Origin of the sequence: Parabacteroides sp. MSK.9.14 (genome assembly GCF_019041495.1) — a bacterium.
Taxonomy (GTDB): Bacteria; Bacteroidota; Bacteroidia; order Bacteroidales; family Tannerellaceae; genus Parabacteroides; species Parabacteroides merdae.
Map to the genome: position 1 here is coordinate 1 of NZ_JAHPXO010000004.1, position 57,671 is coordinate 57,671.

General features: G+C 44.7%; 47 protein-coding genes, 1 tRNA gene, 2 rRNA genes and 1 pseudogene (1 of these 51 running past the window's edge). 35 read left to right on the forward strand and 16 right to left on the reverse strand.

Going from position 1 to position 57,671, the window contains the following annotated elements; translation table 11 throughout:
* The 8 genes from KTG12_RS03110 to der form a co-directional block, all read left to right on the forward strand.
* A 23S ribosomal RNA gene (locus KTG12_RS03110) occupies positions 1-529 on the forward strand; the annotation flags it as partial.
* Between the two features lie 97 nt (positions 530-626).
* Positions 627-737: ribosomal RNA gene (rrf, locus tag KTG12_RS03115) — 5S ribosomal RNA — on the forward strand.
* Between the two features lie 213 nt (positions 738-950).
* A complete protein-coding gene (locus KTG12_RS03120; RefSeq protein WP_046451688.1) occupies positions 951-2,105 on the forward strand; it encodes a HAMP domain-containing sensor histidine kinase in 1,155 nt (384 codons plus the stop codon).
* Positions 2,106-2,193: 88 nt separating this feature from the next.
* Positions 2,194-2,781 carry a DUF177 domain-containing protein gene (locus KTG12_RS03125; protein WP_005634589.1) on the forward strand — a complete coding sequence of 196 codons (588 nt, stop codon included), beginning with the start codon at positions 2,194-2,196 and terminating at the stop codon, positions 2,779-2,781.
* 12 nt (positions 2,782-2,793) lie between these two features.
* Positions 2,794-2,979 carry a 50S ribosomal protein L32 gene (rpmF, locus tag KTG12_RS03130; protein WP_005634607.1) on the forward strand — a complete coding sequence of 62 codons (186 nt, stop codon included), beginning with the start codon at positions 2,794-2,796 and terminating at the stop codon, positions 2,977-2,979.
* Positions 2,980-3,084: 105 nt separating this feature from the next.
* On the forward strand, positions 3,085-4,089 hold the full coding sequence (locus KTG12_RS03135) for a beta-ketoacyl-ACP synthase III (protein ID WP_005634609.1): 1,005 nt from the start codon (positions 3,085-3,087) through the stop codon (positions 4,087-4,089).
* Complete coding sequence (era, locus tag KTG12_RS03140) at positions 4,073-4,963, forward strand: GTPase Era (protein WP_046451652.1); 891 nt, start codon at positions 4,073-4,075, stop codon at positions 4,961-4,963. The genes KTG12_RS03135 and era overlap by 17 nt, the downstream gene beginning before the upstream one ends.
* A gap of 28 nt (positions 4,964-4,991) precedes the next feature.
* Positions 4,992-6,305 carry a ribosome biogenesis GTPase Der gene (gene der, locus KTG12_RS03145; RefSeq protein WP_005645683.1) on the forward strand — a complete coding sequence of 438 codons (1,314 nt, stop codon included), beginning with the start codon at positions 4,992-4,994 and terminating at the stop codon, positions 6,303-6,305.
* Between the two features lie 36 nt (positions 6,306-6,341).
* Here the strand turns inward: der and KTG12_RS03150 are convergent.
* The 5 genes from KTG12_RS03150 to KTG12_RS03170 form a co-directional block, all read right to left on the reverse strand.
* Positions 6,342-6,416 (reverse strand) — tRNA-Val (locus KTG12_RS03150).
* 89 nt (positions 6,417-6,505) lie between these two features.
* Positions 6,506-8,281 carry a DUF4091 domain-containing protein gene (locus KTG12_RS03155; protein ID WP_046451653.1) on the reverse strand — a complete coding sequence of 592 codons (1,776 nt, stop codon included), beginning with the start codon at positions 8,279-8,281 and terminating at the stop codon, positions 6,506-6,508.
* A gap of 109 nt (positions 8,282-8,390) precedes the next feature.
* The gene (locus tag KTG12_RS03160; RefSeq protein ID WP_138272733.1) at positions 8,391-9,464 is read right to left on the reverse strand and encodes a TIGR04133 family radical SAM/SPASM protein; all 1,074 of its coding nucleotides are present in this window, start codon (positions 9,462-9,464) and stop codon (positions 8,391-8,393) included.
* Positions 9,461-9,937: a radical SAM-associated putative lipoprotein gene (locus KTG12_RS03165; protein WP_005634621.1), complete on the reverse strand. Its 477-nt coding sequence runs from the start codon at positions 9,935-9,937 to the stop codon at positions 9,461-9,463. The genes KTG12_RS03160 and KTG12_RS03165 overlap by 4 nt, the downstream gene beginning before the upstream one ends.
* A gap of 91 nt (positions 9,938-10,028) precedes the next feature.
* Positions 10,029-10,229, reverse strand: a complete 201-nt coding sequence (locus KTG12_RS03170; protein ID WP_005634623.1) for a hypothetical protein — start codon at positions 10,227-10,229, stop codon at positions 10,029-10,031.
* Between the two features lie 2 nt (positions 10,230-10,231).
* On the opposite strand from KTG12_RS03170, the gene KTG12_RS03175 reads away from it, so the two are divergent.
* The 3 genes from KTG12_RS03175 to KTG12_RS03185 are packed head-to-tail and all read left to right on the forward strand — an operon-like array spanning position 10,232 to position 15,658.
* On the forward strand, positions 10,232-12,079 hold the full coding sequence (locus KTG12_RS03175) for an ABC transporter ATP-binding protein (protein ID WP_005634625.1): 1,848 nt from the start codon (positions 10,232-10,234) through the stop codon (positions 12,077-12,079).
* 46 nt (positions 12,080-12,125) lie between these two features.
* Complete coding sequence (locus KTG12_RS03180; RefSeq protein ID WP_005651363.1) at positions 12,126-13,220, forward strand: glycoside hydrolase family 5 protein; 1,095 nt, start codon at positions 12,126-12,128, stop codon at positions 13,218-13,220.
* 8 nt (positions 13,221-13,228) lie between these two features.
* Positions 13,229-15,658, forward strand: coding sequence for a glycoside hydrolase N-terminal domain-containing protein (locus KTG12_RS03185; protein WP_122342607.1), 2,430 nt, complete (start codon positions 13,229-13,231; stop codon positions 15,656-15,658).
* Here KTG12_RS03185 and KTG12_RS03190 read toward each other — a convergent pair whose 3' ends face one another.
* From KTG12_RS03190 to pstC, 5 genes are all read right to left on the reverse strand, one after another.
* Positions 15,659-16,861 (reverse strand): porin, encoded by a 1,203-nt coding sequence (locus KTG12_RS03190; RefSeq protein WP_138272732.1) that lies wholly within the window; start codon positions 16,859-16,861, stop codon positions 15,659-15,661. It lies immediately after the preceding gene.
* A gap of 39 nt (positions 16,862-16,900) precedes the next feature.
* The gene (gene phoU, locus KTG12_RS03195; RefSeq protein WP_005634636.1) at positions 16,901-17,578 is read right to left on the reverse strand and encodes a phosphate signaling complex protein PhoU; all 678 of its coding nucleotides are present in this window, start codon (positions 17,576-17,578) and stop codon (positions 16,901-16,903) included.
* Between the two features lie 87 nt (positions 17,579-17,665).
* Complete coding sequence (gene pstB, locus KTG12_RS03200; protein ID WP_022321438.1) at positions 17,666-18,418, reverse strand: phosphate ABC transporter ATP-binding protein PstB; 753 nt, start codon at positions 18,416-18,418, stop codon at positions 17,666-17,668.
* A gap of 13 nt (positions 18,419-18,431) precedes the next feature.
* Positions 18,432-19,319, reverse strand: a complete 888-nt coding sequence (pstA, locus tag KTG12_RS03205) for a phosphate ABC transporter permease PstA (RefSeq protein ID WP_005634640.1) — start codon at positions 19,317-19,319, stop codon at positions 18,432-18,434.
* Between the two features lie 8 nt (positions 19,320-19,327).
* Entirely contained in the window at positions 19,328-20,518 is a 1,191-nt protein-coding gene (gene pstC / locus KTG12_RS03210) for a phosphate ABC transporter permease subunit PstC (RefSeq protein ID WP_138272731.1), read from the reverse strand.
* A 631-nt stretch (positions 20,519-21,149) separates the two neighbouring features.
* Between pstC and KTG12_RS03215 the strand changes: the two genes are divergently transcribed.
* From KTG12_RS03215 to KTG12_RS03235, 5 genes are all read left to right on the forward strand, one after another.
* Entirely contained in the window at positions 21,150-22,346 is a 1,197-nt protein-coding gene (locus KTG12_RS03215; protein ID WP_119216209.1) for a glycoside hydrolase family 88 protein, read from the forward strand.
* Positions 22,347-22,355: 9 nt separating this feature from the next.
* Positions 22,356-23,573 carry a DUF2264 domain-containing protein gene (locus tag KTG12_RS03220; protein WP_138272730.1) on the forward strand — a complete coding sequence of 406 codons (1,218 nt, stop codon included), beginning with the start codon at positions 22,356-22,358 and terminating at the stop codon, positions 23,571-23,573.
* A gap of 47 nt (positions 23,574-23,620) precedes the next feature.
* Entirely contained in the window at positions 23,621-24,463 is an 843-nt protein-coding gene (gene kduI / locus KTG12_RS03225; RefSeq protein ID WP_005645698.1) for a 5-dehydro-4-deoxy-D-glucuronate isomerase, read from the forward strand.
* Positions 24,464-24,492: 29 nt separating this feature from the next.
* A complete protein-coding gene (locus KTG12_RS03230; RefSeq protein ID WP_005634652.1) occupies positions 24,493-25,284 on the forward strand; it encodes a gluconate 5-dehydrogenase in 792 nt (263 codons plus the stop codon).
* A gap of 171 nt (positions 25,285-25,455) precedes the next feature.
* Complete coding sequence (locus tag KTG12_RS03235) at positions 25,456-26,586, forward strand: ATP-binding protein (RefSeq protein WP_005634654.1); 1,131 nt, start codon at positions 25,456-25,458, stop codon at positions 26,584-26,586.
* A 63-nt stretch (positions 26,587-26,649) separates the two neighbouring features.
* Here the strand turns inward: KTG12_RS03235 and KTG12_RS03240 are convergent, their stop codons facing one another.
* Both KTG12_RS03240 and KTG12_RS03245 read right to left on the reverse strand, forming a co-directional pair.
* Complete coding sequence (locus KTG12_RS03240) at positions 26,650-28,146, reverse strand: acetyl-CoA hydrolase/transferase family protein (protein WP_005634657.1); 1,497 nt, start codon at positions 28,144-28,146, stop codon at positions 26,650-26,652.
* A 70-nt stretch (positions 28,147-28,216) separates the two neighbouring features.
* Entirely contained in the window at positions 28,217-28,645 is a 429-nt protein-coding gene (locus KTG12_RS03245) for a hypothetical protein (protein WP_005651361.1), read from the reverse strand.
* Positions 28,646-28,895: 250 nt separating this feature from the next.
* Here KTG12_RS03245 and miaB point away from each other — a divergent pair, with 250 nt between their 5' ends.
* From miaB to KTG12_RS03300, 11 genes are all read left to right on the forward strand, one after another.
* A complete protein-coding gene (miaB, locus tag KTG12_RS03250; RefSeq protein ID WP_005634662.1) occupies positions 28,896-30,266 on the forward strand; it encodes a tRNA (N6-isopentenyl adenosine(37)-C2)-methylthiotransferase MiaB in 1,371 nt (456 codons plus the stop codon).
* Between the two features lie 1,316 nt (positions 30,267-31,582).
* Positions 31,583-35,488 (forward strand): DUF6383 domain-containing protein, encoded by a 3,906-nt coding sequence (locus KTG12_RS03255; protein WP_138272729.1) that lies wholly within the window; start codon positions 31,583-31,585, stop codon positions 35,486-35,488.
* 422 nt (positions 35,489-35,910) lie between these two features.
* Entirely contained in the window at positions 35,911-36,789 is an 879-nt protein-coding gene (locus KTG12_RS03260) for an ABC transporter permease (protein ID WP_005651356.1), read from the forward strand.
* A gap of 4 nt (positions 36,790-36,793) precedes the next feature.
* Positions 36,794-37,036, forward strand: a complete 243-nt coding sequence (locus tag KTG12_RS03265; RefSeq protein WP_005634674.1) for a DUF3098 domain-containing protein — start codon at positions 36,794-36,796, stop codon at positions 37,034-37,036.
* On the forward strand, positions 37,033-37,833 hold the full coding sequence (locus KTG12_RS03270) for an undecaprenyl-diphosphate phosphatase (RefSeq protein WP_005634675.1): 801 nt from the start codon (positions 37,033-37,035) through the stop codon (positions 37,831-37,833). Before KTG12_RS03265 ends, KTG12_RS03270 begins: the two co-directional genes overlap by 4 nt.
* A 2-nt stretch (positions 37,834-37,835) precedes the next feature.
* Complete coding sequence (gene truB, locus KTG12_RS03275) at positions 37,836-38,546, forward strand: tRNA pseudouridine(55) synthase TruB (protein WP_138272728.1); 711 nt, start codon at positions 37,836-37,838, stop codon at positions 38,544-38,546.
* Positions 38,547-38,582: 36 nt separating this feature from the next.
* Entirely contained in the window at positions 38,583-39,632 is a 1,050-nt protein-coding gene (gene queA, locus KTG12_RS03280) for a tRNA preQ1(34) S-adenosylmethionine ribosyltransferase-isomerase QueA (RefSeq protein ID WP_138272727.1), read from the forward strand.
* 12 nt (positions 39,633-39,644) lie between these two features.
* Positions 39,645-40,103 carry a 2-amino-4-hydroxy-6-hydroxymethyldihydropteridine diphosphokinase gene (gene folK, locus KTG12_RS03285; RefSeq protein ID WP_005634678.1) on the forward strand — a complete coding sequence of 153 codons (459 nt, stop codon included), beginning with the start codon at positions 39,645-39,647 and terminating at the stop codon, positions 40,101-40,103.
* Positions 40,100-40,291 carry a hypothetical protein gene (locus tag KTG12_RS03290; RefSeq protein WP_005634679.1) on the forward strand — a complete coding sequence of 64 codons (192 nt, stop codon included), beginning with the start codon at positions 40,100-40,102 and terminating at the stop codon, positions 40,289-40,291. Before folK ends, KTG12_RS03290 begins: the two co-directional genes overlap by 4 nt.
* Positions 40,292-40,550: 259 nt before the next feature.
* Entirely contained in the window at positions 40,551-41,837 is a 1,287-nt protein-coding gene (gene metK, locus KTG12_RS03295) for a methionine adenosyltransferase (protein WP_055285019.1), read from the forward strand.
* A gap of 140 nt (positions 41,838-41,977) precedes the next feature.
* The gene (locus KTG12_RS03300; RefSeq protein WP_138272726.1) at positions 41,978-44,890 is read left to right on the forward strand and encodes a pitrilysin family protein; all 2,913 of its coding nucleotides are present in this window, start codon (positions 41,978-41,980) and stop codon (positions 44,888-44,890) included.
* A 67-nt stretch (positions 44,891-44,957) separates the two neighbouring features.
* On the opposite strand, the gene KTG12_RS03305 is transcribed toward KTG12_RS03300, so the two are convergent.
* Both KTG12_RS03305 and KTG12_RS03310 read right to left on the reverse strand, forming a co-directional pair.
* A complete protein-coding gene (locus KTG12_RS03305; RefSeq protein ID WP_005634683.1) occupies positions 44,958-45,746 on the reverse strand; it encodes an ABC transporter ATP-binding protein in 789 nt (262 codons plus the stop codon).
* A gap of 3 nt (positions 45,747-45,749) precedes the next feature.
* Positions 45,750-46,496, reverse strand: coding sequence for an ABC transporter permease (locus KTG12_RS03310; RefSeq protein ID WP_005634684.1), 747 nt, complete (start codon positions 46,494-46,496; stop codon positions 45,750-45,752).
* 184 nt (positions 46,497-46,680) lie between these two features.
* Here KTG12_RS03310 and lptB point away from each other — a divergent pair, with 184 nt between their 5' ends.
* Positions 46,681-47,433 carry an LPS export ABC transporter ATP-binding protein gene (gene lptB / locus KTG12_RS03315; protein WP_036724763.1) on the forward strand — a complete coding sequence of 251 codons (753 nt, stop codon included), beginning with the start codon at positions 46,681-46,683 and terminating at the stop codon, positions 47,431-47,433.
* On the opposite strand, the gene KTG12_RS03320 is transcribed toward lptB, so the two are convergent.
* Positions 47,430-48,335 carry a CPBP family intramembrane glutamic endopeptidase gene (locus KTG12_RS03320; RefSeq protein ID WP_039849740.1) on the reverse strand — a complete coding sequence of 302 codons (906 nt, stop codon included), beginning with the start codon at positions 48,333-48,335 and terminating at the stop codon, positions 47,430-47,432. The genes lptB and KTG12_RS03320 overlap by 4 nt on opposite strands.
* Positions 48,336-48,404: 69 nt before the next feature.
* A complete protein-coding gene (locus KTG12_RS03325) occupies positions 48,405-48,647 on the reverse strand; it encodes an RNA-binding protein (RefSeq protein ID WP_005634688.1) in 243 nt (80 codons plus the stop codon).
* A gap of 325 nt (positions 48,648-48,972) precedes the next feature.
* Here KTG12_RS03325 and tig point away from each other — a divergent pair, with 325 nt between their 5' ends.
* From tig to KTG12_RS03355, 7 genes and pseudogenes are all read left to right on the forward strand, one after another.
* Positions 48,973-50,328 carry a trigger factor gene (gene tig / locus KTG12_RS03330; RefSeq protein WP_005634690.1) on the forward strand — a complete coding sequence of 452 codons (1,356 nt, stop codon included), beginning with the start codon at positions 48,973-48,975 and terminating at the stop codon, positions 50,326-50,328.
* Positions 50,329-50,514: 186 nt separating this feature from the next.
* Complete coding sequence (clpP, locus tag KTG12_RS03335; protein ID WP_005634693.1) at positions 50,515-51,180, forward strand: ATP-dependent Clp endopeptidase proteolytic subunit ClpP; 666 nt, start codon at positions 50,515-50,517, stop codon at positions 51,178-51,180.
* Positions 51,181-51,277: 97 nt separating this feature from the next.
* Entirely contained in the window at positions 51,278-52,507 is a 1,230-nt protein-coding gene (clpX, locus tag KTG12_RS03340; RefSeq protein ID WP_005645733.1) for an ATP-dependent Clp protease ATP-binding subunit ClpX, read from the forward strand.
* A gap of 25 nt (positions 52,508-52,532) precedes the next feature.
* Positions 52,533-54,713: a DNA helicase RecQ gene (recQ, locus tag KTG12_RS03345; RefSeq protein ID WP_005651351.1), complete on the forward strand. Its 2,181-nt coding sequence runs from the start codon at positions 52,533-52,535 to the stop codon at positions 54,711-54,713.
* A gap of 96 nt (positions 54,714-54,809) precedes the next feature.
* Positions 54,810-54,882: pseudogene (locus tag KTG12_RS22230) on the forward strand (inosine-5-monophosphate dehydrogenase); the annotation flags it as partial.
* A gap of 680 nt (positions 54,883-55,562) precedes the next feature.
* Positions 55,563-57,161: a peptidylprolyl isomerase gene (locus KTG12_RS22155; protein WP_005651349.1), complete on the forward strand. Its 1,599-nt coding sequence runs from the start codon at positions 55,563-55,565 to the stop codon at positions 57,159-57,161.
* Between the two features lie 15 nt (positions 57,162-57,176).
* On the forward strand, positions 57,177-57,671 hold the 5' portion of the coding sequence (locus KTG12_RS03355; RefSeq protein WP_005645741.1) for a hypothetical protein. It continues 363 nt past the right edge of the window; only the first 495 of its 858 coding nucleotides appear in the window; it begins with the start codon at positions 57,177-57,179; the stop codon falls past the right edge of the window.

Below are 57,671 nucleotides of genomic sequence, written 5' to 3' on the forward strand. Positions count from 1 at the left end.
ACAAGTCGATCAGGTAGGAAACTAGAGCATAGTGATCCGGTGGTTCCGCATGGAAGGGCCATCGCTCAAAGGATAAAAGGTACTCCGGGGATAACAGGCTGATCGCTCCCAAGAGCTCATATCGACGGAGCGGTTTGGCACCTCGATGTCGGCTCGTCACATCCTGGGGCTGGAGAAGGTCCCAAGGGTTGGGCTGTTCGCCCATTAAAGTGGCACGCGAGCTGGGTTCAGAACGTCGTGAGACAGTTCGGTCTCTATCTATCGTGGGCGTAGGATATTTGAGGGGCTCTGACACTAGTACGAGAGGACCGTGTTGGACAGACCACTGGTTTACCGGTTGTACCGCCAGGTGCACCGCCGGGTATCTAAGTCTGGATTGGATAAGTGCTGAAAGCATCTAAGTACGAAGCCAGCCTCAAGATGAGATATCCCTAGAGGGTCGTTGTAGACTACGACGTAGATAGGCTACAGGTGTAAGGGCAGCAATGTCGAAGCCGAGTAGTACTAATAGCCCGAGACTTTCGATCATGTAAGGGTTGATATATCAGCAGATGGCTGATGCCATATGTTTCTATTAGTTACTTCAGGTAATGGGGTTGTCCAGTCAAAATCTTACAAAGAGGTATTAAGGTGGTTATAGCGTTGGGGATCCACCTCTTCCCATTCCGAACAGAGAAGTTAAGCCCAACCACGTCGATGGTACTGCGTAAAAGTGGGAGAGTAGATAGCCGCCGTTTTTTAGGAGTGAGAGCGAAAGTTCTCCGTGAAGGAAGCCGATTCAGTTTTGAGTCGGCTTTTTTCGTTTCCGACAGCCCATAAGCCATGTGGATGCCAGGGTATTCCTTAAACAGTATTTCTGCCCTTTCCCTTTTGGTTTTCCGTATTCTTCTGGTATAATATAATATTATTCTATCTTTATCGTTCAATATATATTGACTGAATATTTCGATATGAAAAGTATATATGATTCCCGCCAACGGTTGAAGTTTGTATTTATTTTTACGGCTATCCTGATCGCGATCGCTTCACTTGTTGTTTCTGATATGCTGATAAAAGATCTGGCCCAGGAAGAACGCCAGAAAATGGAAGTATGGGCGGAGGCTACTCGTTTGACGGCAAGTAAGAACACGGCTGTGGATTTGTCTCTTGTTTTGAAAATCCTGGAAGGAAATACGACTATCCCGGTTGTACTTTGTAATGACAAAGATAGCATCATGTTCGTAAAGAATATAAGCTTCCCCGAAAATGATGTGGAAGAATTTAAGAAAGTAAAAGTAAAGGAGCTGAAAAGCAAAAATACGATTGTGATCGATATGGAGGATGGAACTTTCCAATATGTCTATTATGATGATTCTGTCATCCTAAAGCGATTGTTGATTTATCCTTATGCGCAGCTTACGGTTGTATTCGTTTTTATTGTGATTGCTTTTCTGGCGCTTGCAAGCACGAAGAAGGCCGAACAGAATAAAGTGTGGGTTGGACTGTCTAAAGAAACGGCTCATCAGTTAGGAACGCCTATTTCGTCTTTGATAGCTTGGGTGGAATATCTGCGGACAAAAGATATAGATTCTTCTCTCTTGAACGAGATGGAAAAAGATGTGAAGCGTTTGGAAACGATTGCGGAGCGTTTTTCCAAGATCGGTTCCAATCCGGACCCAGTCCCAGTGGATATCAATAATTCTATCCGTTCGGCCTTGAGCTATATGAGCACACGTATTTCTTCGAAGGTCAAGATTTATACGCATCTTACCGACGGGCCGGTTCCGGTGTTGATGAATGACTCTCTTTTTGCTTGGGTTATAGAGAATCTGACAAAAAATGCGGTAGATGCAATGGAAGGGCAGGGGAAAATCACTTTTCAGGTGGAGGAACGTGATAAAGTCGTTCGTATCGATGTGACCGATACCGGGAAGGGGATCGCCAAATCTAAGTTTAAAACCGTATTTAATCCCGGTTATACGACCAAAAAGCGTGGGTGGGGGCTAGGCTTGTCTCTGGTAAAGCGTATTATCGAATCTTATCACGGCGGAAGGATATTTGTTAAGAGTTCGGAAGTCGGCAAAGGCACGACTTTTCGAATTGAGCTTCGGAAATATAAGGGCTAAAATCTTAGATAGTAAAAAATAACTGCAAAGATGTTGCATTTGTGTTTAGTTTTTTCGTACCTTTGCAAGGTTTTTACACTAAAAGGCTTTGGGAAAGTTTAAATTATATAATGTAGATTTGAAAAATCTCACTCCAGGAATACACGAATTCGAGTATTTATTGGAGAATAAGTTTTTTGTGGATATTGATGGAGACCAAGTCCAGAAGGGCAAAGTGAAGGTTAACCTCACGGTAAAACGGTCTTCCATGATGTTTGAAATGAACTTTCAGATTGAAGGTGTTGTTATGGTTCCGTGCGACAGATGTCTGGACGATATGGAAATCCCAATCGACACGCATAATCGCCTGGTGGTAAAGTTCGGTAAAGAATATGCCGAAGAAAGTGACGAAGTAGTGGTTATACCGGAAGACGAAGGTGCTATTAACCTCGCGTGGTTCCTGTATGAATTTATTGCATTGGCAATACCTATGAAGCATGTACATGCTCCGGGAAAATGTAATAAGGCTATGTCGTCCAAGTTGAAGAAGCATACCGCCAGAAGCACTGAAGACGGAGATGAAGAGTACGAAGACGATAGCGTGGAAGAAGATATCGCGATTGATGACGACGTACCTGTGGCAACAGATCCGAGATGGGATGGTCTGAAAGGTTTACTTGAGAATGATAACAATTAAATAAATTAAAACATGGCACATCCTAAAAGAAGACAAGGTAAGACAAGAACAGCCAAGAGAAGAACTCATGACAAGGCTGTTGCTCCCACAATGGCTATTTGCCCGAACTGCGGCGCATGGCACATTTATCACACTGTATGCGGCGAATGCGGCTATTACAGAGGTAAGTTAGCTATCGAAAAAGAAGCAGCTGTGTAAGTTTATCCTAACTGATTAAGTTTTGATAAACCAAGAAATAGCCCTAAAAGTATTTTTAGGGCTTTTTTTTAATTGGGATATATAGTCCTTTTTATTTTTAAAGATATGGATAAGATAAATGCGGTAATAACAGGCGTAGGCGGATACGTTCCCGAAGATGTGTTGACGAACGAAGATATTTCGAAGTTGGTGGATACGACGGATGAATGGATCATGACGCGTGTTGGCATCAAAGAACGCCGAATTTTGAAAGGTGAGGGCTTGGGAACCTCATATATGGGTATACGGGCTGTGAAGCAGTTACTCGAAAAGACAAATGTGAACCCGGAAGAGATAGAAGTGATCCTCACAGCAACAACTACGCCTGACCATCATTTCCCGACCACTTCCTCCATTATAGCTTACCATACCGGTTGCAAGAATGCAATGACTTTCGATTTGCAGGGGGCTTGTGCCGGTTTTTTGTATGCCTTGGAAACAGGTTCCAATTATATCCGTTCGGGACGCTATAAGAAAGTGGTTGTTGTGGCAGGCGATAAAATGACTGCTATAACGGACTATCAAGATCGTTCTACCTGTCCTTTGTTCGGCGATGCCTGTGGTGCTGTGCTGCTCGAACCTACAACGGAAGAAGTGGGTGTGATGGATACGATCTTGCGTACCGATGGTGTAGGCTATTCACATCTGATTATGAAATCCGGCGGTTCGGCCTATCCTCCTTCACACGATACGGTGGATAATCGCGAACATTTCGTTTTCCAGGATGGCAAATATGTCTTTAAGTACGCAGTTTCGTATATGGCTGATGTTGCTGCCGAGATTGCCGAACGGAACGGGCTGACACACGATGATATCGCATGGATCGTGCCTCATCAGGCAAACTTGCGCATCATCGATGCGACAGCAAAACGTCTGGGTGTGGACATGGAAAAGGTGATGATCAATATCCAGAAATACGGAAATACCAGCGCCGGGACAATCCCTATCTGCCTTTGGGAGTGGGAAGACAAACTGAAGAAAGGCGATAATCTGATTCTTGCCGCTTTTGGCGCCGGTTTTACCTGGGGTGCAATTTATCTTAAATGGGGATATAATGGAAAACAAGCATAAATCCGGCTTTGTTAATATTGTCGGTAATCCGAACGTCGGGAAGTCTACGTTGATGAACCGTTTGGTGGGAGAGCGTATCTCGATCATCACTTCGAAAGCACAGACAACGCGGCACCGAATCATAGGGATCGTGAATACCGCAGATATGCAGATTGTGTATTCTGACACGCCGGGAGTCCTGCATCCGAATTATAAGTTGCAGGAATCTATGCTTAATTTTTCTCAGTCGGCACTTGGTGATGCCGATGTATTGCTTTATGTAACCGATGTCGTCGAAAAGATCGACAAGAATGAAGAATTTCTCCAGAAGGTCCAGAAAGTGGAATGTCCGGTCCTGTTACTGATTAACAAGATTGATACGACTACCCAACCAGAATTGGAAAAGCTGGTAGCCGAGTGGAAAGAACTTCTTCCGAAAGCTGAGATCATTCCGATCTCCGCCCTTTCGAATTTTAATATAGATTACGTGAAACGTAGGGTAGAAGATCTGATGCCTGAATCTCCTCCCTATTTCGAGAAAGATGCGCTTACCGATAAGCCGGCCCGTTTCTTTGTGACGGAGATCATTCGCGAGAAGATTCTCCTGTATTATCAGAAAGAAATCCCGTATGCGGTGGAAGTCGTTGTTGAGCTGTTTAAAGAAGAAGCCGAGCTGATTCATATCAAAGCGCTCATTATTGTTGAACGCGATTCCCAAAAAGGAATCATCATCGGGCATCGTGGCCTGGCATTGAAAAAGGTAGGTGCTATGGCACGTAAGGATATCGAACGCTTCTTTGATAAGAAGGTTTTCCTGGAAATGTTTGTCAAAGTAGAAAAAGACTGGCGTAACCGGGACAACATGCTGAAGAACTTCGGTTATCAGCTGGATTAATTAACAGCACAGACAGAAAAAGTTGTTTATGGGAAATATTGTTGCAATAGTTGGTAGACCCAACGTAGGAAAGTCCACCCTCTTCAACCGTTTGACACAGACGCGCCAGGCGATTGTCAACGAGGAAGCAGGTACTACCCGCGACCGTCAGTATGGCAAGGCAGAGTGGACAGGTAAAGAATTTTCGCTGATTGACACCGGCGGATGGGTGATTAATTCGGATGATGTTTTTGAAGAAGAGATAAACAAGCAGGTGAAAGTCGCTCTTGAAGAGGCAGACGTGATCTTGTTTGTCGTTGATGTCTTGAATGGAGTTACGGATTTGGATAACGAAGTAGCTGCTATCCTGCGTCGTGCCAAGAAGCCTGTGATTGTTGTGGCCAATAAAGCGGATAACTTCGAATTGCATCCCTCCTCTGCCGAATTTTATTCTTTCGGATTAGGTGACCCTTTCTGTATCTCTGCTATCAACGGTTCTTGTACGGGCGATTTGTTGGATAAAATCGTTGCTACGCTTCCGGATGACAAGCAGGAGATGCTCGAAGAAGAGCTGCCCCGTATCGCCATCATCGGCCGTCCGAATGCAGGCAAATCTTCTTTGATCAACGCCTTTATCGGTGAAGACCGCCATATTGTAACGGATATTGCTGGTACGACCCGTGATTCTATTTACACGAAATATAACAAGTTCGGCCTGAATTTCTATTTGGTGGATACGGCCGGTATCCGTAAGAAGGGGAAGGTGAATGAGGATCTGGAATACTATTCCGTGATCCGTTCGATCCGCGCCATCGAGAATTCGGATGTCTGCGTGTTGATGCTAGATGCCACCCGAGGTATCGAAAGTCAGGATTTGAACATCTTCTCTTTGGTTCAGAAAAACAAGAAAGGCTTGGTCGTTTGTGTGAATAAATGGGATTTGGTGGAAGATAAAAGCCAAAAGGTGATTGATACCTTTACGAGTGCGATTCGTGAGCGTCTGGCTCCGTTTACCGATTTTCCGATCCTGTTTATTTCGGCATTGACAAAACAGCGCATTCTGAAGGTGCTGGAAACAGCCAAAGATGTATACGAAAACCGTCAGCGCCGTGTTCCGACAGCCAAGCTGAACGAAATCATGCTGCCGATCATCGAGAACTATCCGCCTCCTGCTTGGAAAGGAAAATATATCAAGATTAAATATATTACGCAGCTTCCTGCCGGCCAGGTTCCTTCGTTTGTATTCTTCTGTAACTTGCCGCAATGGATCAAAGAGCCTTACAAACGCTTCCTGGAAAACAAGATCCGGGAAAACTGGAACTTTACGGGAACGCCGATTAATGTATTTATTCGGGAAAAGTAAAAAGAAAAGCGCCGGTTGGCGCTTTATGGCGGAGTGTGAACCGTGCCGGATTCGAACCGGCGACCTCTGCCCTGTCAAGGCAGCGCTCTAAACCAGCTGAGCTAACGGTTCCGATGCTGTAAAGATAAAATGAATCCCCGGGAGTCATGCACTCTCCGGGGATTTTTTTATGATTTTTTTTGTTTTTAAGCGACGAATGCTTACAGCGAGTTCAGCAATTTATTCAATTCATTTACCATTTCGGCTGCCGACTGTTGAGTTTCGGACAGGCCTTCCGGGGTAAATTTAGCCACTGCTTTGTTTAATTTGTTCAATTTGCCTTTAGCCCCTTTGGCTGCCAGCTCTTCGCGGAGGATACGGATTTTTTCGCAGTCCTGAATACCTTCGACCAAACGTTCGAAACGGATCGAACTGCGGGGGCCAGGATAGATACTGTATGTATCGCCGGCTGCCCAAGTGCGGAAGCGTGAGTCGCGCAAGGGATCGGCTGTCCAACTGTTTACGGCCCAGCGCAGGTAACCGTCATAGCCTCCGGCGATGGCATGCAGGGCTGTCCAAGTAGCTTCGGCCGGATCGGAGAAAGTAAAGGTGTTCGGGAAGGCTTCCGAGCAACACGTGTAGACCGTGCTGATCTGTCCTTTGCGTTCGCGTTCGGCTTTTACGTTTTCTGGAAATTTATGGCCGTAAGGGATACTCAGGTAATACAAGTCGGATTGGATTTCAGGATGATAGTTGCCCGCCAGCGTGATCTTGAATTCGGGATCGGCCTGCTTGATGACTTTGATAGCTTCGCGCATGGCTTCCATAGGACGTTCGTCCATAGAGATGGCAGTCTTTTCAAACCAGCCTTTTTTACGCAGGTGACGGGAGAAGTCTTTCAGGAACGAACCCCAGTATTCGGTATATTCGGCATCGCCAGGTTTGACATTGATAAACTGTACCCGGCTGGTCGCTTCATCGTAATAGTCGAAAGTCAAAGCCCAAGGGATCATGGTGTAGCAACTGATCATATCTTTGATCCCCACTTCATTCATCATGAATTCCACCCATTTGTCAAATACGTCATAACTGTATACCCATGTCCCGTCGATTTTCTTGATACGGGTTACCATGCTGTCGAAATGGTCTTCCGTCTGGCCGGCCCAAGGTTTATGCATGATGCTGGTCGTGATGGCCCGTTGTCCGGCATTGGCCAACATCTTCATGATCGGAAGCATGGCGTCGAAATGCTCCTTGCTCCAAAGAGGAACCTGGTAGTAACGGGCTACTGAATAGGGATTTTGCCACAGGTCCAGATGGAAAGCCCAGTCTTGTGGAGCTGGCAGCGTACGGTTCAGCACGTCGATTTCTACCTGGAGTTTCATATCTTGGAAATTTTTTCCTGAAACGGTCAACGTCCCCTTATATCTCCCTGCGCGGGCATCTGACGGAACCCATACGTTCAGCCAGATCGGTTGTGTCGTACAAGCTTTGATATCCTGTATTTTTACAATATCCAAGACATCGGCTACGACAGACGAATCCCATTCGGCCTTGTTTTCGCGATGTCCGCAACCACCTTTGCGGTCCTTGTTCAGCTCGTCGGTCATGACATAGCGTACGAAGTTCGTCGTGATGGCAGAAGCCGGGATGACGGCCGAGCCGCTTTTCAGTTCGCTGACGGTGACCGTTACGTCGTCCAACGCTTCTTTAGTCCACAACACGGCTTGTGCATTGATACGTTCCCCTTTCCAGGCTTTCCCTTTCCAGCGGGTTGTCTTCTTGATGTCGGGGACATTCAGTTTTTTGTAGCGGATATCCGTTGTTCCCCAGCTGAGGCAGGTTGGCGTTGTCATTTTGTTCCAGACTTCTGCGCCGTCATGCGGTTTGGTGTCTGTAAGTTCCTCATAATTGCCCAAAGGATACTTTTCTGTCTGTTGAGCGAAACAGACCGGCCCTAATGTCAGCAAGGCCGATAGGATAAGAGCATTTTTCATGAAATGATTGATGTTTTTTAGTTTACGTGGGTAAAGATAGGAAACAATTGACAATTGACAATGGAGAATTGATAATTAGGGAGGGAAAGATATTGTCAATTGCTCTTTGTCAATTCTCAATTCTCCGATAATGACAGGTGATCAGGTCGCCGCTATCGTCATGGAGATGCATACCGCTTCCTTCGCAATAGCGGAACATGTCGCAGTCTGCGCACTGTCCTTTTCGTGCCCATTCCCGATTGCGATATTCTTTGAAGCCGTTGTTCCAGACATCAACAAAGCTGTCTTTGTAGATATTTCCCTGATGGAAGTTGGCACGGATGCTCGGACAGCCGGATATAGATCCGTCGATCAGTACCGATGCCGTGCTGATACCAGCATTGCAGTGAAAAATCTGGTCGCGTACTTCCCCCTCGTAATTGCCGAGGAAACCTTCACAGGCAAAACTAGCATGTATCTTTCCCTCGGCGCGGCAATGACGGATGAATTTAAGGATCCAAGTGAATTGTGTGTCGTCGATCTGCAATTCCGGTGTCTCTGCCGCCCGATCCACAGGAAAAATGGTGAAGATACGCCAGTTCTTGACTCCCAGCTCGATCAGAAAATCCTTGAACAGCATCAGGTCCTTGAAGTTTTTCTGATTGACGCAGGTCACGACGTCCCAGACGATTTCCTTCTCTTCTGCCAGCATCGCAATGGCATTGACAGCGCCTTCGAAGCTCCGGCGGTTTCCCCTGAGCCAGTTGTGCGCCTCTTCGAACCCGTCGAGGCTGATGGTGATGGAGTGCATTCCGGCCGCCAATAGCGAGTCCAGTCGTGTGCGGTTGAGCAGCAATCCGTTGGAGACGATTCCCCAGGGATATTCACGTTTGTTCAATTCCCGCCCGCATGCTTCGATATCTTTACGGACCAATGCTTCTCCGCCGGTAAACGTGATCATTACCTTATGCGGGTCCACGTGAGGCGTGATTTCGTCTATCACTTTCAGGAAATCTTCGACCGGCATGTCCGGATGGGCGGACGAGACATGGCAGTCGCTACCGCAATGGAGGCAGGAGGCGTTACAACGGAGCGTGCACTCCCAAAAGAGCGTACGCAATTCATGTATCTTGGCTCGGTTCTTCCGGATGCTTCTGAATAATTCTAATGCAAGGCGTTTGCGTAATCCGGGACGTTTATTCATTCTTTGTCTTTTCTTTTAAGGTTGAACTTTATTTCTTTTTCGACAGAGCCTTTAAACCAACTTCCTGTGTTTCCCTTATAATCATCGCTGGAAAGTGTAAGGTTCGTAGAGTCTTTTTCGTATGAACCGTTTTGGGGACCGTCTATATCCGTTGCTATGATCCGTAATTTGTCGGTTGGAAATTCTTCAAACTGGCAATGAAAGACTCCAGCAGGATCTGTGGAAACAGCTGGTATCGTGTCAAACCAATGTCTGTTATCGCCATGATGTTCTACCAGACATTTTATTTCAATATCCGGAATCGGCATATTTTCTTGGTTTACGACTTTTCCTTTGATTGTAAAGTCGGCATGAGGAGTACCGTACATGGCGGCTCCCGGTTCAGAGTCACATGTGGAGAAACCTAGCAGCATTAGTACGCTGGTTAATAGCCAATTGAGACTTTTCAGGAAGGAGGAAGAGATCTTTTTCATACTTTTATAGCATTTGTTTATACTATATTGATGCAAATATACTTTTTATAGTTGCTTCTTTATCATTTTCTTTTGGATATATTATATTCTTCTATGGAATAGATTCGTTTTTCGGATACGATCCATAAGTTGTCTGCTTGGCGGCGGACGACTTATGAGAGTAATCTGAAGCCCTAAAAGAGCAGGGCTGGCGGGCTAAAGAATAAGGATGGACGAAATAAAGTACAGCGGGAATGCCCGGAATCAGCCGGATATTGAGTAACTTGCGCCCCAAATTCAATTGATCGATCAAACATGAAGGATTTTCTGCGTATACTGAGGCGTTTTGTGCCTCCCTATAAGAAATTTATGGTGTGGAATGTGATATTTAACGTCCTGTCTGCCATTTTGAACCTGTTCTCTTTTGCATTAATCATCCCGATTCTGAATATCTTGTTTAAAATCAGTGACGAAACCTATACCTATACGGATTGGACGTTCGCCCCTTTCTCGTTCGAAGCCTGGAAAGCGACTCCGGAATTGCTGAAAAACAACTTCTTTTGGTTCGTGTCCGACATGATCGAGACGAAAGGCGGTTCCTTCACGCTGATCATATTGGGTGTTTTCCTGATCGTGTCTACTTTCTTGAAGGTCGGGACGATGTATATGGCTTTTTATACGATGATCCCGATCCGTACGGGTGTCGTCCGCGACATCCGCAATCAGATCAACCGCAAGATAACGGAACTTCCTCTGGGCTTTTTCTCGGAAGAGCGGAAGGGGGATATAATCGCACGCGTTTCGGGAGATGTGAACGAGATCGAGACTTCGATCATGAGTTCGCTTGATATGCTCTTCAAAAACCCGATCCTGATCCTGATCTACCTGATCGGGATGATCGCCATCAGCTGGCAGCTGACGCTTTTTGTCTTCATCCTGCTGCCTTTCGCCGGATATGTGATGGGAACGGTCGGAAAGAAGTTGAAACGGAAATCGTTCGAGGGACAGCAACAATGGGGGTATCTGATGAGTCAGATAGAGGAGACGTTGGGTGGCCTGCGTGTTATCAAGGCTTTCAATGCGGAGGCGAAGATACAGGACCGTTTTGAGAAAAGCAACGAAACGTTTCGGCGGCTGACGAACCGCATTTACCGCCGCCAGCAGATGGCGCATCCTATGAGCGAGTTCTTGGGGACGGCCACGATCGCGATCGTGCTGTGGTATGGCGGTACGCTGATCCTGAGCAGTAACAGTCCGATCGACGCCTCTACTTTCATCTACTACTTGGTGATTTTTTACAGTATAATCAATCCGGCGAAGGATCTTAGCAAGGCCTCTTATGCCATTCAGAAAGGGCTTGCCTCTATGGATCGCGTCGATAAGATCCTGAAGGCGGAAAGCAATATTAACGATCCTGAGGATCCGAAACCGATTGCTCTGACGGAAAGTATTTGCTACCGGGATGTCTGGTTCAAGTACCAGCATGAATGGGTGCTGAAAGGCATTGACCTGACGATTCCGAAAGGACACACGGTAGCGCTGGTCGGCCAGTCGGGGTCGGGAAAGAGCACGTTGGTGGATTTGCTGCCTCGTTTCTATGATGTGGACAAGGGGAGCATAACGATCGACGGAACGGATGTGCGTGATGCGACCTTGTACGATCTGCGCAGCCTGATGGGGAATGTCAACCAGGAGGCGATTCTTTTTAACGACACATTTTTCAATAATATCTCTTTCGGAGTGGAAGGGGCTACACTCGAACAGGTCCAAGAGGCGGCCCGTATCGCCAATGCGCATGATTTTATCATGGCAAGCGAAGATGGATACGATACTAATATCGGTGACCGCGGCGGTAAGTTGTCGGGCGGACAGCGCCAGCGTATCAGTATTGCACGTGCCATTCTGAAGAACCCGCCGATCCTGATCCTCGACGAGGCGACTTCGGCGCTCGACACCGAGTCGGAACGCTTGGTGCAGGAGGCTTTGGAGAACCTGATGCGTAACCGTACGACGATCGTGATTGCACACCGGCTCTCGACGATTCGTAATGCGGACGAGATTTGCGTGATGCATGAAGGGGAGATTGTGGAACGCGGACGGCACGAGGAGCTGATTGCATTGGATGGATATTATAAAAGATTGTGCGATATGCAAAGTTTTTGATAAGGAATAATAGCTAAAGTGTTGATAATCTAAATATAATAGTTTTATGGAAAAGAAAGCATGGTTGATTTGTATTTGTTGTCTTTGTTGTATGTGTGGTGTTTCTGCACCGAAAAAGAACAATTTTTCGGTTAAGAGAGGTGTCAATATCAGTCATTGGTTGTCACAAAGTAATGTAAGAGGTGAAAATAGGGCTGTCTTTTTTACGGAGGCTGATGTTAAATTTTTGTCAGAAGTAGGATTTGACCATTTGCGCTTGCCTGTGGATGAAGAACAGATGTTTGCGCCCGATGGCAGCAAAGAAAAAGAAGCTTTTTCTTTGCTGCATAATGCTTTGTCGTGGTGTCAAAAATATCGGTTAAAAGCAATCGTGGATTTGCATATATTGCGTTCGCACCATTTTAATGCGAAGGAAAAACCTCTTTTTACTGATCGGAAAGAGCAGATTCGATTTTATGATTTGTGGAAGCAACTAAGTCAGGAATTGCATACCTATTCAGTCGATTTTTTAGCTTACGAATTGATGAACGAACCGGTAGCTGACGACCATGAACAGTGGAATAATATTGTAGCTGAATGTGTTCGGACCATTCGTCTGTTAGAACCCGAACGGTCGTTACTTGTTGGTTCTAATAGGTGGCAAGGATATGAAACGATGCGATATTTGAAGATACCTGAGAATGATCCGAACTTGATTATTAGTTTTCATTATTATAATCCCTTCTTGTTGACCCATTATAGGGCAGGTTGGACGGATGTAAAAGACTATACAGGAAAGGTGCATTATCCGGGAAAATTGATTGCTGATGAAGATTTGAAACACTTAAAAGGTGAATTGTATGACAAGTTCTCCTATTGGAATAAAGTGGAATTTAACAAAGAGGTGATTGAAAAACATTTCAAGGAGGTGGTCGATTTTGCCCGTTTACATCAACTCCCGTTGTATTGTGGTGAATTTGGTTGTATCGCCGCAACCCCAAAAGCCGATAAAGAACGTTGGTATCAAGATATGATAGAGTTGTTTGATAAGTATGAAATTGCGAGAGCCAATTGGGATTACAAAGGTGGTTTCGGAATTATAGAGCAAGGTATACCGCAAACGGATCTGATATATATACTTACAGGAAGAAATATCAAATAATTGTAATTATGAAATATAACGCATTTGTTTTTCTGTTTATGATTCTGATAGGATGCAATATGCCGGAAGTGAAAACGGGTAAACCGCTGTCTTATCATTTCGATGCCCCAGCCGGAATTTGGGAAGCATCGTTCCCGTTGGGTAACGGACGCCTCGGATTGATGCCGGACGGAGGTGTCGACACGGAAAATATTGTCTTGAACGAGATCTCCATGTGGTCGGGCAGTAAGCAGGATACAGATAACCCGCAGGCATATCACTCGTTGGGCACGATCCGGAAACTTCTGTTCGAAGGACGTAACGACGAAGCACAGGAACTGATGTATAATACTTTTGTCTGCAAAGGCGAAGGGAGCGGACAGGGGCAAGGGGCGAATGTCCCGTATGGCAGTTACCAACTGCTAGGTAACCTCGTGCTGAATTACGATTATCAAGGTACTTCCGATTCGATCTTCGGATATAGACGAGAATTGAATCTTGACAACGCGATTGCAACAGCTTCTTTTAGAAGGGGAAAGGTGACGTATAACCGCGAAGTCTTTACCTCTTTTGCCGATGATTTGGGGGTGATTCATTTGACTGCCGATGCGGATAGGGCGCTGAACTTCTCGTTTGGGATGAACCGTCCCGAACATTATAAGGTGACGGCCGACGGTAATGACCTTCTGATGCAGGGGCAGTTGCCTGACGGTGTCGATACGCTGGAGATGAAAGGCCTCCGCTATGCCTCGCGTGTCCGCGTCATCCTGCCGAAAGGGGGAAATGTGACTCCGGGAGATTCGACTGTTTCCGTGCGGAATGCCTCCGAAGCGATCTTGTTGGTGAGTATGGCAACCGATTATTTTGATAAGGATTTGGAAGGGAAGGTCTCTTCCCTGCTGGCTAATGCCGAAAAGAAAGATTTCGCCTCTTTGAAGAAAGGGCATATTGCTGCTTACCGTTCCCTGTTCGGCCGTGTGGAGCTGGATTTGGGACATTCTTCCCGCGAAGACTTGCCTATGGACGAGCGTTTGGCTGCTTTCCACGAAAACCCGGACGATCCTTCGTTGGCTGCGCTTTATTTCCAGTTCGGCCGTTATCTGCTGATCTCGTCCACGCGTGTGGGCTTGCTGCCTCCCAATCTACAGGGGCTTTGGTGTAATACGATCAATACGCCCTGGAACGGCGACTATCATTTGAATATCAATCTTCAGATGAACCATTGGCCTGCGGAGGTGGCGAACCTTTCCGAACTTCATCTTCCGCTTGTGGAATGGACGAAACAACAGGTTGCCAGTGGCGAACGGACCGCTAAGGCTTATTATAACGCCCGTGGATGGGTGACGCATATCTTGGGAAATGTCTGGGAGTTCACTGCACCGGGCGAACATCCGTCATGGGGGGCAACCAATACTTCCGCCGCTTGGCTTTGCGAACATTTGTACATGCATTATCTTTATACGTTGGATAAGGAATATCTGAAAGATGTGTATCCGGTTTTGAAAGGAGCTTCCCTGTTCTTTGTGGATATGTTGGTGGAAGATCCCCGCAACAAATATCTGGTGACGGCCCCGACCACTTCGCCTGAAAACGGTTATAAGTTGCCGAACGGCAAGACGGCGCATATCTGTGCCGGTTCGACGATGGACAACCAGATCGTCCGCGAACTGTTCACCAATACGATCGAGGCTGCCGACATATTAGGACTTGATTCTGCTTTCGCCGGCGAACTGGCTGCCAAGCGTGCCCGCCTGATGCCGACGACGATCGGCAAGGACGGGCGTATCATGGAATGGCTTGAACCCTACGAAGAGGTTGAACCTCATCATCGCCATGTGTCTCATCTCTATGGATTGTATCCGGGCAATGAGATATCAATGGAGCGTACACCTGAACTTGCCGAAGCTGCCCGTAAGTCGCTGATTGCCCGTGGCGATAAGAGCACGGGATGGTCGATGGGATGGAAGATGAATTTCTGGGCGCGTCTGCATGACGGCGACCATGCCTATAAGTTGTTTGTCGACCTGCTCCGTCCGTGTGTGGACCGTAAGACAAATATGACGAACGGCGGCGGGACATATCCGAACCTGTTTTGTGCGCATCCTCCTTTCCAGATAGACGGTAACTTTGGCGGTTGTGCCGGTATTGCCGAAATGCTGGTACAGAGCCAGACGGGAGAAATCGAACTGCTTCCCGCCCTGCCTTCCGCCTGGAAAAGCGGCAGTTTCAAAGGACTGAAAGTTCGCGGAGGCGGCGAAGTGTCTGCCAAATGGAAAGAAGGTCGCTTGGCGGAAGCCGGTTTGAAAGCACTGGTTCCCGGTTCGTTCCGTATCAAACTTCCGGCCGATTCGGCGAATATGGGCATCAAGATCAACCAAAAAGCCGTATCTCTCCCGGTTGTCGACGGCATGTTGAAAGTCGAATTGCAGGCTGGAGATCAGTTGGTACTGATGTTTTGATCAATACAGCGGCAACTTGTATATGAACCCTACCGACAAGCGTTGTGTGTTTTCAATGGAAGCACACAGCGCTTTTGCTTTTTCCGTCAGATTGTAAAAGCGGGCTGTTCCGGTGAGGAAGATATGCAGGTTTTCATCCGCCATCGGATAAAATTCGATGCCGGTCTGCAAGCCCCATGCCGTACGGTATTTCCCGTCCGGGAGTTCTCCTTCTTCATCTCCCGCTTTATAGACCGACCCGGTTTCGTACATTCCTTTGGCGAAGGCGTTCCATTTCGGATGAAAGCGGTAATTCATCTCTGCCACGAGTGAAAGATACTGGATGTTACGCAAGCAGACAGGTCCTTCCTCATTCTCGGCGGACGGAGGGACTAACTCGGTCAGGATACCTAACGGATCGAGTGAGCCGCGTGTGTACATCACATCGAAATAGCCGTCAAACGGGCCGGTGCAAACATTGTGCCCGGCCCATGCCATATACATCCATTTCCCTTTGGCCTGTTCTCCGGCCGTGGCGGAATAGCGGAGGTTCAAAATCTCGTCCAGATAACTGCTGTTCCAGTTAAATGTGTAGAAAAGCGGAGCACGTGGCTTTTCGATTCCGGCGGGAAGTATTCCGTAGGTGTCTTCCATGCTCCCGATTCGGTTGTCTGTTACTTGCAAACGTAGTTCCTGGGAAGGAGTTGGCTGATAACCAAGTGTGACTCCTGTAAAATAGCAATCCATGTATTCGTTCATGTCGCTGTATTCATATATAGCATACGGATCGAGGTCATATTCGAACCCTCCCCAGGCTGCATCCTGTTTCCCTAAGGTAATCGTGAATTTATCGTTGAGGCGATAGCCGATCATCGCATATTCGATCGATTCCGGCAGGTTCTCCAGATCCATGCTTTCATTCCCCTGATTGAGGTTCTGGCGGTACCAGTAGAAAAGACGGTCGTTTACTTCGCCGGTCGCCTCGATCTTGATATGGTTGAAACGGAAAGCGGCTTCATCCAGCTTGTGCCCGGTGAAGAAAGTATTGAAAGAAGCGTGCATTTCCAGATCCAGGTTGAATACATTATTGCGCTTGGGAATCTTTGTTGCATATTCGAACAGGGAAATATCGGAGGAGTCCCGTTCGGGAATAAATGATTGCGCCTGTACGGAAATAGTGCATAAAAAGCAGGCTGACAGCCAGAATGCCGTTAGTCGTTTCATTGTCGATTACGATTATGTTTGATTCTGGCTGCAAAGATATTACTTTTCTTCCGTTTTGCCGATGTGCTTCATCACCTTCGCATCCAAGTAGAAGATCAGTTCTTCTGCAATGTTGGTGCAATGGTCGCCGAAGCGTTCCATCTTGCGGATGACGCCCGCCATGTAAAGGCCGGCAAGTGCGCTGCCCGGATGCGCTTCGATATACTGGGCGATCAGAGGAGTCGAATCGTGATTGATCTCATCGATGATGTTGTCTTTCAGGAAAATGCGTGACGCGATTTCGGAACTTTCCTTTTCAAAGGCCTCCTGAGCCAATGATATCATGCCGAGAAGTTCGTGTAACATTTCTTCTACGCGTGCGATTTTTACCAGTTCCGGATCGATCGGTTCTCCTTCCGGCAGGTTGACGGAGAAGCGTGCGATACTTTCGGCGAAGTCGCCGAGGCGTTCCAGGTTTGTATTGATCTTGTACATGGCAAGTACGAAACGCAGGTCGATAGCCACCGGTGCGTACAAGGCAATGATATCCTCGCAATCACTGTCGATCTTCAGCTCGAATGCATTCACGCGGCGTTCACGGCTGAGCACTTTGTAGGCCAGTTCCTTGTCTCCGGTCAGCATCGCTTCACCGGCATTGTATATCTGCTGGTGGACGAGTGCCCACATCTCGTTGATCGTATTCTTTAACGCCGCTATTTCTTGTTCAATAACCTTCATGTTTTGATTTATAATTTATAATTTATGATTTATGGATTATGAATTATGATTTATATGTCGATGATAAATCATAATTCATAAATCTTCTCACCCGAATCTCCCTGTGATATAATTCTGGGTCGATTCTTTTTCCGGATTGGTGAAGATCTTACGCGTTTCACCATATTCGATCAGTTCACCCAAATAAAAATATCCAGTCTTGTCGCTTACACGAGCAGCTTGCTGCATGTTGTGTGTGACGATCACGATCGTATATTCCTTTTTCAGTTCATGGATCAAATCCTCGATCTTGCTTGTAGAGATCGGATCGAGGGCTGAAGTGGGCTCGTCCATCAGCAGGATGGAAGGTGAGATCGCCAATGCCCGTGCGATACAAAGGCGTTGCTGCTGGCCGCCGGAGAGAGCGAAGGCCGAATCTTTCAGCTTGTCCTTGACCTCGTCCCAGAGAACGACCTGCTTCAAGCTTTTGACAACGGTTTCTTCGATGTATCCGTTATCCTTAATGCCGTTTACGCGTAGACCGTAAGCCACATTTTCAAAAATTGTCTTCGGGAACGGGTTCGGTTTCTGAAACACCATCCCGACGTTTTTACGGAGCGTATCGACTTTTTCCCCTTTGCTGTATATGTCCCGCCCGTCGATGAATATCTTACCCTCCAGACGTGTGTCGGGGATCAGGTCATTCATGCGGTTGAACAAACGGAGGAAGGTAGATTTGCCACAACCCGACGGGCCGATAAAGGCTACCGAGGTGTTGGCTTCTATCTGCATCGAAATGTTCTTCAGCGCATGAAAGTCTCCGTAATGGAAATCTACGTTTTGAGCATCAATCTTTATCATAAATAATTTTCAATTAATTCATTTTTACTTTCTTAGCGAAATAATTACGCAATAGATTTGCCAGCAGGTTGACAACCAAGACGATGGCAATCAACACCAAAGCCGTTCCGTATGCCATGCCGCGGGAGGCTTCTATATCCGTTCCGCTCGTGGATATTACATACAAGTGGTAAGGCAGTGCCATGCACTGGTCGAAGATGCTTCCCGGCAATTGGGGAAGGAAATAGGCTGCCACAGTGAACAGGATTGGCGCTGTTTCGCCCGATACGCGTCCGACAGACAAGATCAGGCCGGTGATGATATTCGGGAAAGCCATCGGAAGCACGACACGGCGGATGGTCTGTAACTTCGTTGCGCCCAAAGCCAGGCTACCGTGCCGGAACGAGTCGTCGATACTTTTCAGAGCCTCTTCCGTAGTGCGGATAATCAGGGGAAGCGACATCAATGCCAGCGTAAACGAACCGGCTATGATCGAATCTCCCCAACCCAGTGCATTGACGAACAGCGACATACCGAACAAACCGAATACGACTGACGGGACTCCGCTCAGGTTATTTGTCATGATACGGATGAAGCGGACCACTTTGCCGTTTGTCGCATATTCATTCATGTAGATGCCGCTCATGATCCCGATCGGGAAACTGATGATACTGCTTCCGACGATCAGGTAGAAGGTTCCGACGATCGCCGGGAAGATTCCTCCTTTCGTCATTCCCTCTTCCGGTGCTTTCGTCAGGAAGTCCCAGCTGATCACGCTGCCTCCTTTGATGATGATGAATCCTAAGATCACGAACAAGATCGCTACGACCAGATAACTCAACAGGGTGAAGAAACCGAATGCAAACTTTTGGGAGGTCCGTTTCTTTAAATCTATATTTCCTAACTTTTGTACAGGTGCCATAATGCTAATCAGATTTTTCTTTTAGATGAAATATACTCGACGGAGATACTCAATATCAACGTGATCAAGAAGAGGACGGCGCCGAGCAGGAACAAGGCTTCGTAGTGTGCGCCTCCGGCGGGAGCCTCTCCCAGTTCGGCGGCGATCGTCGCGGGAATAGTCCGCACCGGCTCGAAGAAGGAGGTCGGGATGACGGCCGCATTGCCGGTTACCATCAGGACTGCCATCGTCTCGCCTATCGCACGTCCGATACCCAGCACGACTGCGGATGTAATGCCGGAAATGGAATATGGGATGATTACTTTATATATTGTCTGCCATTGGGTCGCACCCAAGGCGAGGCTTGCCTCCTTCATGGCGCGGGGCGTTGTCCGCATGGCATCTTCCGCAACGGTGATAATCGTTGGGAGCGCCATGATCGCCAGGACCACGCTGCCGGCAAAAGCCGTTTCGCCGACAGGCAGGTCGAATGTCTTCTGTATGAGCGGCACGATTACCACCAAGCCGAAGAAACCATAGACGACAGACGGAATGCCCGCGAGCAGTTCGATGATAGGTTTCAAGAGGTCGCGTGTCCGCTTGTTCGCTATTTCCGCCATGTAGATGGCAACCGCAATTCCGAAAGGAAGTGAAAGTACGATTGCGCCGATACTGACCAGTAATGTGCCCAACAACAAAGGAATCAATCCGAATATAGGGGCCGGTGTCGAGGTCGGATACCATTTCGTCCCTCCGAAGAACTCCCCTAATGTGATCTTCTCTTCCGGCAGTACCTTTCCCTGAAAATCGTTTTCCAGTAAATACTGTTTGGGGAAGAAAGCGATGATACCTGGTTCTTTCGCCACCAGTTCGCTGATCTTTTGCGGGACGTATTGAAATTCGTCGCCCAGTTCCTCCTCCGTATAATAGTTGGTCAGATCGGAGAAACGGAATATCAGGATATCCTGATCCATCCCGCTGATATCTTTCCAGTTGGTTATATTACCGTCGAAAATGTCCATGATCTTCTCCGGTGATAATTTTCCGACATCGTTGCTTTTATTTACGGCAAGAACATAGCCTTCTTCTGTGGCCGGAGTATTGAAAAGGCCGCCGGCCTCTTTGAACAGAAAGAACACGATCAGCAAAATCGTAAAGCTGCTGACGCTTCCGCTGATGAGTAACCCCCCTTCTACAATCTTTTCGAAAAACTTTCTCACTTTGTTTACCTTTTTATTCTACCTGCAAAGGAACGAAACAAATATTACGAAGCGGTTACATGGGATTGAATGAGATGTTACGATATTGTTACGTTTGTATTTCAAGAAATAGTCTGTATTTAAGAAAAAGCGGAACCGGTTAAATGTAGGTTTGACAGTGAAAGTGGCTTCACTGCTTATGTTTGCCTTCATCAGAGATCAAGTCGGCCCCGGATGGTTCTGTTTAAGCGACAATAGCTATGGTTTCTGTTGTCAAACAGCCCGGTCATAGACCTTTTGCCTTTAGTCGAATACGTTTTCGCCCTTGGTCAAAAGCCCTTTCGACACAGGTCAAAAACCTTTTTGACTAAGGGCGAAAACGTAAGGAGTGGTAGAGATGGCAGTAAATACTTGTGTATTTGTTTCTTAGTTATTATTGTAGCCTTCTTATTTTTCACTTGAAAATATATATAGGTGGATGTGAAACCAGGGGGAGGAAAGGCCAACCAAGATCAGGATACGACACAAGCCCCGGAGATGAAATGACATTTTCGGGGCTTCGTCATGTATACCAATCGCTTTTCTATCGTAATACGCAGTAATTTGTAAACTTATCCCTATATTTGTCCAAAATCTTTCTAATTATCCAATTATGAACAAACTTTTAAGTTTATCTGTGTTAGCGACCACACTGCTGTTGTCGTCTTGTAGTAATGCCCCGCAGGAGGAACCTCTTGCGAAAGTGATTGACCGCGGTTTGAAAGCCTCGACCGAACAGGCGCTGCTTATGGCCAAAGAGCTGGAACAACAGGATGGCCGGTTGCCTAAGAGCATCAAAGATGGCAAACTGGAAACCAGCGACTGCTATTGGTGGTGCAGCGGTTTCTTCCCCGGTGAACTCTGGTATCTGTATGAAAACAATCCTACTCCCGAATTGAAGAAGTATGCCGGACTTTTTACCGGACGCTTGGAAAAAGTGCAGCATGTGACGGATAATCACGATGTAGGCTTCATGCTTTATTGTAGCTATGGCAACGGTTACCGGCTGACACAAAATCCCGCTTACAAGGATGTGCTGGTGACAGGCGCCGGTTCGCTCAGTACCCGATTCAACCCTATGATCAAGGCGATCCGTTCCTGGGACTTTACCAATAATGGTAAATGGCAGTATCCGGTTATCATCGATAATATGATGAACCTCGAACTGCTGACGTGGGCAAGCAAGACTACCGGCGATAACCGTTTCCATGATATCGCGGTCACGCATGCCAATACGACGATGGAAAATCATTTCCGCGATGACTATAGCTGCTATCATGTCGTTTCATATGACACCATCACCGGAAAACCTCATATCAAAATGACGCATCAAGGCTATGCCGACGAATCGGCTTGGGCACGCGGACAGGCATGGGCAATCTATGGCTATACGATGATGGCTCGTGAAACCGGCAGTCCCGAATATCTGGCACAGGCCAAGCATATTGCCCGTTTCCTGATGAACCATCCGAATATGCCTGCTGATAAAGTCCCGTATTGGGATTTCGATGCTCCTAATATCCCGGATGCACCGCGCGATGCCTCTGCTGCCGCTATCATGGCTTCGGCCTTGATCGAATTGAGCCAGTTGGATAAATCGGATGAGGCAAAAAGCTATCTGGACTTTGCCGAACAGCAGGTGCGTTCTTTATCATCCCCTGAATATTTGGCGGAGAAGGGAACAAACTGTAACTTTGTACTCAAGCATTCGACCGGCCATCTGCCTGGAAACAGCGAGGTGGACGTGCCGCTTAGCTATGCCGATTACTATTATGTGGAAGCATTGATGAGACTGAAAAAATTAATTTGAATATAAACCATGAGAAATTCATTGAAAATCGCCGTACTAATTCTATGTACGATCTGCCTGCCTTTTACAGGCAACGCCCAGCAAACAACAGGTAAAGAAGATCGTGCATTCTGGGTGGAAAATCTGACACGCATTGCTGATCCCGTACTTGTCAATCTGAGCAATAATACGTTGAAGAAGAATATGCCTTACGAATCGTTGGGCGACCGTCGTCGTTTCTCGCATTTGGAGGCGGTGGGCCGTCTGGTCTGCGGTATCGCTCCCTGGCTGGAACTGGGACCGGACAATACGCCGGAAGGCAAGCTCCGTGAGAAATATATCAACCTGACGGTAAAAGGCTTGAAGAATGCTGTTAATCCTGGGGCTCCCGACTATCTGGTTTTCGGTGAACCGTCGCAACCTCTGGTAGATGCTGCTTTTTTGGCTCAGGGATTATTGCGTGCTCCGAAACAACTTTGGGGGAATCTTGATCCGCAGGCAAAAGAATGGATGATTACCGAATTGAAGCGTAGCCGTAACATCAAGCCTTTTGAAAACAACTGGTTGCTTTTTGCTTCGACCGTCGAAGCTGCTTTGTTGGAGTTTACAGGAGAATGTGACATGGAACGGATGCTGTATGGAGTGAAAAAATTCCGTGACGAATGGTATAAAGGGGATGCTATGTATGGTGATGGAGTTGATTTTCACATGGACTATTATAATAGTTTCGTAATCCATCCGATGCTGACGGACGTGCTGGTCGTGATGAAGAAACATAATATCGAGGGAGCTGATTTCTTGGATACACAGTTGAAACGTCATGCTCGTTATGCCGAGATACTGGAACGTTTTATTTCTCCCGAAGGTTCCTTTCCGGTTGTCGGTCGTTCCATCTGCTACCGTTTCGGTGCTTTCCATGCGTTAGGACAAGCTGCTTTGATGCATATTTTGCCCGAACGGGTGAAACCGGCGCAGGTGCGTTGCGCATTGACTTCCGTTATCCGTCGCCAGTTGAAGTCTCCGGCGAATTTCGATAAGAACGGCTGGTTGCGCGTAGGCTTTACAGGTGAACAAATCGAGATCTCCGAGTCTTATATCAATACGGGGAGCGTCTACCTTTGTGCTTTTGGCTTAGTGCCTCTGGGATTGCCGGAGACGGATGAGTTCTGGTCTGCCCCTTATACGGAATGGACGAATGTGAAAGCCTGGAACGGGGAGAAGGTACAGGCTGACCATGCGATCAAGTGATTGAAAATTAAGAATTAAGAATTAAAAAATAATACAACTATAAGAAGATGAAAACAAATTATGAATTGCGTTATGCTGCGCATCCGGAAGATGCAAAGCAATATGATACGAAACGTATCCGTCGTGACTTTCTGATTGAAAAGGTGTTTACTCCGAATGAAGTGAATATGGTCTATTCGATGTACGACCGTATGATCGTCGGTGGCGCTATGCCGGCTGGCGAGGTATTGGTTCTGGAAGCAATCGATCCGTTGAAAGCTCCTTTCTTTCTGACCCGTCGTGAAATGGGGATCTTCAATGTGGGCGGACCAGGTGTTGTAAAAGCTGGGGATGCTGTCTTCGAACTCGATTTTAAGGAGGCTCTTTATCTGGGTTCCGGTGACCGTGAAGTGACATTTGAAAGCAAGGATGCCAAGAATCCGGCTAAATTCTATTTTAACTCTACGACTGCACATCGCAACTATCCGGATAAAAAAGTAACGAAGGCTGACGCTGTGGTTGCCGCTATGGGCTCTTTGGAAATGTCCAACGACCGCAACATCAACAAGATGATCGTCAATCAAGTCCTTCCTACCTGCCAGTTGCAGATGGGTATGACGGAATTGAAACCGGGCAGCGTATGGAACACGATGCCGGCGCACGTGCACAGCCGTCGTATGGAAGCTTATTTCTATTTCGATATCCCTGAAGACCAGGCTATCTGCCATTTCATGGGCGAAGTGGATGAAACCCGTCATATCTGGATGAAAGGCGACCAGGCTGTTTTGTCTCCCGAATGGTCTATCCATAGTGCTGCTGCCACTCACAACTATACTTTCATTTGGGGTATGGGAGGTGAAAACCTGGATTACGGAGATCAGGATTTCTCTTTGATCTCTGACTTGAAGTAATGAATTTCGGACATTAATATATTATTATTATGGTAAATTTTTCATTGGAAGGTAAGGTTGCACTTGTAACAGGTGCTTCTTACGGTATCGGGTTTGCGATTGCGACTGCGTTCGCTAAAGCCGGTGCTACTATCGTGTTTAACGATATCAAACAGGAATTGGTGGATAAGGGTCTCGCTGCCTATGAAGCTGAAGGTATCAAAGCTCACGGTTATGTTTGCGACGTGACGAATGAAGAGCAGGTGAATGCTTTCGTTGCACAAGTCGAAAAGGAGGTAGGCGTAATCGATATTCTGGTGAACAACGCCGGTATCATCAAACGTATCCCGATGGTGGAAATGACGGCTGCCGAATTCCGCCAGGTGATCGATATCGACTTGAACGGTCCGTTTATCGTCTCTAAAGCAGTTATCCCTTCCATGATCAAGAAAGGACACGGAAAGATCATCAATATCTGCTCTATGATGAGCGAACTCGGCCGTGAGACCGTATCGGCTTATGCTGCCGCCAAAGGTGGTTTGAAGATGCTGACTCGCAATATCGCTTCCGAATATGGCGAATATAACATCCAGTGTAATGGTATCGGTCCGGGTTATATCGCAACTCCGCAGACCGCTCCTTTGCGTGAAAGACAGGCTGACGGTTCCCGTCATCCGTTCGATGCCTTTATCGTTGCCAAGACTCCGGCTGCCCGTTGGGGAACTCCTGAAGATTTGATGGGACCTGCCGTATTCCTTGCCTCCGACGCTTCCAACTTCGTAAACGGCCATGTGCTGTATGTCGATGGCGGTATTCTGGCTTATATCGGTAAACAACCTTGATAAGGTCGCACTGGCTCTTATTGCCTTTCTGCGTTAAAAAGAGTCCTTTCGGGAGAAATTCAGATTTCTTTCGAAAGGACTTTTTTTAGGGTAGGACTCTAAATCGGAATCTGATTACGTTATGATGATTATTATAAGATAATAATTATCTTTGCGTAAAAAGAAAACAACATGACATTGTTAAATAATCCATTCGTTACAAGTGGTTACATCGCTCCCGAATATTTCTGTGATCGGGAGAGGGAGACCGAAGAGTTGCTTCGTTGGCTGGTCAATGAAAACAATGTAGCCATCATCTCTACCCGCCGTATGGGAAAAACCGGGCTAATCCAGCATTGTTTCCATTTGAAAGAAATAAAGGAAAATTATTATACCTTCCTGATTGATATTTATGCGACCAAGACACTCCGAGAGTTCGTTTTTCAGTTAGGAAAAGTAATTTTGGCGACTTTAAAACCGAAAGGACAAAAGGCTTGGGAGTTGTTTGTTAATAGTTTGGTCTCTTTAAAGGCCGGTTTTTCATTGGATATGTCGGGAATGCCGCAATGGAATTTGGAATTGGGCGATATCAAGTCGCCGGAAACGACTTTGGATGAAATTTTTCATTATTTGGCTGTATCTGATAAGCCTTGTATTATTGCTATCGATGAGTTTCAACAGGTTGCACAATATCCGGAAAAGAATACGGAGGCTTTGTTGCGTACTTATGTCCAGCATTGCGACAAGGCTCATTTTATATTTGCCGGTTCACAACGTCATTTGATGGGTGAAATGTTTATTAGTCCTGCCCGTCCTTTTTATCAGAGTGTATCTATCCTGCATTTATCGGCAATCGATAAACAGAAATACATGGAGTTTGTACAACATCATTTCAGGATGGCGCAAAAGAATATTGATATTACAGTCTTTGACTCTTTGTATAATCGTTTTGAAGGAATCACTTGGTATCTGCAAAAGATATTGAATATTCTTTTTGCAATGACTCCGAAAGGGGAGGTGTGCGGTGGCGAGATGATTGAACAGGCAGTGGATTTCATTTTGGATTCTTATTCCTTTACCTATTCTGAGTTGCTTTATCAATTGCCGGAAAAGCAGAAAGAGCTGATGATTGCCATTTGTAAAGAAGGGAAAGCAACGGCACTGACTTCCGGAAAATTTATCCATAAATACAGCTTGCCGTCAAGCAGTTCGGTTCAATCGGCTTTAAGAGGGCTGTTGGAAAAGGACTTCATAACAAAAGAAGGAAACTTTTACATGGTTTACGATCGCTTTTTCTCTTTGTGGTTGAGGCGGAACTTCTAAAGAAAAGGGCTGTGTCAAAACGGAGTTTTGACACAGCCCTTTTCTGTATATATGATACAACGATTATTTGTTGTATTTACTCCAGTCAACATTGTGCATGTCGCCGCTGGCTGCCAGTTCTTCGTGGAAAGCGAAGCAACATTTCAGGTTCTGTGGCGTGTGTCCCTTGATACCCATTGCCAGGTATTCTTCCAGTAACGGTTTGTAGTCGGGATGGACGCAGTTGTCGATGATGCAACGTGCACGCTGGATCGGAGATTTGCCGCGCAAGTCGGCAACGCCATATTCCGTGATGATGACTTTGACGGAGTGTTCGCTGTGATCCAGGTGGGAAACCATCGGTACGAATGCGCTGATCTTGCCTTCCTTCGCCGTAGACGGAGTCGTGAAGATGGACAACATGGCCGAACGGGTGAAGTCGCCGGAACCGCCGATACCGTTCATCATTCTTGTACCGGATACGTGAGTGGAGTTGATGTTACCGAATATATCGGCTTCCAAAGCCGTATTGATGGCCACCAGGCCGAGACGGCGGGCTACTTCCGGATTGTTGGAGATTTCCTGCGGGCGAAGCAGAATCTTATCTTTGAAGAAATCCAAGTTCGCGTAGATGTCGCGGATCACTTCGTTGCTGACAGACAGTGAACAACCGCTGGCAAACTTGACGCGTCCCTCTTTCATCAAAGCAATAACGGCATCCTGGATAACTTCCGTATAAACGTTGAATGCCGGAATATCCTTGTTTTCGCCCATGCAACCCAAAACGGCATTGGCAACATTGCCTACGCCACTCTGTAGCGGAACGAATTCTTTCGGCAGACGGCCGGCTTTGATTTCGCCAACTAGGAAGTTGGCAACATTCTGGCCGATAGCCATTGTCACGTCATCCAGCGGAGAGAACTTGCCGCCTTCGTTCGGTTCGTCGGTCTTGACAACACCGACGATCTTAGCCGGATCGACTTTCACACAGTCGCTACCGATACGGTCGGACGGAGTGTAGATGGGGATTTCGCGGCGGTAAGGAGGATCAGCCGGTTCATAGATATCATGCATCCCGCGGATTTCTTTCGGGTGGCGGCAGTTCAACTCGATGATGATACGATCGGCCATGCGGCAGATTGTCGGCAGGATACCGACACCGCTTGTCGGAACGATTTCGCCGTCTTCCGTCACATCGGCTGCTTCGACGATGGCTACGTCGATCTTGCCTAAGAAGCCATAACGCAGGCTTTGTGCCAGTTCAGACAAGTGCATGTCGAAATACTGTGCACCGTGGGAATTCAGCAGGGCACGCAGGTCCTTGTTGGACTGATACGGAGTACGGAATTTGATTGCATTGGCACGAGCCAGTTCGCCGTCCAGCTTGTCGCCTGTCGAAGCGCCGGTAAACATACCGATCTGAAACGGGTTTCCTTTTTCATGTTCGGCAATTGCTTTTTTTGCAATGGCGCCCGGCACAACTTTAGGACATCCTGCAGGAGTAAATCCGCTAAAGCCTACATTGTCGTCGTGATGTACGAATGAAGCTGCTTCTTCAGCTGTAATAAATTTTAAAGCCATGATATTATTAATTTAGTAATACTTTATTCAGTTAACAGTGCGGCGCAAAGGTATTAAAAAAGACTATAGATTAATACTTGCGATTAAGTATTTCAGTGTAAATAACAGCTTTTCTCAGTTCGGCGGCATTGTCGAACTCGATATCCGTAAGTGGGATTTCCTCTTCGGTTGAGGGAACGACAAGGCGATTGCCGGCAGGAGATTGTTTGTCTGTCACTTTTTCGGCGGCAAGAAATGGTGAGGGAGCTGCAACTTGTTGTTGTTTCTTTTTTCTTTTAGGAGTGGGTACAGGTTGCTTTACCGGTTTCGGATTTTGCATTTCTTCCAGAATCTCCCAAAAGCCTTTGTCGGGAACATTATCTTCGTTTGTGACGATTTCCCTGTCCGGTTGCCCCAATATCTGTTTCGGACGTTTTTTCTTGTTCTTGGAACCGAACAAACTGCTGATCCCTGCAATTATCAGGAACACAATATATAGCCAATCACCTGCGTTATCCATAAACTTTGATTATTTTTGCACTCCAAATGTAGGAAATATTATTTAGAAGTGAAAGAAAGGATACATATAATAGGTATAAAAGTAAATAAGGGTAACTTCACAGCCACCCTTATTCGATTTAACCAAAACCTTAACTATGAAAAAATTTACGTTTTTCGATTACAAATATAAGCGTGGTATTTTGACTGTGCAAGTGTTTAGTGAATTATTTTTCAAAAACATTTATATTTAACAGTAATTAGTAAATAAGATGACGAATCAAGAGAATGGCGTGGACTTAAAATCCGCAGCCGTAACGGAAGAAAAGAAGTTGTTCATCGAAACCTACGGGTGTCAGATGAATGTGGCAGACAGCGAAGTAGTCGCTTCCATCATGAAAATGGATGGGTATGCAGTGACTGACAAGATTGAAGACGCTGATGCTATTTTCGTCAATACGTGTTCGGTTCGCGATAATGCCGAACAGAAAATCTACGGACGGCTTCAGTATTTCCAGTCTTTAAAAAGAAAGAAAAAATCTTTAGTGATCGGCGTGCTCGGATGTATGGCGGAGCGAGTGAAGGAGGAGCTGATCGAAGTGCATCATGCCGATTTGGTAGTCGGCCCGGATTCCTATATGGACCTGCCGAACCTGGTGGGGGCGGTCGAGCACGGCGAAAAGGCGATCAATGTAGAACTTTCCACGCAGGAAACCTACAAAGATGTGATCCCATTGAAATTGGGAGGCGTGCATATTTCGGGCTTTGTCTCCATCATGCGCGGATGTAATAATTTCTGTACCTATTGCATCGTGCCGTATACCCGCGGAAGGGAGCGTAGCCGGGACATCGAAAGTATCCTGAACGAAATACGCGATATGCGCGATAAAGGTTTTAAGGAAGTGACCTTACTGGGGCAGAATGTCAACTCTTATCTTTTTGAGAAAGAGGGGGAGAAAATTTCGTTTCCCGCCTTGCTGAAGCGTGTCGCCGAGGAAGTGCCTGAAATGCGTGTCCGCTTTACCACTTCTCATCCGAAGGATATGAGCGATGAAACCCTGCACGTGATCGCCGAGCATGACAATATATGTAAGATGATCCATCTTCCTGCACAATCGGGAAGTTCCCGTATCTTGAAAGTGATGAACCGTAAATATACGCGCGAATGGTATCTGGATCGTATTGCCGCTATCCGTCGTATCCTGCCGGACTGTGCTATCTCGACCGATCTGTTTTGCGGTTTTCATTCCGAAACGGAGGAGGATTATCAAGAAACGCTTTCCCTGATGCGTGAAGTAGGCTACGATAGTGCTTTTCTTTTCAAATATTCCGAGCGTCCGGGAACCTATGCGGCCCAGCATCTTCCCGATACGGTCAGTGAAGAAGAGAAAGTCCGCCGTTTGCAAGGCATGATCGACTTGCAGAACCAGCTTTCGGAAGAAAGTAACAAGCGTGATATCGGCAAAGTGTTCGAGGTTCTGATCGAAGGTTTCTCCAAACGTTCGCGCGAACAGTTGTTCGGCCGTACCAGCCAGAATAAGGTTGTGATTTTTGACAAGAAGAATTATCGCGTAGGACAATTTATAAAAGTACGCATAAACCGCGCCTCTTCCGCAACTCTGTTTGGAGACCCGGTCGAATAAGAGTGGGGATTTTTCTGTAGGGGCTGGATTCTGTTCTGCCTATTGCCATTTAATTATGGTGATGTTGATTCCTAATGGGCGGAGTAACCCCGCCCCTACGGACTCCCATTATTTACAAATTCTCCATCATACCATCATGTTTCTTGTGTGAACATTGAATATCATATTGTATAGATATGATAGTTCCCTTTTCAACTATCATGCAACTATCATAAATCAGCTATTTAACTATCATTTCGGCTGTTTTACTCGAAATAGACATACTCCAAAAGCGTTAAAAACGGAATGTTTTGCGGAAAGCATAAGCCTTTTTTTCCGGAACACATTACTTTTTTGTAAGAAAGACGTTAGATATTTTCCTCAAAATACCCATATCAGGGCCATTTACACCTCCATCTGAGCAGTCTTGAGACCCGGATCTGCCGGTGTCGGACACCCAGGTCTCGACAAAAAAATATAACTATATTGTTGAAAATAAGCTATATGCTACGTGTAAAAAAGCTATTGTATCCATGATGGTATGATAGTTGAAAAACCATCCGTCATGTCTACTATCATTTCGTGTAAGTATTGATATTCATGATATTAAAAGCAAAGCATGATAGTATGACAGTTGTTTTCGTAATCAATAGTAAGTTTATGGAATAATAGGATAATTGTAAGAATATTTGAACCTTTCCACAGGCTTGTCCGTTTGCTCACCGATAGATCTTCTTTCATGTTTCAAATTTGCCAAGAAATAAATCAACACTATTGAGATGTAATCTTTAATAATAGTTGTTGACTGAAAGAAAAAATAACACATAAGTCGCTATTCTGCAAAAATACCTTGTTTTTCTCTCTTTTTTCAGTGGAATCCTTAAGTGTGCTAAAGAGTAGTATCTGTCTGATAACCTATCTGTTATCAATTTAACTAATGTACATGCGTACATATATAATAAATACTTGATTTTGTACTCGTATGTTGTTGAATAATAGTGATATAGAGGTGTTTTTCAAAATGACTAATGAAAACGTACGTTTTTGTTCGCCATTTTCACTGCACAAAAATACAACTACTTTTTAAACCTGCAATCCTTTCTTCCAATTATTTTCCCTTTTCTATATTCTTTCTTATCAATCAGATAACTTAACAAGTACGAAAAACCGACTTTCCAACACAAACCCTCCAGAAAGCCCCTCAAAAATGACTAAAAAAAACGTACGTTTTCTCTCGTCAAAATACAGAAGTTTAGTTAAAAGACGAAAACACAGGGACGTACGTGATGCTGATCGAACTTTTAGTATATGTATTATTAATATTAATTCAAATGATTATGAACAAAAAGTTTTCTACTCTTGTAGCCGGCTTGTTTTTAGCCGGTACGCTTCCTGTAGGAGCCATGATTCATCACACTGCGAACGGAGAAGTGCCGTATCGTACGGATCTTGTGAAGAGTGCAGTTTCTTCCTACCATTGTAATGGGGTAAACTCTATTGATGAAACAAAGTGGTACCAGCTTGTTGTCTCTGAAGAAGGAGATAAAGAAGACGAACAAGCTAATCACGTAGACGGCACTGGGGCAAACATGACAGTGCTGACAATGGAACGTGATTACACTACCGGAAATTTGACTTTGACCGTAAAAGAAATCGAAAAAGCAGCATTGACTCATTCTTTATGGAAGATCACAACGGTTAGAGATAACGTGAACTCTCGCGACCTGTTTGCTTATGAAAACATGGAAACTGGCTATAAGCTGACTTTCGATGAATTCAACGCTTTGGATCTAAATGGAAGTTCAGATGCAACAACTGTTGTTAAAAAAGTAGAGGCTACTATCCTGAACGGTTGTACGGATAATTGGAGATGGTATACTCACAAGGCTCAAACGAGTAACTTCGCACAGAAAACTGTCTTCTCTTTTTTCCATGGCAAAGACTCTGTGATGGCTATGGTTTTGAATCAGAACAACGAAGTCGTTTTGGTAAAGGAGAGTGCGGTAAAGGCTGAAGACGAAGCAAAAAGTATTAAGGGACTGCTTGCTGTTCGTCCGATCATTGCCGGTGCAAAGGTTTTGAATGCGGCTGAAATCAATTCGATGATCGATGCTGACGGTTCTTATAAGAATTTTACTGATATCGCTAACAGTAACACCTCTGAGAATATTACGTTAGGAGGAACGAAAGTCAATTTCAAGTTCAGCAAGACATTAGATAAAAATCCGCTGACCGAAACTTACAAGGCTGTGGCAAGCCCTTATAGTTTGTTGGACCGTGATGAGTGGAAGGAAAATACTAATGAAGTTTATTCCGGTTACGACATCCTTCTTCAAAACGTAAAGACAGGTAAATACCTGATGGTGTCTCCTGATCGTTTTGAAAAACCGACTGCTCCAGGTGTGTATGGCGGTTTGCTGTTGAAGGATGCTGATTATCAGAAGTTGAATAGTAAAACAAATCCGACCGCATTGGTGAATGCCGATCCAACAATCTTGCCGGATGTCATCGGTAATTTGGATGCTCATCAAGCTCGTTATCATTTCAAATTCACTTATTATCCTACAAACGACAGTTTGGTGATCGAACCGTTGAATGCTTCTGTAAAAGAAAGTGAAGAGATCGACTATTTGCAGAGTGACTTGGTGCGTAAAGATGGTGATGCTGTAAAGATGGTAGATTACTTCAATACGGTTAATGCCGGTATCGCTTATAATAATGGCTCTTGGGGAAATGTCTTGTTTAACAAGGCTGCTGGTGTTCCGGTTGCTTTAGGTGCCATCAACAATGGAACGAGCACTTCTGATGCAAGCGAAATCCTGACAGTTTCAGTTCCTTCTAACATTGCAGCTGCCCAGGCTAAATATAAGACTTTGTGCAAGGAAGAATTTGCTTGTTCGAAAAGTTCAGTTGCCGGAAATCCTGCTTATGTGACTAATTATTGTGTTAATCATGTAGGTGATAAAGGCACTGTTGAGTACTTGGCAAACATGGGCGTGAAGATAAGCTTTGACAACTTCCGCACTCCATTGGTACGCACGACTGTCAAATCCGGTCTGTATTTCATTCAGTTGTCTACAACTGTTCAGGATGATCCTACTTATACGGAAAAACGTCATAACGGTTCTTATATCGTAGCTGATATGGCTGGCCATTTGGTTTATGATGTTAAAGATGCTAATCAGGACTTTACTCATATGCCTGCCACTCAGTGGGTTGTTGAAGAACTGAATTGTGATGTGTATGATAACGATGTGAATACGAACGAAGCTGCTTTAGTCAAGATTACTAACCGTGAGTATGGTATCGAAGGTTTCGTAGGTCAGTTGTATTCTGCCGGTAAGGATGCCAATGGGCAGGATAAGTACTATTTCATCAATCATAAGTATTCTGACGGAATGTGGAATGAAGGTACAGATATCCATTACTGGGGAGAGAAATTCGCATGTCACGATACGTTGACTTTCACTGCCGTAGATCCGAAGACTACTTTTGGTTATGAAGTGATTTCAGATGATGTATTAAAAGAAAACGTCTATGCATTGCAGCAGTTGGTAAACGGCGAAGCAGCATGGTATCTGGGTATTAGTGCAGATAGCAAGAACTTAGGTTTGTTGAAAGAAGATCCGACTATGTTCGAATTGCACTTGATCGGTGAAGCTACGGATTATGGTTATACTCCGGCACAAAAGACTACTCAACCGGGCTTGGCTGGCATTGACACTTTGAAGAGAGCTGTTTACGCTGTTAAGGTAAAAGATACAAACAAAATAGACAACGATCATACTTATGTAGCCTTGGATCATATGCACCGCTACGTAGTTGCTGACGAAAAAGATATCCAGGCTGGTAAGGATGGTTTGACTTGGGCTTTGTTCTATCTGAAGAACAATAATCACGTAGGTGAAGATCATTATTACTCTTTGGTAAATGCAGTAGGGGTAGAAACCGGATCTTTGAAAAATGTCAATACCACAGCTGGAAAGTTGGTAGTAGAAGCATCTACTTTCTTGACGAAGGTTGACAACTTGTGCAGCACATCATCTGATGTATTCAAATTGGCAGGAGATCCTCGTCCTTTGTATGCAAATCTGGAAGGTGACGACGTAATCGGAGCAGCTTATAGCAATTTGGTAAACAACAAAGAAAAAGGCTTGAAATTAGGTGTGGATCGCACAGGCGGTTATTTGTATGAAGATGAAACTCCGGGCCTGAACTATCTGTCTCATGAAAACTTGAACACAGGTGCAGACAAGAGCTATTCTTTCTATGTCGACAAAGTTGCAAAATCCAATGCACGCATGCCGCAGTATTTGTTTGTAACAGCAGCAGATAGCGTACCTGCTTACACATATTGCATTACAGAAAAACACGGTATCAATCCGGGATGTGACCATGCTGTTTCTTATCCGGGTTATGTAAGCGGTCGTTTCTTGGTTAACTTGAACGATTCTGTTCGTACTTCTATCGATAAAGTTTCTGCTACAGACAAGTTTATGTCTGACGGCTATGTAAGACTGGCATTTGTAGAGGCTGTTCATCGCGGTGATTCTCTTTATGTGCTGAAAGCTCCTTACACGCTGGCTTCTATCTCTGTTAAGGATGTGGATGGTACATCGTACGTTCTTCCTCCTTATCTGTCAAAAGACAGTTTGGGCGTTGTTTATGACATTGTCGATCTGAATGGCGAACACAACAATGCTGCATTCTCTTTGAGATATGTCGGCGATACGGAAAATGACGGTTTCTTGCTGGAATCTTTCGATTATGGAATGAAAAATGAAGAAGATGGTACGATTGAACATCTTTCTGGTATCGGTTCATTCGAAGGTGCATGGGTGAAATTACAGAATGGTGTTCCTGTTTTGGCTCAGATTTCTGACGATACAGATAAGGGCGACCACAATACAGGTGACAACCTTGCTGGTTCGGAGTACTATGATAAGATGAGTTGGAGTGAAGTATTGAACCAGGCTGCTATCTTTGGTTTGACTGAAGGTGTAAACGGTGGTGATGCTACTGCAAACGAAGACGTAGAAGTATCTTCTGTAACAGTCATCGCCGGTAACGGCCAGATCACAGTTGCAGGTGCTGCCGGCAAGAAAGTGGTTATCACTAACATCTTAGGCCAGACAGTCGCTAATACAGTGGTTACTTCTGATAATGCTACTATCGCTGCTCCTGCTGGTGTAGTTGTAGTTGCTATTGAAGGTGAAGACGCTGTAAAAGCAATTGTAAAGTAATCTCAGAATAATAACATTACAATTATAATCAAATAATTCTAAATAAGATCGTGCGCCGTAGAGATGCACGGCGGTGCATCTCTACAAATAACGGCAATTATCCTGCGACAGGTGAACAAGCGATCGTATTATTAATACTAAAGTATTGAAATAAAGTTCTTCTGCCAGTAGCCTGTGAAGGTCGAAGGCAGTTAAAAAAACAAGAGGCTGTGTCGAAATACACTATGTGTATGGATACAGTCTCTTCGTTTGTTTAAGATAAGCATGCTACTTTTTATCCATCTATGCTCGGTGACTTGTAGTTAAAGAATTGTAAAGTAATCACTATCTCATAAATTATTCGTTCTTTTGCAGAAAAATTGGGAGGTGTGTTCTCTGAACGCATCTCCTCGCTTTATTTAATAACAATAAGGTTACGTCTAATGGCTGAAGGTAAAAAGGTTAGTTCTGTTTCTTTCTTTAATTCTCGTCTGACTTCCATTATAAGTATCTCATTGGTACTGTTTCTGCTGGGGCTCGTTTTTCTGATAGGGTTGTTGGGAAACAAACTTTCCGTATATGTGAAGGAGAACATTTCATTTTCGATCGTGCTGAAAGATAATCAGAAAGAGGCGGATATAAAGAAGATGCAGAAGACGCTGGATGCCTTGCCTTATATCAAATCGACCGAATATATATCGAAAGAACAGGCTGTCAAGGAACTTGAGGAGGAGTTGGGGGAAAATCCCGAAACGTTCTTGGGCTTTAATCCGCTACAGGCTTCCATTGAAGTGAAATTGCATTCGGAATATGCTAATGTCGACAGCTTGCAATTGATCGAAAAGAAAATAAAAAAATATACTTCCGTTTCAGATCTGCTTTACCGGAAAGACATGATGCAGATGGTGAACGACAATGTGAAACGTGTCAGCCTGATCTTGCTTACACTTGCCGTAATGTTGATGGCAATCTCGTTTGTGCTGATCAGTAACACGATCCGTTTGCTGATTTATTCCAAACGTTTTCTGATCCATACGATGAAGTTGGTGGGGGCTACACCTGGTTTTATCAGAAGGCCGTTTGTGCGGTACAATGTGGTCAGTGGTATTTTTGCGTCCATTTTCGCAATATTAATGTTGACGGGAGCGTTGTATTATTTACAAAACGAATTATCTGGCTTCGTCCAGTTGCTGGATATTAAAGTATTGATAATTGTTTATGCCGGTGTATTGATAATGGGGATCCTGCTTTCGGTTACGGCTACTGTCTTTGCGGTGAACAAGTATTTACGAATGGGTGTTGATAAACTATATTATATATAAATGTATGGCTAAGAGAGATTTTGCTTTTGGAAAAGAAAATTTTATTTTGATCGCTGTTGCTGTTGCTGTTATCGCGATTGGTTTTATGTTGATGAGTGGTGGCGGTTCGCAGGATCCGACAGGTTTTAATCCTGAGATTTTCAGTTCCCGCCGTATTGTTGTGGCTCCGGCTGTGACAGTGATCGGCTTCGTATTGATGATTTTCGGAATTTTAAAAAACAGCAAAAATAAGGAAGTAGCGGAATGAGTTGGTTTGAGGCTTTAGTGCTGGGGATTGTTCAGGGATTAACGGAATACCTGCCGGTCAGCAGTAGCGGACATTTGGCTATCGGCTCTGCTCTGTTCGGTATTCAAGGAGAAGAAAATCTGGCATTTACGATTGTTGTCCATGTGGCGACCGTGTTTAGTACGCTGGTGATTTTGTGGAAAGAGATCGAATGGATATTCCGTGGTTTGTTTAAGTTCAAGATGAATGCAGAAACTCGTTATGTGATCAATATCCTGATTTCTATGATTCCTATTGGTATTGTAGGCGTATTCTTCAAGGATACGGTGGAAGATATTTTCGGGTCGGGATTGCTGATTGTCGGTTGTATGTTGTTGCTGACGGCTGCGTTACTTGCATTTTCTTATTATGCCAAACCCCGCCAGAAAGAAAGTATCTCGATGAAAGATGCCTTTATCATCGGTTTGGCTCAGGCGTGTGCCGTGATGCCGGGGCTTTCCCGTTCAGGAACAACGATTGCGACTGGTTTGTTATTGGGAAACAATAAGGCAAAACTGGCCCAGTTCTCATTCTTGATGGTTATTCCTCCGATTTTGGGTGAAGCGTTGTTGGATGTCATGAAAGCGGTAAAAGGCGAAGCGGTAGCAGGTGATATTCCGGCATTGTCATTGGTGGTCGGTTTTATTGCTGCATTCGTATCGGGATGTATCGCCTGTAAATGGATGATTAATATCGTAAAGAAGGGAAAACTGATTTATTTCGCCATCTATTGTGCAATTGCAGGTTTGGTTACGATTGCCTGTACGTTACTTAAATAAGAATGGATTTTATAGCAGGAGAAGTATTATATTTCAATAAGCCCTTAAAGTGGACTTCATTTGATCTGGTGAACAAGTTCCGGTATAAATTATCGCGGAAGCTGAAGGTGAAAAAGATAAAAGTGGGACACGCCGGAACTTTGGATCCGCTGGCGACAGGGGTAATGATTGTCTGTACGGGCAAGGCCACTAAGAGGATCGATGAATTTCAGTATCAGACAAAGGAGTATGTCGCTACCTTGAAGTTGGGGGAAACGACGCCTTCTTTTGATTTGGAAAAAGAGATAGACGGAGTATATCCGACAGAACATATTACCCGTGAGGAAGTAGAGAAGGTACTACAGTCGTTCGTGGGAACGATTCAGCAGATTCCACCTGTGTTTTCGGCTTGCAAGGTGGATGGTAAGCGGGCGTATGAGTTGGCTCGCAAGGGTGAAGAAGTGGAATTGAAGTCCAAGACGCTTGTGATCGATGAAATGGAACTGTTGGAGTGTGATCTGCCGGTAATAAAGATACGGGTGGTTTGCAGCAAGGGCACTTATATTCGCGCTTTGGCACGTGATATCGGTGTTGCCCTTCAGTCGGGTGCTCATCTGATAGCTCTCGAACGGACTCGTATCGGAGACATCACACTGGCCAAATGTATGTCTCCCGATGATATCGATGCCTTTTTAGATGAAAATATCATAATCGGAAAGGATTGTGAGGATTGATAATGATAAGAATAAAATAAAAATAGAAATTATATTATGAAGCTGTCGAAATTCAAATTTAACTTACCGCAGGAGCTGATCGCTCTCCATCCGGCAAAGAACAGGGACGAGTCCAGATTGATGGTTGTCAATCGCAAGACCGGAGAGATCGAGCATAAAGTGTTTAAAGACTTGCTTGGCTATTTTGGAGAAAAAGATGTATTCATCTTCAATAACACGAAGGTTTTTCCTGCCCGTTTATACGGAAATAAGGAAAAGACCGGGGCTCGTATCGAAGTTTTTCTGTTGCGTGAACTGAACGAAGATCTCCGTCTTTGGGATGTATTGGTCGATCCTGCCCGTAAAATCCGTATCGGTAATAAATTGTATTTTGGTGAAGATGATTCGATGGTGGCTGAAGTGATCGACAATACGACATCACGCGGCCGTACCTTGCGTTTCCTTTATGACGGGAACCATGATGAATTTAAAAAGGCATTGTACGCATTGGGGGAAACTCCGCTGCCTAAATATATCGACCGTCCTGTAGAACCGGATGACGAAGATCGTTATCAGAATATTTTTGCGACGGAAGAAGGTGCAGTTGTGGCTCCCGCTGCAGGTCTTCATTTCAGCCGTGAGCTGATGAAGCGTCTGGAGATCAAGGATTGCCAGTTCGCTTTCCTGACATTGCATTCCGGTCTGGGCAACTTCCGCGAAATCGATGTGGAAGATCTGACCAAGCATAAGATGGATTCTGAGCAGATGGTCGTGAACGGAGATGTCGTGAACATCGTGAATACGGCAAAGGATAACGGCCGACAGATTTGTGCGGTCGGTACGTCCGTGATGCGTGCTATCGAAACGGCTGTCAGTACGGATGGCCACCTGAAAGAGTTTGAAGGGTGGACCAATAAGTTCATTTTCCCGCCGTATGACTTTAGTGTGGCGTCCAGCATGATCACAAACTTCCATATGCCGTTGTCAACTTTGTTGATGATGACAGCTTCTTTCGGGGGATATGATCTGATTATGGATGCTTATGACGTGGCGTTGAAAGAAAAATATAGTTTCGGTGCTTATGGCGATGCCATGTTGATCCTGTAAAAACGGGTACTTATGGCGATTGCATACCTGGGCTTGGGAACCAATATAGGGAATAAGCGACGGAACATGATAACAGCTGCAGCATTGCTGGCTGAAAGGGTGGGAGATATTCTCGCCCTTTCCGGTTTCTATGAAACGGAACCGTGGGGGTTCGAGTCGGAGAACTTTTTCTTGAATGCGGCTGTTAAATTGAAGACTTCTTTTTCTCCGTTGGAATTATTGCGGATAACCCAGCGGATCGAAAAAGAATTGGGGCGCGCGGAAAAAAGCAGCGGAGTCTATCATGACCGTATTATCGATATCGATATCCTTCTGTATGAGGACGAGGTTTTGCAGATACCGGAGCTTACCTTGCCGCATCCTCTTATGCATGAACGGAAGTTCGTGATGGAACCTTTGGCCGAAATAGCTCCGTTTGTCGTGCATCCTGTGTTGAAAGAACGTATAATAGATTTGAAAGAACGATTATGAATGATTTTGAAAAGATATTGACCGGTGGTGGCATGGTCTTTAAGAAAAAGGGAAAAGACGAAAATGCCGGAGAGAAAAAGATTAAGTTTTCGGACTTCTTGCGTGGTACGCATAAATCGGGTGCTGCCAAGATGAGAGCTGAGTTCAAGTATAAAAAAGCACTGCGTAACACTAAAAAGAAAAAATAATTGTCAATTATCAATTGTCAATTATCAATTGTTTCGTACTTTTGCATGCGAATTGATGTGGATAGATTTGTATTGCTTGCAACCACAGGAAAAAATGCTAAAAACAAGCCCTTTTTAACTGCCGTCCGGCAAAGCAAATTTCCCCTCGTCAATCCATTCATTTGATTTATTAACCGTCAATTGTAAATTGTCTGTTGGCTTTATTGGATCGCTCCATTACTTGTCAATTGTCAATTGTCGATTGTCAATTCAAAAAACAATGAGTTATTTATTCACCTCCGAATCGGTGTCTGAAGGGCACCCCGATAAAGTAGCCGATCAGATATCGGATGCTTTGCTGGATGAGTTCCTGGCTTATGACAAGAACTCTAAAGTTGCTTGCGAAACCCTTGTTACAACTGGACAGGTTGTCTTGGCTGGAGAAGTAAAATCAAGTGCTTACGTGGATGTACAGGATGTAGCCCGTAACGTGATCGAAAAAATTGGTTATACGAAAAGCGAATACCAGTTTGAAGCGAAATCATGTGGCGTGTTCTCTTCTATCCATGAACAGAGTGGCGACATTAACCGTGGTGTCGAGCGCGAAGATCCTTATAATCAAGGAGCGGGCGACCAGGGTATGATGTTTGGTTATGCCACTAACGAAACAGAAAACTATATGCCTCTGGCATTGGATCTTTCACACAGCCTGTTGTGGGAGCTTGCCGAGATACGTAAGAATGAAAACGACCTGATGCCTTACCTCCGTCCGGATGCAAAGAGTCAGGTGACGATTGAATATGATGATAACGGAAAACCGCTACGCATCGATACGATTGTTGTTTCTACACAACATGATGAATTTATCACTGCAAAAGGTATCACACAGGAAGAAGCGGACTTGGCTATGCAGAAAAAGATCGCAGAAGATGTCAAGAGTATACTGATCCCGCGCGTAAAGGCTCAGTATCCGGCTCATGTTCAGGCTTTGTTCAATGATGATATTATCTATCATGTGAATCCGACTGGAAAGTTCGTGATCGGTGGTCCTCATGGAGATACCGGTTTGACAGGTCGTAAGATTATTGTTGATACATACGGTGGCAAGGGAGCTCATGGTGGTGGAGCATTTTCTGGAAAAGACCCCTCGAAAGTAGACCGTTCTGCTGCTTATGCTGCTCGTCATATTGCAAAGAATTTGGTTGCCGCTGGCGTGGCTGATGAAATGCTAGTACAGGTTTCGTATGCGATCGGTGTGGCTAAGCCAATGAATATCTTCGTGAATACATTCGGCCGTGCTAACGTGAAAATGACAGACGGAGAGATTGCAGAAAAGATCTGGAATCTGTTTGACATGCGCCCGAAAGCAATCGAGGAACGTTTGAAATTGCGTAACCCGATCTATCTGGAAACTGCATCTTACGGTCATATGGGACGTAAACCGCAGGTTGTGACAAAAACATTTACTTCTCGTTATAATCCGGAACCGACCGTTTGCGAAGTGGAACTGTTTACCTGGGAAAAACTGGATTATGTCGATAAAGTAAAAGAAGCGTTCGGCCTTTAATGTAAATATAATCTTTGTACGAGCATATATTAGCTCCTATCCGAAAAAATCGGCTCTTGTTCTGTTTTTTTTCGGATAAGAGCTATTTTTATTTTAAATTGCATATATTTGACGCATGTAATTATCTAAATCTAAAATTTATGCGTAAAACGATTCAGTTTCTTCAGTTAGCCTTTCTTCTCCTTTTGGCAACTGCATGTGCAGAGACTTCCCCGTTTAAATACGAGTCGGTCCCGAACGATCCTCTGAAAGCCCGTATCTATACTTTGGATAACGGCCTGAAAGTGTATATGACTGTGAATAAAGAGACCCCACGTATTCAAACGTATATTGCCGTTCGCGTGGGAGGTAAAAACGATCCTGCCGAAACGACCGGTCTGGCACACTATTTTGAACACTTGATGTTTAAAGGAACTCAGCGGTTCGGCACGCAGAATTACGAACAGGAAAAACCGATGCTCGATCAGATCGAACAGCTTTTTGAGGTGTATCGTAAGACTACTGATGAGGCAGAACGCCAGGCTATTTATCATCAGATCGACAGTGTTTCTTATGAGGCTTCGAAATTGGCAATTCCGAACGAATATGATAAACTGATGTCTGCTATTGGTGCAACTGGAACAAATGCGTATACCGGCTTTGACCAAACGGTCTACGTGGAAGATATTCCTTCCAACCAGATTGACAACTGGGCCAAGATACAGGCGGACCGTTTTGAAAACAATGTAATCCGTGGCTTTCATACGGAGCTTGAGACTGTGTACGAAGAAAAGAACATGTCTCTTACCAGTGATGGCCGTAAAGTGTATGAAGCTGTTCTGACCGCTCTTTTCCCCGATCATCCATACGGGACGCAGACTGTTCTCGGAACACAGGAAAACCTGAAGAACCCGTCTATCACGAATATCAAAAACTACCATAAAACTTGGTATGTCCCTAATAATATGGCAATCTGTCTGTCCGGTGATTTTGATCCGGACCAGATGATCGAGACGATCAATAAATATTTTGGCCATTTGAAACCGAACCCCAATCTGCCGAAGTTGCCAGTAACGCATGAGTCTCCGATTAAAGCACCGGTTATAAAAGAAGTGTTGGGTGTCGATGCTGAAAATGTGACTTTGGGTTGGCGTTTCCCGGGAGCTGCTTCTCCTGACCAGGATTTGCTGAATCTGACAGGCGAAATTATTAATAACGGTAAAGCAGGTTTGTTGGATATCGATTTGGTTCAGCAACAGAAAGTACTAAGTTGTTATGCCGGAACATACGGAATGTCCGATTATAATGCATTTGTTATTAGTGGTCGTCCGAAACAGGGACAGACTTTGGATGAAGTAAAAGACCTATTCCTGGCTGAAATTGATAAGCTAAAGAAAGGTGAGTTTGACGAAGGCTTGCTGGAAGCTGCTATCAATAACTATAAACTGATGCAAATGTACCGGATGGATCGTAACGACGGTCGTGCCGATATGTTTGTCTCTTCTTTCATCGACGGTGTCGATTGGAAAGATGAAGTCGCTTCGTTAGATCGCATGAGCAAAGTGACAAAGCAGCAGATCGTCGATTTTGCCAACAAATATTTCGGTGACAACTATGCGCTCATCTATAAAAGACAAGGTAAAGACCCGAACGAAAAGAAGATCGACAAACCTAAAATCACTCCGATCGTGATGAATCGCGATAGTTCAAGTCTGTTCTTGAAAGAAATACAGGCTTCAAAAGTGGCTCCGATCGAACCGGTATTCTTGGATTATAGTAAGGATTTGCAAAAACTGACCGCCCAATCCAATATTCCGGTATTGTATAAGGAGAATACTTCCAATGATCTCTTCTCTCTGATGTATGTATTCGATATGGGTACGAATAATGATAAGGCAATGGGCACCGCTTTCGAATATATGAAGTATTTGGGCACATCTAAAATGAGTCTGAAGGAAATCAATGAAGAATTTTACAAACTGGCTTGTTATTTCAATGTATTCCCTGGTTCAGACCGCACATATGTGATGCTGGAAGGTTTGAAAGAGAACATGCCGAAGGCAATGGCTCTGTTTGAAGAGATCTTGGCCGATGCACAGGTTAATAAGGAGGCTTATGGAAACCTTGCAGGTGATATCTTGAAAAAAAGGACTGATGCTAAATTGAACCAGGGACAGAATTTCAACAAACTGATCCAGTATGCTATCTGGGGGCCGAAGTCTCCTGCTACAAATGTGCTGACAACTGCCGAGTTGCAGCAGATGGACCCGCAGGAACTGGTCGATCGCATTCATAAGATCAACTCATTCGATCATAAGATTTTGTATTATGGTCCGGAAAAACCACAGGCCGTTCTGGACATCATCAAACAATATCATAATGTCCCTGAACAGTTGCAACCGGTTCCGGCAGCAATTGAGTTTAGCCAGCAGGAAACTCCTGAAAATAGAGTTCTGCTTGCACAGTATGATGCTAAACAGATTTATTTCTCTGCTGTCTCTAACCGAGGTGAAAAGTTCGATCCGGCTATCCAACCTACATTGAATATGTATAACGAATACTTCGGTGGCGGCATGAACGCGATCGTATTTCAGGAAATGCGTGAATCGCGTGGGCTGGCTTATTCTGCAGGAGCTTTCCTTATTACTCCGTCCAAACTGAAATATCCGTATGTCTACCGTACGTTCATTGCGACTCAGAATGATAAGATGATTGATGCGATGAAAGCTTTCGATGAAATTATCAATAATATGCCGGAATCAGAAAAAGCGTTCAACTTGGCTAAAGATGCTCTCATTACCCGTTTGCGTACGGAGCGTATTACCAAATCGGATGTTCTTTGGTCTTATCTGAATGCCCAGGATTTAGGTCTGAACACGGACAGTCGTAAAGAACTGTTCGAGAAGGCGCAGACAATGACATTGCCTGAAATCAAGGCATTCCAGGAAAAATGGGTGAAAGGGCGTACCTATATCTATTGTGTATTAGGCGATGAAAAGGATCTCGATCTGAAAGGTTTGTCACAATATGGTCCGATTCAGAAACTGACACAGGAAGAATTGTTCGGATATTAATCCGATGCCTATCTCTTTCCGATCCGATGCCCATTGTTTTTTTATCCGATGGGCATCGGATAATTTTTTACTTTGCTTTCAGTTCTTCTTCTTTTAACTCTTCTTCCTCGACTTCTTTAACCTTGCGGAACAAGTCTGAAGCGAAGATAAAATCGTTCAATGCTTTGTTCTTGGAAGTAATAACCTCTTTGCTGTTCCCCTGCCATTCTTTTACGCCTTCTTTGATGAAGATAATGTTTTCACCGATATTCATGACGGAGTTCATGTCATGTGTGTTGATGATAGTCGTCATTTTGTATTCGGCGGTGATATCGTGGATCAGGTCGTCGATAATCAGCGAAGTCTTGGGGTCCAGGCCGGAGTTCGGTTCGTCACAGAACAGATATTTCGGGTTCAGGGCGATGGCGCGGGCAATAGCGGCACGTTTCATCATACCGCCACTGATCTCAGAAGGATAGAGGTGGCCGGCTTCCGACAGGTTCACACGATCCAGACAGAACTGGGCACGTTTCAGGCGGTCTTTGTAAGTGTCGTTTGAGAACATATCCAGCGGGAACATGACATTTTCCAACACCGTCATGCTGTCGAATAAGGCCGATCCTTGGAACAGCATACCCATTTCACGGCGCAACATGTTCAATTCGTGCTTATCCATCGATGTCAAGTCACGGCCGTCATACAAAATCTCTCCCGAATCCGGACGCATCAGCCCGATAATATTTTTGATAAGAACCGTTTTCCCGGAGCCGCTTCGCCCGATAATCAGGTTTGTTTTTCCCGTTTCGAAGACGGCGCTGATGTCATTCAAGACAACGCGTCCTTCAAAGGACTTGGTGATATGTTTTACTTCTACCATTTTTTATGTCAGCATTAAGTTGGTTAAGATCACGTCGGCCAGCAGAATCATGATACTGCTCATAACGACTGCGTTCGTACTGGCTTTGCCTACTTCCAGTGCACCGCCTTTCACATTATAACCGAAATAGGCGGCTATGGATGAAATAATAAACGCATACACGACGGATTTAATGATGGAGTACCAGATGTAGAACTCATTGAAATAGAACTGCAAACCATATTCGAAAGAGGCGGGAGTCATACCTGTGCCCGTGGAATGGCTGGCTGCGATACCTCCCAAAATACCGGTGAACATACTGAAGATAACCAATACCGGAATGAAAGTCATCATACCGACCATCTTCGGCAGGATCAGGAAATTGGCGGAGTTGACTCCCATGATCTCCATCGCGTCGATCTGCTCCGTCACACGCATGGTCCCGATCTCGGAGGCAATGTTGCTGCCGACTTTACCCGCCAGAATCAACGACATGATGGAAGAAGAAAATTCCAGCAGGATAATTTCACGCGTTGTATATCCTATCGTAAATTTAGGAATGAGCGGCGAACTGATATTCAGTGAAATCTGGATGGCAATAACCGTACCGATAAAAATGGAAATGATGACAACGATCCAAAGGGAATCGACTCCTAATTTATATATTTCCTTTATCAACTGCTTAAAGAACATGCTCCACCGGTTGGGTACGGAGATGCATTTCCCCATCAACATGACATATTCACCTACTTGATGTAATGCTTTATTCATTATTTTATGTTTCTATTCAATTACAGTCTGCAAATATAACGCAATTCTGGGAACAACTGTTCATTTCAGGCTTGATACTTCTGGTTTGTATTTAATCTAAACTGGGCTGTAAGTCAATAAAAGCGTAGTGAACGATTTGTATAGAAGGAATTAATTCCGTTTCTTTGTGGCAAAGATTTTGGATATGGCAGACGAACAACAAATGGTGCTCCGTACGGAGGACCTCGTTAAAAAATATAAGACACGTACCGTTGTAAATCATGTTTCGATCAATGTGAAGCAGGGAGAGATCGTGGGATTGCTCGGCCCTAATGGAGCTGGGAAAACGACTACTTTCTATATGACGGTAGGGTTGGTGACTCCCAATGAAGGAAAGATATTCTTGAACGATATGGAGATCACGAAGTTTCCGGTGTATAAACGCGCTCGTAATGGTATTGGCTACTTAGCTCAGGAGGCGTCTATTTTCCGTAAAATGACGGTGGAGGATAACATTCGTTCCGTATTGGAAATGACAGAGACAACATCCGAATACCAGAAAGAAAAATTGGAGAGTCTGATTGCCGAATTTGGTCTGAATAAAGTGCGGAAGAATTTGGGCGACCAGTTGTCCGGAGGTGAACGCCGGCGTGCAGAGATCGCTCGCTGTCTGGCTATCGATCCGAAATTTATCATGCTTGACGAACCGTTTGCCGGGGTAGACCCGATTGCCGTACAAGATATCCAGAGCATTGTCGCAAAGCTGAAACATAAGAATATCGGGATTCTGATCACAGATCATAACGTATACGAGACTTTGAGTATCTGTGACCGTGCCTATCTGCTGTTCGAAGGAAAAGTGCTTTTTCAGGGAACTGCCGAGCAGTTGGCCGAAAATGAAATTGTGCGTGAAAAATATCTGGGTAAGGATTTTGTTCTCCGCAAAAAAGACTTTTAAGAATTAAGATTAGACGATCTGATAATTTTCAATTTCCGACAGCAACGGACAAAGAAAAATAACGCAACGATCGCCACGATTGTGTAGGGCAACAAATTCTGTGTGGAAATATCTCCGGTAATGAATTCGTTGTCTTTTAATTTGGCATCCGACATGCTGATGACAGCAATTGCATTATTAACGAAGTGGGCAAATACCGGTATCCAGATGTTCCGGGTCCAATAAAGTAAATATCCGAAATAAGCTCCTAACAGCATACGTGGAAGGAAGCCGAAAAACTGCATGTGGAAGGTACTGAAAATGATGGCTGCACTCCAGATGATGATATGATGATTGTACGTCCATTTCCCGATTATCCGTTGCAAAGCGCCCCTGAAAAGGAATTCTTCCGTAATGCCGGCAGCTACCGCGATAACGATCAGGTTAAAAAACAAAGTTATGATCCCTCTTCCGGCCAACAATTTCAGAGTCAGTTGTTCGGCCGTTTCCTCTTGTAACCGCATCCAGTTTTCTATGGGTTCCATAAAAGATGGCAATTCCATCTGCTTATTCAGTATTCCGGTCAGGCTGATGGAAGGAGTGATCAAAAATATACTGAGAAATGTGAGAAGCAATATGTGTCCTTTAGGCATTTTCCCGATCGACAGATATTCTTTCGGATTGTAGCTGCACAGCCACGCAAGTGCCAATGCAGGAAAGAGGAATGTGCCGAGGGCTGAAATAAGTTGCAACAGGCGCATCATGTCCGAATACTGCGTAATATCGGCGTGCAGACCATAGATCATATAGAAGAATCCCATTGCAATCAGCGATGAGAAAACTGCGCCTGCCAGAATCAGGAGAAGCAGGACGGTCAATTGGAAGATGGCCGGTTTTCCGGCATATATACCTTTTAAGAACATATTTTTGAGCATAAAAAAACTTCTGCTCAAAGATAAGCAGAAGTTTCTTATTTTTTCCCGGAAAAGTAATTATTTAGGACGAGCCTCTTTTATTACTATCTGGCGGCCTTCATATTCAGCTTCGTTCAACTCGGCGATTGCTTTTTTCGCAGCTTCATCGTCCGGCATTTCAACGAAACCAAAACCTTTTGATTTGCCTGTTTCACGGTCTTTGATGATCTTTACGGATTCAACCGTACCGTATTCTTCCATTACTTGTTTCAAATCATCTTCCCGAACACGATAGTTCAGGTTTCCAACATAGATGTTCATAAAAATAGAAATTAAAAAATAAAATTGTTACTTCAATGAAAGTAGTAAACCGGAATTTCGTAACAGTGAGAGATATTCGACAAGTAACGAGTAAATGAAGAAATAAAAAACAATGTTAGGTCCGTTCAAGGTTAATGCCCTTTCACATCGCAAAGGAATACATTTATTTTAGATAAACAACAATTTATCCTGAAAAAAATAATATTGCTCCTAAATTCATCTCGGTTATAACAATTTAAGCAAACAATTTGCGAGATTAAAAGATTAAGTCTAATTTTGCACCCTAAAATTCGAACAAGACTATTAATTAAATAAATCATTCAGAATGAACGTTTCGCTTAAAAACATTGATGCTACAAAAGGCATTGTGAAATTGGAAATAGTGAAAGCTGACTATGCAGACAAGGTTGAAAAGAGCCTTCGCAGCTTCCGTCAGAAAGCAGAGATGCCGGGTTTCCGTAAAGGGATGGTCCCAATGGGTATGGTAAAGAAAATGTATGGCAAGCATGTGTTGGTCGAAGAAATCAACAAATTGGTTTCTGAAAACCTGTACAACTATATCCGTGAAAACAAACTGAACATTTTGGGCGAACCGCTGCCTAACGAAACTGAACAGAAAGAAATCAACTTCGATACTCAGGAAGACTTCGAATTTTGTTTTGATGTAGCGCTGGCTCCGGAAATCAAGATCGAATTGTCCAAAAATGACAAGGTTCCTTATTACCAGGTGAATATCGACGACGAAATGATCGGCAAACAAGTCGAGGCTTACCAGGCTAATTTCGGAACGTACGACCAGGTTGAGGATGTAGAAGAAAAAGACTTGGTGAAAGGTACGGTAGCCGAACTGGAAAACGGTTCTCCGAAAGAAGGCGGTATCGTTGTTGAAGAGGCTGTTTTGATGCCGATGTACATAAAGGATGAAGCTGAAAAAGCTAAATTCATCGGTGCAAAGAAGAACTCTGTGATCGTATTCAATCCGAATAAGGCCTACGAAGGTGCAGAAGCAGAAATCGCTTCTTTCTTGAAAGTGAATAAGGAAGCCGTCAGTGGTATCACAGGCGATTTTAGCTTTGAAATCACGGAGGTGACTCGTCATAAGAATGCAGAGCTGAACCAGGAATTGTTCGACAAAGTCTTCGGTGAAGGCGTTGTTACCAGCGAAGAAGAATTCAAGAACAAGATCCGCGAAGCTTTGGCTGAGCAGTTCACTCCGCAGAGCGACTTCAAGTTCTTGGTCGATGCCCGTGACCTGCTGGTTCAGAAGGCCGGTGAACTTTCGTTTGCCGAAGACCTGTTAAAGCGTTGGTTGCTGGTTGCCAATGAAAAGAATACGAAAGAAAAGATCGACGAAGAATATCCTCGGATCATAGAAGACTTGAAATATCAGCTGATCAAAGAAAATCTGGTGAAGGAAAACGGATTGAAAGTTGAAGATGCTGATATCGAAGGCTTCGCTAAACGTGTAGCTAAAGCCCAGTTCGCCCAGTATGGAATGCTTTCCGTACCGGAAGACGTATTGGCTAACTATGCTAAAGACATTTTGAAAAACAAGCAGACGCTGCAGAATATCATTGACCGTGCAGTTGAAGAAAAACTGGCAGGCTGGTTGAAAGAACAAGTCGAACTGGATACCAAGGAGGTGACAGCCGACGAATTCAACAAACTTTTTGAAGAATAAGACTACCTGAAAAAGCGGCAGCAGCAGCTTTTTTATCTAAAAAGGGCTTTCTCTCGAAAAAATATCTTACCGGACAGCAAATAAGTTGTTTCTTTCAGAAATTTATTTATAACTTTGTTATTCCGATAAGTAAGAGAGGAATCCCTTTTTTTATGACTTTTCGGTAACACAATAAGACTATAGATTATGGAAGATTTCAGAAAGTATGCAACGAAGCATTTAGGGATGAACAGTAATGCGCTGGACAGTTATATGAATATAACCAGCAGTTACATATCTCCGACGATTATCGAAGAGCGTCAATTGAACGTTGCTCAGATGGACGTTTTTTCACGGTTGATGATGGACCGTATCATTTTTTTAGGTACACAGGTTGACGATTATACGGCAAATGTAATCCAGGCACAGTTGTTGTATCTGGATTCAAGCGATCCGGGCAAGGATATTTCAATTTATATCAATTCTCCGGGTGGCTCTGTTTATGCAGGATATGGTATTTATGACACGATGCAGTTTATCAGTAGTGACGTGTCGACTATCTGTACGGGTATGGCAGCTTCTTTTGCTGCGGTATTGCTGGTCGCCGGAACGAAAGGCAAGCGTATGGCCTTGCCTCATTCCCGCGTGATGATTCACCAGCCGTTAGGCGGTGCGCAGGGACAGGCTTCGGATATTGAGATCACGGCTCGTGAAATCCTGAAAGTAAAGAAGGAACTCTACACAATCATATCAACTCATTCAGGTCAACCTTATGAAAAGGTTGAACACGATAGTGACCGTGACTATTGGATGACGGCAGAGGAAGCTTTGGCTTACGGTATGATCGACAAGGTTCTGGTTCGTAATAAATAATATTAATGTAAGGGGCTGCGTTAAAAGTCCCTTGTCCCTTGTATCGAATGCGGGAACAGGAGCTTTTAACGTACTCTCTTTAAAAAACAAATACGGAATGGCCAAAACAGGCGATAGCTGTACGTTTTGCGGACGCGGTAGCCGGGACGTTAATATGTTGATTAACGGGATTTCCGGTGCTATTTGCGATGAATGTGCACAGCAAGCGTACGAAATAGTAAAAGAACAAATGCCTGGCAAGGGGAGTTCTTTTGGATTAAACCAGAAAGATCTGCCTAAGCCTGAGGATATTAAGACTTTTCTGGACCAATATGTGATAGGTCAGGACGACGCTAAACGTTATCTGTCGGTTGCTGTGTATAACCATTACAAACGTTTGATCCAGAAAGTAACATCGGATGATGTTGAGATCGAGAAATCGAATATTATTATGGTGGGTGCTACGGGGACAGGTAAAACGCTACTTGCCCGTACGATCGCCAAATTGCTCCATGTCCCGTTTGCCATTGTAGATGCGACGGTCTTGACAGAAGCCGGTTATGTAGGGGAGGATATAGAAAGCATTTTGACCCGTCTGTTGCAGGCTGCCGATTATGATGTCGAAGCGGCACAGCGTGGTATCGTATTTATCGATGAAATAGATAAGATCGCCCGTAAGAGCGATAATCCTTCCATTACCCGTGATGTAAGCGGTGAAGGTGTGCAGCAGGGCTTGCTGAAGCTCTTGGAAGGTTCCATCGTGAACGTACCCCCGCAGGGTGGGCGCAAGCATCCGGAGCAGAAAATGATTGCCGTGGATACGAAAAATATCCTGTTTGTATGTGGTGGCGCTTTCGACGGAATAGAGAAGAAAATCGCCCAGCGTTTGAATACACGTGTAGTAGGATACGCCGCAAACGAAAACACGGCGCAGGTGGATCGCAACAATCTGCTGAAATACATTACACCAACCGACTTGAAATCGTTTGGCCTGATTCCGGAAATCATCGGACGTCTGCCTATCTTGACCTATTTGAACCCGTTGGATAGGAGTACGCTTCGTAATATCTTGACGGAACCGAAGAACTCGATCATCAAGCAATATATCAAATTGTTTGCGATGGATGATATTGAACTGACATTTGACGAAGACGTGTTCGAATTTATAGTCGATAAGGCACTTGAGTTTAAGTTGGGAGCACGTGGCTTACGTTCCATTGTGGAGGCTGTGATGATGGATGCCATGTACAGTATGCCGTCTGCAAATGAAAAGACACTCCATGTCACGTTGGAGTATGCGAAGGAAAAGTTTGAAAAATCGGACGTAAACCGTCTGCAGATGACCTGACGGCGGTTTTTAAAATATGAATAGTATGGCGAAGAAGGATAATTTGACAGAAGAGCTCAAAAAACATTTTGGTTTTGATACCTTTAAAGGAAATCAGAGAGCAATCATCGAAAATGTACTGGCAGGAAATGATACATTTGTGTTGATGCCGACCGGAGGAGGAAAATCTTTGTGTTATCAACTGCCTTCTCTTATGATGCAGGGGACGGCCATAGTGATTTCTCCTTTGATAGCCCTGATGAAGAACCAAGTGGATGCCATGCGTAATTTCAGCGAAGAGGACGGGGTTGCCCATTTCATAAACTCTTCCTTGAATAAATCGGCTATCGACCAGGTAAAAGACGATATCCGTAATGGCCGGACGAAATTGCTCTACGTGGCTCCTGAGTCATTGACCAAAGATGAAAATGTGGAGTTTCTGCGCCAAGTCAATATTTCGTTTTATGCAGTGGACGAAGCACATTGTATTTCTGAATGGGGGCATGATTTCCGTCCGGAATATCGTCGTATCCGTCCGATCATAAACGAAATCGGCAAGCGTCCGTTGATTGCTTTGACGGCGACAGCCACTCCGAAAGTGCAGCACGATATTCAGAAAAACTTGGGAATGATTGACGCTTCTGTCTTTAAATCCTCCTTCAACCGTTCTAATTTGTATTATGAGATTCGTCCGAAAACGGCGAATATCGACCGCGAGATCATCAAATATATTAAGTCCAACGAGGGAAAATCCGGTATTATCTATTGTTTGAGCCGTAAGAAGGTGGAAGAATTTGCCGATATTCTGAAAGCAAACGGTATCAAGGCGCTCCCTTATCATGCCGGTATGGATTCGCAGCAGCGTTCGAGCAATCAGGATGCGTTCCTAATGGAAAAAGCAGACGTGATCGTTGCGACCATTGCTTTCGGTATGGGGATCGACAAACCCGACGTACGGTATGTCATCCATTATGATATTCCCAAAAGCCTCGAAGGATATTACCAGGAAACCGGACGAGCCGGCCGTGATGGCGGTGAAGGCCAGTGCATCGCTTTTTATGCCTATAAAGACTTGCAGAAATTGGAAAAATTCATGCAGGGAAAACCTGTGGCGGAACAGGAGATCGGTAAGCAGTTGCTTCTGGAGACTGCTGCTTATGCCGAAACTTCCGTATGTCGACGGAAAGTCTTGTTGCACTATTTCGGTGAAGAATACCTGGAAGAAAATTGTGGAAATTGTGATAATTGTTTGAACCCAAAAAAGAAAGTGGAAGCAAAGGAATTATTAAGCGCCGTACTCGAAGTGGTTGGTACGTTAAAGGAAAAATTCAAGGCAGAATATATTGTCAACATGTTGGTCGGCAACGAGACCTCCGAAATACAATCTTACAAGCACAATGAACTGGAGATTTTCGGTTCCGGTTCGGATGAGGAAGAGAAGACATGGAATGCCGTTATCCGTCAAGCATTGATTGCCGGATATTTGGCCAAGGACATCGAGAACTACGGTCTGTTGAAGATTACAGAAAAAGGAAAAGAGTTTATAAAGAAACCTGTCTCTTTCAAGATTACAGAAGACAACGAATTCGATGAAGAGGAAGAAGAAGTTCCCGTACGCGGTGGAGCCGCCTGTGCGGTCGATCCTGCCCTTTTCTCGATGATGAAGGATTTACGCAAGAAGTTGTCCAAGCGTCTGGAAGTGCCTCCTTTCGTTATTTTCCAGGATCCGTCTCTGGAAGCGATGGCCACTACTTATCCGGTAACGTTGGAAGAATTGCAGAATATTCCGGGTGTCGGAGCCGGTAAGGCAAAAAGATATGGTAAGGAGTTCATTGAGCTGATTAAGCGTCATGTGGAAGAAAACGAGATCGAACGTCCCGAAGATCTTCGGGTTCGTACGGTTGCCAATAAATCCAAATTGAAGGTTTCGATCATCCAGCGTATCGACCGTAAGGTGGCGTTAGACGAAATAGCCATGACGAACGGATTGGAATTTAACGAACTACTCGACGAAATAGAAGCGATCGTTTATTCTGGAACCCGTATCAATATCGACTACTTCTTGAACGATGTGATGGACGAAGATCATATCGATGATATTTATGAATACTTCAAGGATTCGGAAACAGACGATCTGGAAGATGCAATCGAAGAATTAGGTGGTGATTATACGGAAGAAGAGATTCGCCTCGTCCGCATTAAGTTCCTGTCGGAAATGGCAAATTAAATAATTGACAATTGACAATGGGCGACAAAAATGTCCATTGTTAATTGTCAATTGTTTTGTAAGTTTGTGTGCAATAATTTTTAAGGCATAAGTTCTATGTCATTTATTGCAGACAGAGTGGTCATGGACGGATTGACGTTTGATGACGTATTATTGATTCCTGCCACTTTCAGGGCAACCGCATCAAAATTTTCCAAGGTTGTGATTTGCATACGAAGTTTTCTGCAAATCCTCTATCACTCTATCACTGCGAAGGTTGTAGCTATTAATATTCAAGCGTCAGAGGCAGTGATACAGGGTGTTTTTCTCTATCACTCCTCTATCACTTCTGAAACAGGGTGCTTTTATCATGTAATTGAAAACCAGTGTATTGCCTTCTTTTGCTTTTGAAAAAGCATATAAAATAATCGAATAAACAAATGTAAAAACGAATATAACAGGTATTAAATTAGCGAAATACGGTTCTTCATTCCACAAAAGCCCTCTCTTTTTTTAGCAGAAGCAAGCAGATAATTCCGTAAACACCCCCATGTTACCATCCTTAACATCCGGGTGTAGAGAGCCGGTACATCCGGGTGTAAGAGGGAGCAACATGGGGGTGTCCGGCAACTAAAGTACCGTGCCGGACAATGAAAACCTCCCGGTTTTACCTATTTTGTAGCCGTTTTTTGCAGAAAATAATCGAGTGATTTGCAGAGGTGGGAATAGCTGTTTCATGAAAAGGCGCCTGTCTTTTGAAAGTGAATGTCGGTTTTTATATTTATAAAAAACACTAATTTAATGGGGTAATGTACTTTTTAAGCTGCATCTCCGTTAGATTAGTGTTATTTTTGTAAACGATATCGTGATATGGTAAAAGAAGGATTAATGAAGAAGTTGCTTGTATTATCTTTGGTATTCGCTTGTATGACAGGAAATGCACAAGTTTCGGCCGATTCGGTAGTGATGACGGTAGCCGGAAAGCAGATCCCGTTGGATGAATTTATTTTTATTGCACAAAAGAATAGCGAAGTTAATTTGTCTGACCGTAAATCCGTGAATGCATACGTGGAGTTGTTTAAGAACTTCAAGCTGAAAGTGGCGGAAGCGGAAGATTTGGGACTGGACAAGACGAAAGCGTTCAAAGATGAATTGGATAGCTATCGGGCTCAATTGACTTCAAGTTATCTGTCGGATAAGGATGGAGAGGAAGCTGCTGTACGTGCCGTGTATGACCGGTATGGAGAAGTGCTGGAATTGAGTCATATTCTGTTCCGCTTGCCGCAACGTACATTATCGAAAGATACGGTTCCGGTATATCAGAAAGCGATCGAGGCCTATGAGCGTATTCAAGCGGGAGAGGATTTTGCCGCTGTCGGCAAAGAACTGAAAGATGCCGATAAGGAAAATGTCGGCTATGAATATGTACACTGTTTGCTGCCGATGCAGACGGTTAAAGCCTTTGAGAATGTCGCTTATTCGTTGCCCGTCGGTTCCGTCTCTCTGCCGGTTCGGACGACTATGGGCTTCCATATCATAAAAATACACAGTCGCAGGCGAAATCCGGGGCTGGTACGTGTAGCGCATGTCCTGATCCCGTTTGAGAAAGATTCGGTGAAGTTTGGAGAGGCTGAAACATTGGCTCGTGCGGAAGAAGTTTATCGGAAAGCGAAGGATGGAGCTGACTTTGCCATGTTGGCAAAAGAATACTCGTCTGATGCCGGTTCTGCCAAGCGGGGAGGAGAGTTGCCAGCTTTTGGTGTCGGCGAGATGGTGGAGCCGTTCGAAGTGGCTGCTTTCGCTTTGAACACTCCGGGGGAATTGTCCCGACCGGTGAAAACACGTTTCGGTTATCACATTATAAAGTTGATCGAGAAGAAAGGTATTCCTTCTTTCGATGATAAGAAGAAGGCCTGGTCTCGCCAGATGGCGCAGGGAGAACGGAATTTCGAATATTACGGTGCGTTTGATGAACGAATGAAAAAAGAGTACGGATATTGCTTCTATCCCGAGGCTTATGCCGAACTACAAGCTTTGTGCAACGACTATTTTCCGTCCGATCCTGCTTTCTACGAGAAGGCGAAAGACATGAACAAGACTTTGTTTCATCTGAATGGCACGGATTTTCCCCAAAGTGAGTTCGCTTATTATATCCAGCGCTGTCCGTTCTCTACGAAATCGTATGCGGGAGATTTCATGCAGGAGGTTTACGATCTTTTTATCCGAGATATCGTAACTACTGCCGAACGTAAGAATCTGACTACGAAACATCCTGAGTTCGATCTTCTTATGAAAGAGTATCGGGATGGCATCTTGCTGTTCGACATCAGCAATAAGGAAGTTTGGAACAAGCCGATGGACCAGCAAGCCAAGGCGGAAGCCGAGTGGATCGAACAGCTGAACCGGAAATACCCGGTGACGATAAACTGGAAGCTGGTGAAGAAAGTGAGTAAAATGACAAAGAAATAATAAAGAGAAAGTTATATGAGATATTGCTTCATTTTTATAGCATTCGTATCTTTGCTGTGTTCTTGTAAGGGAACGCAGCCTGTGGATGATGCGGATGTGTTGGTAAAAGTGAAGGACCGGACTTTGAGACGTTCGGAGATAAAACAGCAGATCCCGCGCGGATTGTCCTCGGCTGACAGTATGTTGCTTGCCGAAAGTTTGGAAAGGAAGTGGGTGAAAGATGCCTTGGTCTACGATGTGGCCTTGCGCAACTTGGAGGGAGAAGATAAGGCGGAAGTGGATAAGCTGGTGGAGGAATATCGTCATTCGCTGATCCGCTATCGGTATCAGGAACAGTTGATAAAAGAAAGGCTTTCTTCCGAGTTTCAGGAAAGCGACATGCTGAGTTATTACGAGGAAAACCAGAAAAAATTTGTCTTGGACAAGGCTTTGGTGAAAGGTCTCTTCCTGAAGATCCCGGTGGATGCCCCCGGCCTCGTTGATGTAAAGGGATGGTATAGATCGACTTCT

Excerpts from the sequence above, each read along its gene's own strand:
- KTG12_RS03120 (WP_046451688.1), top strand. The coding sequence starts at position 951 with ATGAAAAGTATATATGATTCCCGCCAACGGTTGAAGTTTGTATTTATT.
- rpmF (WP_005634607.1), top strand. The coding sequence starts at position 2,794 with ATGGCACATCCTAAAAGAAGACAAGGTAAGACAAGAACAGCCAAGAGA.
- KTG12_RS03135 (WP_005634609.1), top strand. The coding sequence starts at position 3,085 with ATGGATAAGATAAATGCGGTAATAACAGGCGTAGGCGGATACGTTCCC.
- era (WP_046451652.1), top strand. The coding sequence starts at position 4,073 with ATGGAAAACAAGCATAAATCCGGCTTTGTTAATATTGTCGGTAATCCG.
- der (WP_005645683.1), top strand. The coding sequence starts at position 4,992 with ATGGGAAATATTGTTGCAATAGTTGGTAGACCCAACGTAGGAAAGTCC.
- KTG12_RS03155 (WP_046451653.1), bottom strand. The coding sequence starts at position 8,281 with ATGAAAAATGCTCTTATCCTATCGGCCTTGCTGACATTAGGGCCGGTC.
- KTG12_RS03160 (WP_138272733.1), bottom strand. The coding sequence starts at position 9,464 with ATGAATAAACGTCCCGGATTACGCAAACGCCTTGCATTAGAATTATTC.
- KTG12_RS03165 (WP_005634621.1), bottom strand. The coding sequence starts at position 9,937 with ATGAAAAAGATCTCTTCCTCCTTCCTGAAAAGTCTCAATTGGCTATTA.
- KTG12_RS03175 (WP_005634625.1), top strand. The coding sequence starts at position 10,232 with ATGAAGGATTTTCTGCGTATACTGAGGCGTTTTGTGCCTCCCTATAAG.
- KTG12_RS03180 (WP_005651363.1), top strand. The coding sequence starts at position 12,126 with ATGGAAAAGAAAGCATGGTTGATTTGTATTTGTTGTCTTTGTTGTATG.
- KTG12_RS03185 (WP_122342607.1), top strand. The coding sequence starts at position 13,229 with ATGAAATATAACGCATTTGTTTTTCTGTTTATGATTCTGATAGGATGC.
- KTG12_RS03190 (WP_138272732.1), bottom strand. The coding sequence starts at position 16,861 with ATGAAACGACTAACGGCATTCTGGCTGTCAGCCTGCTTTTTATGCACT.
- phoU (WP_005634636.1), bottom strand. The coding sequence starts at position 17,578 with ATGAAGGTTATTGAACAAGAAATAGCGGCGTTAAAGAATACGATCAAC.
- pstB (WP_022321438.1), bottom strand. The coding sequence starts at position 18,418 with ATGATAAAGATTGATGCTCAAAACGTAGATTTCCATTACGGAGACTTT.
- pstA (WP_005634640.1), bottom strand. The coding sequence starts at position 19,319 with ATGGCACCTGTACAAAAGTTAGGAAATATAGATTTAAAGAAACGGACC.
- KTG12_RS03215 (WP_119216209.1), top strand. The coding sequence starts at position 21,150 with ATGAACAAACTTTTAAGTTTATCTGTGTTAGCGACCACACTGCTGTTG.
- KTG12_RS03220 (WP_138272730.1), top strand. The coding sequence starts at position 22,356 with ATGAGAAATTCATTGAAAATCGCCGTACTAATTCTATGTACGATCTGC.
- kduI (WP_005645698.1), top strand. The coding sequence starts at position 23,621 with ATGAAAACAAATTATGAATTGCGTTATGCTGCGCATCCGGAAGATGCA.
- KTG12_RS03230 (WP_005634652.1), top strand. The coding sequence starts at position 24,493 with ATGGTAAATTTTTCATTGGAAGGTAAGGTTGCACTTGTAACAGGTGCT.
- KTG12_RS03235 (WP_005634654.1), top strand. The coding sequence starts at position 25,456 with ATGACATTGTTAAATAATCCATTCGTTACAAGTGGTTACATCGCTCCC.
- KTG12_RS03240 (WP_005634657.1), bottom strand. The coding sequence starts at position 28,146 with ATGGCTTTAAAATTTATTACAGCTGAAGAAGCAGCTTCATTCGTACAT.
- KTG12_RS03245 (WP_005651361.1), bottom strand. The coding sequence starts at position 28,645 with ATGGATAACGCAGGTGATTGGCTATATATTGTGTTCCTGATAATTGCA.
- miaB (WP_005634662.1), top strand. The coding sequence starts at position 28,896 with ATGACGAATCAAGAGAATGGCGTGGACTTAAAATCCGCAGCCGTAACG.
- KTG12_RS03255 (WP_138272729.1), top strand. The coding sequence starts at position 31,583 with ATGAACAAAAAGTTTTCTACTCTTGTAGCCGGCTTGTTTTTAGCCGGT.
- KTG12_RS03260 (WP_005651356.1), top strand. The coding sequence starts at position 35,911 with ATGGCTGAAGGTAAAAAGGTTAGTTCTGTTTCTTTCTTTAATTCTCGT.
- KTG12_RS03265 (WP_005634674.1), top strand. The coding sequence starts at position 36,794 with ATGGCTAAGAGAGATTTTGCTTTTGGAAAAGAAAATTTTATTTTGATC.
- KTG12_RS03270 (WP_005634675.1), top strand. The coding sequence starts at position 37,033 with ATGAGTTGGTTTGAGGCTTTAGTGCTGGGGATTGTTCAGGGATTAACG.
- truB (WP_138272728.1), top strand. The coding sequence starts at position 37,836 with ATGGATTTTATAGCAGGAGAAGTATTATATTTCAATAAGCCCTTAAAG.
- queA (WP_138272727.1), top strand. The coding sequence starts at position 38,583 with ATGAAGCTGTCGAAATTCAAATTTAACTTACCGCAGGAGCTGATCGCT.
- folK (WP_005634678.1), top strand. The coding sequence starts at position 39,645 with ATGGCGATTGCATACCTGGGCTTGGGAACCAATATAGGGAATAAGCGA.
- KTG12_RS03290 (WP_005634679.1), top strand. The coding sequence starts at position 40,100 with ATGAATGATTTTGAAAAGATATTGACCGGTGGTGGCATGGTCTTTAAG.
- metK (WP_055285019.1), top strand. The coding sequence starts at position 40,551 with ATGAGTTATTTATTCACCTCCGAATCGGTGTCTGAAGGGCACCCCGAT.
- KTG12_RS03300 (WP_138272726.1), top strand. The coding sequence starts at position 41,978 with ATGCGTAAAACGATTCAGTTTCTTCAGTTAGCCTTTCTTCTCCTTTTG.
- KTG12_RS03305 (WP_005634683.1), bottom strand. The coding sequence starts at position 45,746 with ATGGTAGAAGTAAAACATATCACCAAGTCCTTTGAAGGACGCGTTGTC.
- KTG12_RS03310 (WP_005634684.1), bottom strand. The coding sequence starts at position 46,496 with ATGAATAAAGCATTACATCAAGTAGGTGAATATGTCATGTTGATGGGG.
- lptB (WP_036724763.1), top strand. The coding sequence starts at position 46,681 with ATGGCAGACGAACAACAAATGGTGCTCCGTACGGAGGACCTCGTTAAA.
- KTG12_RS03320 (WP_039849740.1), bottom strand. The coding sequence starts at position 48,335 with ATGTTCTTAAAAGGTATATATGCCGGAAAACCGGCCATCTTCCAATTG.
- KTG12_RS03325 (WP_005634688.1), bottom strand. The coding sequence starts at position 48,647 with ATGAACATCTATGTTGGAAACCTGAACTATCGTGTTCGGGAAGATGAT.
- tig (WP_005634690.1), top strand. The coding sequence starts at position 48,973 with ATGAACGTTTCGCTTAAAAACATTGATGCTACAAAAGGCATTGTGAAA.
- clpP (WP_005634693.1), top strand. The coding sequence starts at position 50,515 with ATGGAAGATTTCAGAAAGTATGCAACGAAGCATTTAGGGATGAACAGT.
- clpX (WP_005645733.1), top strand. The coding sequence starts at position 51,278 with ATGGCCAAAACAGGCGATAGCTGTACGTTTTGCGGACGCGGTAGCCGG.
- recQ (WP_005651351.1), top strand. The coding sequence starts at position 52,533 with ATGGCGAAGAAGGATAATTTGACAGAAGAGCTCAAAAAACATTTTGGT.
- KTG12_RS22155 (WP_005651349.1), top strand. The coding sequence starts at position 55,563 with ATGGTAAAAGAAGGATTAATGAAGAAGTTGCTTGTATTATCTTTGGTA.